This is a genomic window from endosymbiont of Lamellibrachia barhami, from assembly GCF_011947365.2.
Lineage (GTDB): Bacteria > Pseudomonadota > Gammaproteobacteria > Chromatiales > Chromatiaceae > QGON01.
Map to the genome: position 1 here is coordinate 1,036,495 of NZ_JAAVSH020000001.1, position 57,671 is coordinate 1,094,165.

The 57,671-nt window shown below is 53.6% G+C and carries 56 protein-coding genes and 1 pseudogene (1 of these 57 running past the window's edge); 24 read left to right on the plus strand and 33 right to left on the minus strand.

Annotated features, from left to right (window positions below; genetic code table 11):
* The coding region (locus G9Q73_RS04655) for a class I SAM-dependent methyltransferase (protein ID WP_177418755.1) at positions 1–372 on the plus strand (372 nt) is incomplete at its 5' end.
* 192 nt (positions 373–564) lie between these two features.
* Here G9Q73_RS04655 and G9Q73_RS04660 read toward each other — a convergent pair.
* The 7 genes from G9Q73_RS04660 to G9Q73_RS04690 all read right to left on the minus strand — a co-directional run bounded on the left by G9Q73_RS04660 (position 565) and on the right by G9Q73_RS04690 (position 8,373).
* Positions 565–1,065: a hypothetical protein gene (locus G9Q73_RS04660; protein WP_177418756.1), complete on the minus strand. Its 501-nt coding sequence runs from the start codon at positions 1,063–1,065 to the stop codon at positions 565–567.
* Positions 1,066–1,194: 129 nt separating this feature from the next.
* A complete protein-coding gene (locus G9Q73_RS04665; protein WP_177418757.1) occupies positions 1,195–1,929 on the minus strand; it encodes a hypothetical protein in 735 nt (244 codons plus the stop codon).
* Positions 1,930–2,136: 207 nt separating this feature from the next.
* Positions 2,137–3,081, minus strand: a complete 945-nt coding sequence (gene miaA / locus G9Q73_RS04670) for a tRNA (adenosine(37)-N6)-dimethylallyltransferase MiaA (protein ID WP_177418758.1) — start codon at positions 3,079–3,081, stop codon at positions 2,137–2,139.
* Positions 3,081–4,901 (minus strand): DNA mismatch repair endonuclease MutL, encoded by a 1,821-nt coding sequence (gene mutL / locus G9Q73_RS04675; RefSeq protein ID WP_177418759.1) that lies wholly within the window; start codon positions 4,899–4,901, stop codon positions 3,081–3,083. Before mutL ends, miaA begins: the two co-directional genes overlap by 1 nt.
* A gap of 76 nt (positions 4,902–4,977) precedes the next feature.
* Positions 4,978–6,300, minus strand: a complete 1,323-nt coding sequence (locus G9Q73_RS04680) for an N-acetylmuramoyl-L-alanine amidase (protein ID WP_177418760.1) — start codon at positions 6,298–6,300, stop codon at positions 4,978–4,980.
* Positions 6,301–6,410: 110 nt separating this feature from the next.
* Complete coding sequence (tsaE, locus tag G9Q73_RS04685; RefSeq protein WP_177418761.1) at positions 6,411–6,866, minus strand: tRNA (adenosine(37)-N6)-threonylcarbamoyltransferase complex ATPase subunit type 1 TsaE; 456 nt, start codon at positions 6,864–6,866, stop codon at positions 6,411–6,413.
* Positions 6,856–8,373: an NAD(P)H-hydrate dehydratase gene (locus G9Q73_RS04690; RefSeq protein WP_369408834.1), complete on the minus strand. Its 1,518-nt coding sequence runs from the start codon at positions 8,371–8,373 to the stop codon at positions 6,856–6,858. Before G9Q73_RS04690 ends, tsaE begins: the two co-directional genes overlap by 11 nt.
* 91 nt (positions 8,374–8,464) lie before the next feature.
* On the opposite strand from G9Q73_RS04690, the gene queG reads away from it, so the two are divergent.
* Positions 8,465–9,541 (plus strand): tRNA epoxyqueuosine(34) reductase QueG, encoded by a 1,077-nt coding sequence (gene queG, locus G9Q73_RS04695; protein ID WP_177418762.1) that lies wholly within the window; start codon positions 8,465–8,467, stop codon positions 9,539–9,541.
* Here the strand turns inward: queG and G9Q73_RS20345 are convergent.
* Entirely contained in the window at positions 9,530–10,597 is a 1,068-nt protein-coding gene (locus tag G9Q73_RS20345; RefSeq protein WP_177418763.1) for a VanZ family protein, read from the minus strand. The genes queG and G9Q73_RS20345 overlap by 12 nt on opposite strands.
* A gap of 93 nt (positions 10,598–10,690) precedes the next feature.
* A complete protein-coding gene (orn, locus tag G9Q73_RS04705; RefSeq protein WP_177418764.1) occupies positions 10,691–11,239 on the minus strand; it encodes an oligoribonuclease in 549 nt (182 codons plus the stop codon).
* A 161-nt stretch (positions 11,240–11,400) separates the two neighbouring features.
* On the opposite strand from orn, the gene G9Q73_RS04710 reads away from it, so the two are divergent.
* Genes G9Q73_RS04710 through rsgA form a run of 3 tightly spaced genes read left to right on the plus strand, consistent with a single transcriptional unit; the run spans position 11,401 to position 13,974 of the window.
* Positions 11,401–12,642, plus strand: coding sequence for a M48 family metallopeptidase (locus G9Q73_RS04710; protein WP_177418765.1), 1,242 nt, complete (start codon positions 11,401–11,403; stop codon positions 12,640–12,642).
* Positions 12,643–12,660: 18 nt separating this feature from the next.
* Positions 12,661–12,939, plus strand: a complete 279-nt coding sequence (locus tag G9Q73_RS04715) for a c-type cytochrome (protein WP_177418766.1) — start codon at positions 12,661–12,663, stop codon at positions 12,937–12,939.
* Positions 12,940–12,963: 24 nt separating this feature from the next.
* A complete protein-coding gene (gene rsgA / locus G9Q73_RS04720; protein ID WP_177418767.1) occupies positions 12,964–13,974 on the plus strand; it encodes a small ribosomal subunit biogenesis GTPase RsgA in 1,011 nt (336 codons plus the stop codon).
* A 10-nt stretch (positions 13,975–13,984) separates the two neighbouring features.
* Here rsgA and G9Q73_RS04725 read toward each other — a convergent pair whose 3' ends face one another.
* From G9Q73_RS04725 to gshA, 8 genes are all read right to left on the minus strand, one after another.
* Positions 13,985–14,275, minus strand: a complete 291-nt coding sequence (locus tag G9Q73_RS04725; RefSeq protein WP_177418768.1) for a hypothetical protein — start codon at positions 14,273–14,275, stop codon at positions 13,985–13,987.
* A gap of 208 nt (positions 14,276–14,483) precedes the next feature.
* Positions 14,484–15,836: an ATP-binding protein gene (locus tag G9Q73_RS04730; RefSeq protein WP_177418769.1), complete on the minus strand. Its 1,353-nt coding sequence runs from the start codon at positions 15,834–15,836 to the stop codon at positions 14,484–14,486.
* Positions 15,833–16,513 (minus strand): response regulator transcription factor, encoded by a 681-nt coding sequence (locus tag G9Q73_RS04735; RefSeq protein ID WP_177418770.1) that lies wholly within the window; start codon positions 16,511–16,513, stop codon positions 15,833–15,835. Before G9Q73_RS04735 ends, G9Q73_RS04730 begins: the two co-directional genes overlap by 4 nt.
* A 13-nt stretch (positions 16,514–16,526) precedes the next feature.
* On the minus strand, positions 16,527–16,820 hold the full coding sequence (locus G9Q73_RS04740; RefSeq protein WP_177418771.1) for a PepSY domain-containing protein: 294 nt from the start codon (positions 16,818–16,820) through the stop codon (positions 16,527–16,529).
* 70 nt (positions 16,821–16,890) lie between these two features.
* A complete protein-coding gene (locus G9Q73_RS04745; RefSeq protein WP_177418772.1) occupies positions 16,891–17,418 on the minus strand; it encodes a glycine zipper 2TM domain-containing protein in 528 nt (175 codons plus the stop codon).
* Between the two features lie 255 nt (positions 17,419–17,673).
* Positions 17,674–18,258: a class I SAM-dependent methyltransferase gene (locus G9Q73_RS04750; RefSeq protein WP_177418773.1), complete on the minus strand. Its 585-nt coding sequence runs from the start codon at positions 18,256–18,258 to the stop codon at positions 17,674–17,676.
* Positions 18,258–19,448, minus strand: coding sequence for an O-succinylhomoserine sulfhydrylase (locus tag G9Q73_RS04755; RefSeq protein WP_177418774.1), 1,191 nt, complete (start codon positions 19,446–19,448; stop codon positions 18,258–18,260). Before G9Q73_RS04755 ends, G9Q73_RS04750 begins: the two co-directional genes overlap by 1 nt.
* A 181-nt stretch (positions 19,449–19,629) precedes the next feature.
* Complete coding sequence (gene gshA, locus G9Q73_RS04760; RefSeq protein ID WP_177418775.1) at positions 19,630–21,204, minus strand: glutamate--cysteine ligase; 1,575 nt, start codon at positions 21,202–21,204, stop codon at positions 19,630–19,632.
* 568 nt (positions 21,205–21,772) lie between these two features.
* Between gshA and G9Q73_RS19960 the strand changes: the two genes are divergently transcribed.
* Positions 21,773–22,600: a methyl-accepting chemotaxis protein gene (locus G9Q73_RS19960; RefSeq protein WP_439654706.1), complete on the plus strand. Its 828-nt coding sequence runs from the start codon at positions 21,773–21,775 to the stop codon at positions 22,598–22,600.
* Between the two features lie 32 nt (positions 22,601–22,632).
* On the opposite strand, the gene G9Q73_RS04770 is transcribed toward G9Q73_RS19960, so the two are convergent.
* The 3 genes from G9Q73_RS04770 to mazG form a co-directional block, all read right to left on the minus strand.
* Positions 22,633–24,726: a carboxy terminal-processing peptidase gene (locus tag G9Q73_RS04770; protein WP_177418777.1), complete on the minus strand. Its 2,094-nt coding sequence runs from the start codon at positions 24,724–24,726 to the stop codon at positions 22,633–22,635.
* A 163-nt stretch (positions 24,727–24,889) separates the two neighbouring features.
* Entirely contained in the window at positions 24,890–25,765 is an 876-nt protein-coding gene (locus G9Q73_RS04775; RefSeq protein ID WP_246345019.1) for a DUF4743 domain-containing protein, read from the minus strand.
* Positions 25,762–26,568 carry a nucleoside triphosphate pyrophosphohydrolase gene (gene mazG / locus G9Q73_RS04780; RefSeq protein ID WP_177418778.1) on the minus strand — a complete coding sequence of 269 codons (807 nt, stop codon included), beginning with the start codon at positions 26,566–26,568 and terminating at the stop codon, positions 25,762–25,764. The genes G9Q73_RS04775 and mazG overlap by 4 nt, the downstream gene beginning before the upstream one ends.
* Positions 26,569–26,755: 187 nt before the next feature.
* Between mazG and G9Q73_RS04785 the strand changes: the two genes are divergently transcribed.
* Entirely contained in the window at positions 26,756–26,962 is a 207-nt protein-coding gene (locus G9Q73_RS04785) for a hypothetical protein (RefSeq protein ID WP_177418779.1), read from the plus strand.
* Positions 26,963–26,982: 20 nt separating this feature from the next.
* On the opposite strand, the gene G9Q73_RS04790 is transcribed toward G9Q73_RS04785, so the two are convergent.
* The 3 genes from G9Q73_RS04790 to dinB all read right to left on the minus strand — a co-directional run bounded on the left by G9Q73_RS04790 (position 26,983) and on the right by dinB (position 30,758).
* Positions 26,983–28,212, minus strand: a complete 1,230-nt coding sequence (locus G9Q73_RS04790) for a YeeE/YedE family protein (RefSeq protein WP_218649926.1) — start codon at positions 28,210–28,212, stop codon at positions 26,983–26,985.
* A 155-nt stretch (positions 28,213–28,367) separates the two neighbouring features.
* The gene (locus tag G9Q73_RS04795; protein ID WP_177418780.1) at positions 28,368–29,534 is read right to left on the minus strand and encodes a GNAT family N-acetyltransferase; all 1,167 of its coding nucleotides are present in this window, start codon (positions 29,532–29,534) and stop codon (positions 28,368–28,370) included.
* Positions 29,535–29,618: 84 nt separating this feature from the next.
* Positions 29,619–30,758: a DNA polymerase IV gene (dinB, locus tag G9Q73_RS04800; RefSeq protein WP_177418781.1), complete on the minus strand. Its 1,140-nt coding sequence runs from the start codon at positions 30,756–30,758 to the stop codon at positions 29,619–29,621.
* A 198-nt stretch (positions 30,759–30,956) separates the two neighbouring features.
* Between dinB and fusA the strand changes: the two genes are divergently transcribed.
* From fusA to G9Q73_RS04815, 3 genes are all read left to right on the plus strand, one after another.
* On the plus strand, positions 30,957–33,005 hold the full coding sequence (fusA, locus tag G9Q73_RS04805) for an elongation factor G (protein WP_177418782.1): 2,049 nt from the start codon (positions 30,957–30,959) through the stop codon (positions 33,003–33,005).
* Positions 33,006–33,208: 203 nt separating this feature from the next.
* Positions 33,209–33,778 carry a tetratricopeptide repeat protein gene (locus G9Q73_RS04810; protein WP_177418783.1) on the plus strand — a complete coding sequence of 190 codons (570 nt, stop codon included), beginning with the start codon at positions 33,209–33,211 and terminating at the stop codon, positions 33,776–33,778.
* Positions 33,779–33,942: 164 nt separating this feature from the next.
* Positions 33,943–34,293, plus strand: coding sequence for a hypothetical protein (locus G9Q73_RS04815; RefSeq protein WP_177418784.1), 351 nt, complete (start codon positions 33,943–33,945; stop codon positions 34,291–34,293).
* A 146-nt stretch (positions 34,294–34,439) separates the two neighbouring features.
* On the opposite strand, the gene G9Q73_RS04820 is transcribed toward G9Q73_RS04815, so the two are convergent.
* Positions 34,440–35,189, minus strand: a complete 750-nt coding sequence (locus G9Q73_RS04820; protein ID WP_246345021.1) for a multiheme c-type cytochrome — start codon at positions 35,187–35,189, stop codon at positions 34,440–34,442.
* A 7-nt stretch (positions 35,190–35,196) separates the two neighbouring features.
* On the opposite strand from G9Q73_RS04820, the pseudogene ligA reads away from it, so the two are divergent.
* Positions 35,197–36,474, plus strand: a pseudogene (gene ligA / locus G9Q73_RS04825) (NAD-dependent DNA ligase LigA); the annotation flags it as partial.
* Positions 36,475–36,624: 150 nt separating this feature from the next.
* A complete protein-coding gene (locus G9Q73_RS04830) occupies positions 36,625–36,918 on the plus strand; it encodes a segregation and condensation protein A (RefSeq protein WP_177418786.1) in 294 nt (97 codons plus the stop codon).
* A 158-nt stretch (positions 36,919–37,076) separates the two neighbouring features.
* Here the strand turns inward: G9Q73_RS04830 and G9Q73_RS04835 are convergent, their stop codons facing one another.
* The 5 genes from G9Q73_RS04835 to G9Q73_RS04855 form a co-directional block, all read right to left on the minus strand.
* Complete coding sequence (locus G9Q73_RS04835) at positions 37,077–37,733, minus strand: hypothetical protein (protein WP_177418787.1); 657 nt, start codon at positions 37,731–37,733, stop codon at positions 37,077–37,079.
* A gap of 400 nt (positions 37,734–38,133) precedes the next feature.
* On the minus strand, positions 38,134–39,060 hold the full coding sequence (locus tag G9Q73_RS04840) for a peptidylprolyl isomerase (RefSeq protein ID WP_177418788.1): 927 nt from the start codon (positions 39,058–39,060) through the stop codon (positions 38,134–38,136).
* Between the two features lie 72 nt (positions 39,061–39,132).
* Complete coding sequence (locus tag G9Q73_RS04845) at positions 39,133–39,435, minus strand: YciI family protein (RefSeq protein WP_177418789.1); 303 nt, start codon at positions 39,433–39,435, stop codon at positions 39,133–39,135.
* A 3-nt stretch (positions 39,436–39,438) separates the two neighbouring features.
* On the minus strand, positions 39,439–40,104 hold the full coding sequence (locus G9Q73_RS04850; RefSeq protein ID WP_177418790.1) for a septation protein A: 666 nt from the start codon (positions 40,102–40,104) through the stop codon (positions 39,439–39,441).
* Positions 40,105–40,170: 66 nt separating this feature from the next.
* The gene (locus G9Q73_RS04855; RefSeq protein WP_177418791.1) at positions 40,171–40,947 is read right to left on the minus strand and encodes a hypothetical protein; all 777 of its coding nucleotides are present in this window, start codon (positions 40,945–40,947) and stop codon (positions 40,171–40,173) included.
* A gap of 104 nt (positions 40,948–41,051) precedes the next feature.
* On the opposite strand from G9Q73_RS04855, the gene G9Q73_RS04860 reads away from it, so the two are divergent.
* Positions 41,052–41,564 (plus strand): GlcG/HbpS family heme-binding protein, encoded by a 513-nt coding sequence (locus G9Q73_RS04860; protein WP_177418792.1) that lies wholly within the window; start codon positions 41,052–41,054, stop codon positions 41,562–41,564.
* Positions 41,565–41,583: 19 nt separating this feature from the next.
* Here G9Q73_RS04860 and G9Q73_RS04865 read toward each other — a convergent pair whose 3' ends face one another.
* On the minus strand, positions 41,584–42,057 hold the full coding sequence (locus G9Q73_RS04865; protein WP_177418793.1) for a LabA-like NYN domain-containing protein: 474 nt from the start codon (positions 42,055–42,057) through the stop codon (positions 41,584–41,586).
* Positions 42,058–42,520: 463 nt separating this feature from the next.
* Between G9Q73_RS04865 and G9Q73_RS04870 the strand changes: the two genes are divergently transcribed.
* The 7 genes from G9Q73_RS04870 (at position 42,521) to G9Q73_RS04900 (ending at position 52,035) form a co-directional block, all read left to right on the plus strand.
* On the plus strand, positions 42,521–43,447 hold the full coding sequence (locus G9Q73_RS04870; RefSeq protein ID WP_177418794.1) for a response regulator: 927 nt from the start codon (positions 42,521–42,523) through the stop codon (positions 43,445–43,447).
* Between the two features lie 17 nt (positions 43,448–43,464).
* On the plus strand, positions 43,465–45,957 hold the full coding sequence (locus G9Q73_RS04875) for a sensor histidine kinase (protein WP_177418795.1): 2,493 nt from the start codon (positions 43,465–43,467) through the stop codon (positions 45,955–45,957).
* A gap of 17 nt (positions 45,958–45,974) precedes the next feature.
* On the plus strand, positions 45,975–47,984 hold the full coding sequence (locus G9Q73_RS04880; protein ID WP_177418796.1) for a TonB-dependent receptor plug domain-containing protein: 2,010 nt from the start codon (positions 45,975–45,977) through the stop codon (positions 47,982–47,984).
* Positions 47,947–48,522: a YfiR family protein gene (locus G9Q73_RS04885; RefSeq protein ID WP_177418797.1), complete on the plus strand. Its 576-nt coding sequence runs from the start codon at positions 47,947–47,949 to the stop codon at positions 48,520–48,522. The genes G9Q73_RS04880 and G9Q73_RS04885 overlap by 38 nt, the downstream gene beginning before the upstream one ends.
* A complete protein-coding gene (locus G9Q73_RS04890; protein WP_177418798.1) occupies positions 48,515–50,122 on the plus strand; it encodes a sensor histidine kinase in 1,608 nt (535 codons plus the stop codon). Before G9Q73_RS04885 ends, G9Q73_RS04890 begins: the two co-directional genes overlap by 8 nt.
* Positions 50,119–50,634 carry a hypothetical protein gene (locus tag G9Q73_RS04895; RefSeq protein WP_177418799.1) on the plus strand — a complete coding sequence of 172 codons (516 nt, stop codon included), beginning with the start codon at positions 50,119–50,121 and terminating at the stop codon, positions 50,632–50,634. The genes G9Q73_RS04890 and G9Q73_RS04895 overlap by 4 nt, the downstream gene beginning before the upstream one ends.
* 243 nt (positions 50,635–50,877) lie before the next feature.
* Positions 50,878–52,035 (plus strand): response regulator, encoded by a 1,158-nt coding sequence (locus G9Q73_RS04900; protein WP_177418800.1) that lies wholly within the window; start codon positions 50,878–50,880, stop codon positions 52,033–52,035.
* 73 nt (positions 52,036–52,108) lie between these two features.
* Here the strand turns inward: G9Q73_RS04900 and G9Q73_RS04905 are convergent, their stop codons facing one another.
* A complete protein-coding gene (locus tag G9Q73_RS04905; protein WP_177418801.1) occupies positions 52,109–53,170 on the minus strand; it encodes an HD domain-containing phosphohydrolase in 1,062 nt (353 codons plus the stop codon).
* 163 nt (positions 53,171–53,333) lie between these two features.
* On the opposite strand from G9Q73_RS04905, the gene G9Q73_RS04910 reads away from it, so the two are divergent.
* Entirely contained in the window at positions 53,334–53,690 is a 357-nt protein-coding gene (locus tag G9Q73_RS04910) for a DUF1304 domain-containing protein (RefSeq protein ID WP_177418802.1), read from the plus strand.
* A gap of 193 nt (positions 53,691–53,883) precedes the next feature.
* Here the strand turns inward: G9Q73_RS04910 and lpxC are convergent, their stop codons facing one another.
* The gene (lpxC, locus tag G9Q73_RS04915) at positions 53,884–54,849 is read right to left on the minus strand and encodes a UDP-3-O-acyl-N-acetylglucosamine deacetylase (protein ID WP_369408836.1); all 966 of its coding nucleotides are present in this window, start codon (positions 54,847–54,849) and stop codon (positions 53,884–53,886) included.
* Between the two features lie 94 nt (positions 54,850–54,943).
* Positions 54,944–56,038 carry an AraC family transcriptional regulator gene (locus G9Q73_RS04920; RefSeq protein ID WP_177418803.1) on the minus strand — a complete coding sequence of 365 codons (1,095 nt, stop codon included), beginning with the start codon at positions 56,036–56,038 and terminating at the stop codon, positions 54,944–54,946.
* A gap of 18 nt (positions 56,039–56,056) precedes the next feature.
* Between G9Q73_RS04920 and G9Q73_RS04925 the strand changes: the two genes are divergently transcribed.
* The 3 genes in view from G9Q73_RS04925 to G9Q73_RS04935 are tightly spaced (at most 7 nt apart) and all read left to right on the plus strand, a layout consistent with a single transcriptional unit that may run on beyond the window.
* Positions 56,057–56,971 (plus strand): PHP domain-containing protein, encoded by a 915-nt coding sequence (locus tag G9Q73_RS04925; RefSeq protein WP_177418804.1) that lies wholly within the window; start codon positions 56,057–56,059, stop codon positions 56,969–56,971.
* Positions 56,940–57,563, plus strand: coding sequence for an L-threonylcarbamoyladenylate synthase (locus G9Q73_RS04930; RefSeq protein WP_177418805.1), 624 nt, complete (start codon positions 56,940–56,942; stop codon positions 57,561–57,563). Before G9Q73_RS04925 ends, G9Q73_RS04930 begins: the two co-directional genes overlap by 32 nt.
* Positions 57,564–57,570: 7 nt before the next feature.
* Positions 57,571–57,671, plus strand: partial view of a site-2 protease family protein gene (locus tag G9Q73_RS04935; protein ID WP_177418806.1) — the 5' portion only. Its footprint extends 586 nt past the window's final position; 101 of the gene's 687 nt are visible here — the first part of the coding sequence; it begins with the start codon at positions 57,571–57,573; the stop codon falls past the right edge of the window.

A 57,671-nucleotide genomic window follows, 5' to 3' on the forward strand; every position in this document is an offset into this window, starting at 1 on the left:
GACAACCACTTCGACGTAGTGACCCTGCAGTATGCGACACGTCATCTGCGGGTCATCGATGTCTTCTTGGAGATTAACCGGGTCCTCAAACCCGGCGGACACTTCTATCACTTCGACATGCTGCGGCCGTCCAACAAGTTAATCGAAGATGCCTATTGTCTCTATCTGAAAGGCTGTCTAACAGCGACCTCCTGGGTCATCCGCTCCGGACCCGACGCCGTGGCCTGCCGCGACTACTTCGTTGACGCCATCCGCCTCTTCTACTCCACTGACGAACTCTCTCGCCTGCTCTCGGAGCTGGGCTTTTCCAATGTCATAGGCAGGCCGCTGCTCGGCGGCACCGTTGCCATGCACAAGGCATGCAAGGCATAGCGGAAGCACGAATCGCAAAAACAAATCGCGCCGCGATCGAGCAGCCTATGTGCGGTCGGACTTTTGCGCACAGCTTTACCATTTGGGGTTAAACACAATGACGATTCACAACACACTGATCACCGCCACCGTAATAACCGTGGTACGTCCCCTATTATGCTCGTCCCCTATTATGCTCCGTCCCCTATTACCCTATCCCCTCCAAAAACAACGGCTACTTACAAACAGAGCAGTAGCGATGGAAAGTTCCACTACCGCTAAAGCGATGAGCATTGGATAATCACCTTGAGCCAATCTGGACAAGTAAGCACCAAGTGAAACCATAAGACCTAAAAAGACGAAAAATCGGGGCCGGTAAAACTGCCATAACATAGGCTGCTTCAACCCATTGATTCGCTCTAGATTCCTGTTACACACCTTGATGAACAGGTATTTTGCCTTAATCCACCCGATCACCAATCCACTCAAAACAGCCAACATAACCCAAAGTTGACCAGCCCCGCTCCTACCCGCCTCAAGGAACAAGCCAGTACTTTTAATCAGGAGAACCACAACACCAATATACCAAACCAGTGCGGCCAATCTTTTTAGGGTGAGAGAAGAAGTATTGAGCATTATATTAACGGAAGTTTGAAGTATAGATTTGGGAAAGCCCGTTGGCCTTCGCACCAAGCCTTGTTGGCTGCCCACCATGAACACTTCCGAGCAAAACAGCAAAATTAATTCCTACCGCTGGCATCGTAAGCAATGGTAGGTCCACCAGTTACCCTAACCGCCCCATGCAGACTTGGGCATGCGATAGATCGGACTGGAGAAATCGCTCTAAACCCGCATCCCCCAGACGCCCACGCCTGTCAGAAATATGACAATAAAAAATCCAACGGAAGCCGTAAGCGGTATCTCTTTGATGAAATTCAATTGAGTTTCACTCGCCTGTTTCGATTGCTCCTCTTCCTTGGACGCAGATTGCACATAATACGAGCCCATATCAACATCGGGATAACCGCTCTGACCCGTCACGCTGCTCCGACCCCGCGTACGCTTTTTGCTTGTACTTCCTTCAAAATCCAGATAGAGACTGTTCTCATATGACGCTATTTTTTCGATCATGGGTTTCTTCTGTACGTAGACACCATTGCCTATGGACGGAGAATTGACACTCTGAATCCCGAACTCCGGCACAATGTCGGGAAAAAGTGACGCGGGTGCAGCGTCAAAAAGCGATTCCGGCGCCATATCATAAAGGGAGTGGATAACAGGAAAGATATGTTCAAGTACCATCTCCTCCCTTGCCCATTCAGGATTGATCAAGTCCACTATCAGGGTTGAGGTGTAGAGGCTACGCCAGCTTGACCACCATAACTGCCAGCTATCCAGCATTTGTAAATCCCGTTGGCCAGACCCACCCTTAACCAATGATTCAGATATTTCCGACAGCATGACCGACTCTTCGACCACGGGCTTCTGAATGTCAATTTGTTCCTGAAGGTGCTCGTTACACCCCACCATGTAAAGCGGTAGAAAAAAAACCAGAAGGAAAGTCGAAACGATTTTCATAACACGGACACCTTATCGCAGCTGCACTATCGCGCTGCACTGCTCGTAAACACCGTGTTGATCTTAGAGCAAGGTGATTGCTCCGTATCTTTATAATCAGGTCTTTTAACAACTTCTCACAATGCCGAAAAAAAACTTCACATTCATGCCATGCTTGTTAACAATCGGTCCGTTATTTATGGAGGATGTTAATAATTGTTAACAAAATCATTGAGTCATCAGTTGGACAATCAGTTGATACGCCTCTTCAAATACATCGTCGCCCTCTTCATCCAGCCAATGATTTTCCTTATCGGCATTCAGCCAGGTGAACTGCCTCTTGGCCAGTTGCCGGGTGGCGATAATGCCTCTTTCAATCATCTCTTCCCGATTGTATTCACCTAACAGATATTTCAACATCTGCCGATAACCGACAGCCCGCATGGATGGCAGATCCGGACTCAGATCCCCCCGAAGTTGCAAAGCCTGTACCTCTTCATCAAAACCTGAAGCCAACATTTGATGGAAACGCTTTTCGATACGTTGGTGCAGAATTTTTCGATCTTTTGGTGAACGGACGAGTTTAAGTAGCCGATAGGGCAAAGAGGCTCCACTACCACTTTGTTGCAACTGAGTCATGGAACGACCGGTAATCTCGATCACTTCGAGGGCACGAAGAATACGCTGTGCGTCATTGGGGTGGATGCGTTCAGCGGCAACTGGGTCGAGCTCCGCCAGGCGTTGATGTAACAACTCCAATCCAAGATACTGCTGTTCCATCTCAAGCCGCTTTCGAATGGCGGGGTCGGCTTCCGGCAAATCTGAAAGTCCCTTCTCCAGTGCTCGAAAATAGAGCATGGTGCCACCTACCAGCAGAGGCACTTTTCCCGCAGCGGTGATCTCCGCCATCGCATCCAGGGCATCCTCCCGAAACGCAGCCGCAGAGTAAACATCGGCCGGATCCCGAATATCGATCAGACGATGCGGCGCCTTTGCAAGCACCTCGGGTTCCGGCTTGGCAGTTCCGATATCCATCCCCCGGTAAACCAGCGCCGAGTCGACGCTGATGATCTCCATCGGCAGTCTCTGCACAAGTCCCACTGCCAGCTCCGTCTTGCCGGATGCGGTGGGTCCCATCAGAAAAACAGCAGGGGGTAGTTTCTGTTCCGCCATCAACGACCCCGTAGAAACAGCTTATCCAATTCCGTCATGGAGAGCTGAACCCAAGTCGGACGGCCATGGTTACACTGGTCTGCACGTTCGGTACGTTCCATGTCCCGCAGCAGTGCGTTCATCTCATCCAGAGTGAGACGGCGGTTTGCCCGCACTGAACCGTGACACGCCATGGTGGCAAGCACCTTGTCGATCTCCTCTTTGATTCGGCTGCTCTCACCGAACTCCGCCAGATCGGAAAGCACATCACGTAACAAACGCTCGGCATCCGCTCCCTGCAGGATTGCCGGGATAGCCCGTACTGCCAGGGCATCTGCGCCAAATCGTGAGACCTCAAGGCCAACACTCTCCAATATCGATGACTGATCCTCCGCTAGATCTGCCTCACGGCTACTCACCCGCACCGTCACCGGCACCAGCAGCGGTTGCCGGGTAATGCCCACATCGTTGTAAGTCTGTTTGAAACGCTCATAGGTGATGCGTTCATGGGCGGCATGCATGTCGACCAGTACCAACCCATCATGATTTTGCGCCAGAACATAGACTCCTTGCAGCTGCCCAAGCGCATAGCCCAGTGGTGGCAGGGTTTCATCCTCACTCTGTGGTAGTGGTGCTGCAGAAGGTTTCTGCGCCTGAAAAGCCGCACGATAGGATGAAGGACGTTCGGCAACCCGCCAATCCATGGAGTGCTGCGCGCCGGTAGACGCTCCCGCAATCGGTTCATGCGGTTGGAGAGAGCCACTAGCGGAAGAATCAAGACTGCCTGTGAATGCACCCCCTGCCGGTGCAGCCACATCGGACTCATCCGCCGTTTGCGGGCGTGTCTCCGCCAGTGCGCTGTGCAGGCCACGGAAAAGAAAATCGTGTACCAACCGACCCTCTCTGAAACGCACCTCGTGTTTGGTGGGGTGGACGTTCACATCGACCTTCCGGGGATCCAGCTCCAAAAACAGAAGATATGCGGGATGACGTCCATGATAGAGCACATCCTGATACGCTTGCCGCACCGCGTGGGTTACCAGTCTGTCCCGCACCATCCGCTGATTGACGTAGAAAAACTGCATGTCTGCCTGGGAACGGGAGAAAGTGGGACGGGCCACCCAACCAAAAAATTTCAAACCCACCGCCTCATGTTCCACATAAAGCGCATTCTCAAGAAAAACCGCTCCCAGCAGGTCGGCGATTCGACGCTCTCTGTCGATCTGCTGGGTGCAGGGAGGCAGGGAGAGAATCTGGCGACGATTATGCCGCAGCGAAAAACCCACATCGAAGCGGGCCAGAGCCAACCTTCTGACCAGCGTTTCGATATGGCCGAACTCCGTCTTTTCCGTACGCAGAAACTTGCGCCGGGCAGGCGTATTGAAAAAGAGATCGCGCACCTCAACCGTCGTGCCCTGAGGATGAGCGGCAGGCCGGAGGGTCATCTCTGTTTCACTGCCATCCCCACTGATCTCCCAGGCTGATTCACTCTCCTGATTTCGTGAGGTCATTTTCAAACGGGATATGGAGCTGATACTGGGCAGCGCTTCACCGCGGAATCCCATGCTCTGGATTGCTTCCAGATCTTCGAGACTACTGACTTTGCTGGTGGCATGGCGGGAGAGCGCCAGAGCCAGTTCATTCTCGACGACCCCAACACCGTTATCGCGCACCCGCATCAATTTGACGCCGCCCTGCTCCACATCGATCTCAATGCGATTGGCGCCGGCATCGAGGCTGTTTTCAATCAACTCCTTGACCACCGAAGCCGGACGCTCCACCACCTCGCCGGCAGCGATCTGATTGACCAGTTGTGGGGGGAGTTGTTGAATGTTGTGCATAGACAGGAGATCGCCGTCAGTAAGACCGACGACTATTGTGCCACCACCCGCTCGAGTAAGCAGCTATCAGGAAGAATCAACCGCCGGGGATCTGCAGCACCTGACCGATGCGAATGGTGTCGTTCTTGAGTTCGTTGGTTCTACGCAGGCGATTGAGGCTGATAGCGTATTGCCTTGCGATTGCGATCAATGTCTCGCCACGAGAAATTGTATGGCGGCGGGGAGCTTCCCGCTCCTGTTTCGCTGCCAACCAGGTGCCGGGGGGCGGCTGATAGTTAAAATAGTCAGAAATACCTGCCAGCAAGGCTTTGGCTACCTTTCTCTGGTGGGCCGGATCTTTCAGACGACGCTCTTCATCAGGATTGGAGATAAATGCGGTCTCCACCAGCATTGAGGGAATATCCGGAGACTTCAGCACCATGAACCCAGCTTGTTGCACACGCTTTTTATGCGTCTTGCCCAGTTTTTTCAGCTGGCGAAAGACTCTATCCGCTGCGGTGGAACTCGCCTGCTGGGTACCGGTCTGCGAGAGATCGAGCAGGACCGTGAACAAATCCTCGCCCTTTCCCTTGCCCTCAAATAAAACGCCGCCAACGAGGTCTGCACTGTTTTCCCGCTCCGCCAGCCATTTAGCCGCCTCGTTGGAGGCCCCTCTGCGGGAGAGGGTGTAGACAGATGATCCTCTTACTCTTGAATCCTTAAAGGCGTCTGCATGGATTGAAATGAACAGATCTGCATGGTGCTTACGCGCCTTCGCCATCCGTTTGCGCAAACCGAGATAGTAGTCACCGTCTCTGATCAGCACCCCGCGCATGCCCGGCTTCCGATTAATCATTTTTACCAGTTTGCGAGCGATCGCCAGCACCACGTCTTTCTCATAGGTACCGTGTTTCCCCCTGGCACCGGGATCTTCTCCACCGTGACCGGGATCGACCGCAACCACCACGTCTCTGTTCCCCGGCTTCTTTGCCGTTTTCACCGGGCCGGAGCGGCGCTTGCTGCTCTCCTTTTTGTCGTAGAGATCGACAACCAGCCGGTAACCATACTGGCGATTTGGCTCAAGCAGAAAACTTTTTTCCTTGACCGCCATGTTGAGGTCGAAAACCACTCGCACATCGCGCTTGTTGCGTTCCGCACTGCGCAGCCGGTTGATGAACCTGTTGTTGGATTCAGGCTGAGGCAGTTTTGTGGAGAGCCGGGTATTTTTAAGATCCAGAACAAGCCGGTGCGGTTTGTCGAGGGTGAAGATATTGTGTTTGACCAGGGAATCGGTATCGAAAACCAGTCGAACGTGATCGGGCGCAGACCAGATGCGCAGGTTGCGAACATCAGACTGTCCCGCATAGAGCGGCAGGCTCCAGAAGAGGGCTAGAATCAGAATTGTGATAATTTTTTGCATGTTCCCGATGACCCTGTTAGGCCTATGATTAAAAATAGCACGGACTTCCATTTTTTCCAACCTTTTCGGCCAGATAGCCTGACTTCCTCGCTATAAGTTCAATGTTCCCATTAAACCCTTTGTAAATCCTTGATAAGTTGCTTTCCTTTCTCAGAGTTGGACGAGAGCTTGAGCACTCTGCCCGTTTCCTGATATTCAAGTCTGATCCGCAGGTCAGCCGGAGGCAATACACCTTTACCCCGATCTGGCCACTCCACCAGCAGTATAGCCTTCTCATCCATCAGATCCTGGATGCCGAGATACTCCAGCTCCTCCGGGTCTGCCAGCCGGTAGAGATCGAAATGGTAACACGCCGCCCCCTCCAGTTCGTAGGGTTCAAGCAGTGTGTAGGTGGGACTCTTTACCGCACCCTGGTGACCCAATGCGCGGATAAAACCTCGTGCAAGGGTTGTTTTTCCCGTGCCCAGGTTCCCTTCCAGATAGACGGTTAGCGGCGGTTTACAACGCTTGGCAAGACGGGCGCCGAAGGATTCCTGCTCCGCCTCGTTATGCAGTTCAAGCCTCATAACTGTCACACTCCAAATTGAGCAACGGCCGCAGCTCCGACAAAAGATCGCCAGCCAACATACCCCGTTCGCCCTGCACGGCAGCTCTGTCGCCAGCTGCAGCGTGTAGCGAGACGCCCAGTTCAGCAGCCAATCCGGGGGCAAAACCCTGCACCAGCAATGCAGCGATAATACCTGTGAGTATGTCACCGCTACCACCGGTCGCCATGCCTGGATTGCCGTCACTGCAGAGTGCCGGCGGACGGCTGCTGCCGTCAGTAATCAATGTCCCGGCACCCTTGAGTACCTGGGCGCCGCCAAATCTCTCCTGCAGCGACTTCAATGCCTCAAACCGGTTTGCCTGAATTTGGCTGGTTTTTTCTCCCAGCAGTCGCCCCGCCTCACCAGGATGAGGCGTCAATATCCAATCTGATCTTTTTATCGGCTCCTGCGCCAATAGATTGAGGGCATCTGCATCCACCACCAGAGGCAGACCGGAGGCAAGCGCCTGTTGATAGAGCGATCTGCCCCACTCTCCACGCCCCAGCCCCGGCCCCAAGGCAATGGCATCCGCCCTTTCGATCAGCGGCGCAAGAGATACACCTTTCGTCACGGCGTGACACATCAGCTCGGGACGGCCGATATTGAGCAGTGGTGCATTGTCGGGATGGGTCGCCACGGATACCAAACCAGCGCCAGTGCGTGCAGCTGCTTCCGCTGCAAGGCGGATCGCACCAGAGAAACCCCGGTCGCCCCCAATGAGCAGCAGGTGGCCAAAATCCCCTTTGTGGGCGGTACGTCTTCTGGGCGCCAGCAGTTGAGACTGCTTTTTCCAATCGATACGGCGGGCTGACAGAATCTGCCTGCCGTAGATTCGGGCGGGCAACTCCAGAGCATCAAAATGGATACGCCCACAATAGTCCGGTCCTGCGCCGGTAAACATCCCCTGTTTCAGTCCAATAAAGCTAAGGGTTGCATCCGCTCGAACGGCAATCCCCATGACCTGGCCTGTATCTGAATTGAGGCCGGAGGGGATATCCACAGCAAGGACCGGAGCCTGATGATGGTTGATCGACTCGATCGTTTCGGCCCAGGCACCCGTCACATCTCTCTCCAGGCCAGTGCCCAACAGGGCATCGATAATGAGGTCAGTCTTACGCGGCAGGCCGGGAAACGGGGCTGTCTCACCACCAACCTCTTCCCACTTCTGCGCCATTGTCAGCGCATCACCACGGATACGTGCTGAATCACCAAGTTGCAGCAACAACACCTCCAGTCCAGCTTGCCTCGCCAGGCGCGCCACCACAAATCCATCGCCACCATTGTTGCCCGACCCACATACAACGGTGATGTGGCGGGCCGCGGGCCAGCTTGCCTGCAGCAGCTGGAAGATGCGGGAACCCGCACGTTCCATCAGATCGGCACCGGGAATCTCATATTCTTCGATCGCGATGCGGTCGAACGCCCGCACCTGATCGGCGCGATAGAGGGCGTAGGGCAGCGATTCCGTGTAGGGCATGACTCGCATAAAAAATCGTCCTTTGGGATTAGCGAAAACCTTACCGCGAAGCCGCTCCCGGATACCAGTTTAATTGCGGATCGGGGTATAGTTCGGATTTATGGATCAAGCGCTTATTCCCAATCACGAAGAACTCGCCGCAAACATCAAGATTTGGGGCGCAGAGCTGGGTTTCCAGCAGGTCGGCATCACCGACACTGAACTCCCCCTGGCGGAGGCACGATTCAACGATTGGCTGCAAAAGGGCTTTCACGGAGAGATGTCCTATATGGCCCGCCACGGCAACAAGCGCAGTCGTCCCGCAGAATTGGAAGCCGGCACCCGGCGGATAATCTCAGTACGTCTGGACTATCTGCCCGAACCCATGCGGAAGAGCCGGGAGATACTGGAATCTCCCACACAGGCATTCATCTCACGATATGCCTTGGGCCGGGACTACCATAAGTTGATGCGTAAACGTCTGCAGCAACTGGCCCAAAAGATCAGCGGGGAAGTCGGTGATTTCGGCTACCGGGTCTATGTCGACTCCGCCCCGGTTTTGGAGAAACCGCTGGCGGAAAAAGCCGGTCTTGGCTGGATCGGCAAGCACAGCAATCTGATCAATCGCAAGGCCGGCTCCTGGTTCTTTCTTGGCGAGATCTATACCGACTTGCCGCTCCCTATCGACCAGCCTGCATCCAACCACTGCGGCAGTTGTCGCGCCTGTCTCGATATCTGTCCGACCCAGGCCATTGTCGAACCCTATGTCGTGGATGCCCGCCGTTGTATCTCCTATCTGACTATCGAACAACAGGGTGCAATCCCCGAATCGCTGAGAAGCAGCATCGGCAACCGCATCTACGGCTGCGATGATTGTCAGCAGATCTGTCCCTGGAACCGTTTTGCAAAAATCGGACGTGAGCAGGACTTCGCCCCGCGCAACGGCCTCGACAGCGCCACCCTGACAGCGCTCTTCGAATGGGATGAAACGACCTTTCTGAAACGTACCGAGGGATCTGCAATACGCCGCATCGGCCACCAATCCTGGCTGCGCAATATTGCAGTGGCACTGGGCAATGCACCACCTTCAGAAAACATCGAGGCCGCGCTCAAGGTGCGCGAACATGACCCGGCAGAACTGGTGAGAGAGCATGTCCGCTGGGCTTTGGCCAGACAGCGCAGCAAATCACCGGGTTAAACGGGTTCGCACCGCCATTATACTCTTCGCCGACAACCATCCGGCAAGTACACCCAACATATCCACGACCACATCACTCAGCCGAGGCGTTCGCCCGGGCACGAAAAACTGCACGACTTCTGACGACACTGCCAACAGCAACAAGCCAAAAAGCACACTGGACAGACGCGCCTTTGAATCAAGAAACAGCCCAGCGGAGAGCAGAAAAAAACCGAGCAGATGTCCCAGTTTGGAGATGTCCCAACTCACAGGCCAGAATGCCAACGGGTCAAAACCATGGTGGTAGCGGCCTATCTCAAGATGTATACCCAGCCACTGCCCCAACTGCTGGATTTGCACTTCGATGGCCTGCTTAACCTCCAGAGGCTGCAGAATACCCCCCACGATCAGCAGCAACAACAGCACAATCATCCAGCCTTGGGGGGTGGACCAATAGTGCTGTAGCAGCAGTCGCAGGGCCCACAGGCCAGTGACCAACCATAGGAGTGCCAACAGTAATTTCCCGGCACTGAAAAGCGTCTGAGGCTCCGCCTGGTGCAGTGCAAGCCCCCTGACCCAGATCCTGCCCGGCACATGGTAGAGGCCGATCTCAAGACGCAATTCAGCGGCCTCTGCAGGCACAGTGACAAGCAGCGAATAACCTCGCCACTCGTTATCGCCAATCAGACCGGTGAGGATATACGGTGTATGGTAGAACCCTTGCCCGAAGCTGTCATAGGCAATCAACTCCACCCTCGCCTCATGCCAACTGCGTCTGCCGCTCTCGACACTCGACGTCCTGACCTCTCCCTGCAACAGAAGTTGTTTGGGCAGACCTTGAGCATCCAGTTTCTGGATCACGCTGCTCGATTCACTTCCCGGCGCATTGTCGACAAGCAGTTCGGCCACAGCGGCGGGCTTTGATACTTCGCTCTTGCCTGAACCCAGCTGCCATCCCGCCAGGCCCTGCTCGAACAGGGGGTTATTCAACAGCTCTGGACCGATGGGTTTGACCGGTGAAATTGAAGTAAAAAAAAGCAGCGTCAGTGCCGCGAGCAGCAGCACAACCCAGCTCACAGGTCTGATCAAGCGCAGTGGATCAGGCAATGGAGTCGGGTCAACAAGTGGGGTTTGCCGGTTCCGCTGCGCTTGAACAGGCCTACATCACCATCAGGAAAGACGCAGGAAATTATCACGGTAGAATTTCAGCTCGGCGATAGAGTCGCGAATATCGTCGATCGCCAGGTGCTTCGACTCTTTGGTAAAACCATCAGCCATATCAGGCGCCCAGCGCTTCGCAAGCTCTTTCAGCGTGCTGACATCAAGATTGCGGTAGTGAAAATAATCTTCCAGTTTCGGCATGGTGCGGGCCATGAATCGACGGTCTTGGCAGATACTGTTGCCACACATCGGGGAGGCTCCAGCAGGCACGTATTGCTGTAAAAACGCCAGCGTCTCCGCCTCTGCCGCCGCTTCATCATGTTCGCTTTCACGCACCCTTGCGATAAGACCGGAGCCGCCATGCTGTTTCTGATTCCACTCGTCCATGCCATTGAGCAGGGCTTCTGATTGCCGTACCGCGATTACGGGTCCCTCAGCCAGAATATTGAGGTCGGCATCGGTAACAATGGTTGCGATCTCGATGATCTCATCATTGACTGTATCCAGCCCCGTCATCTCCAGGTCGAGCCAAATCAGGTTGTTGGGATCTTGAGTCATGCACGAATCCTCAATAAATACAGGTTAATAACGGGAGTCTGACGGATAAACCCGACAGACTCCAAGGCGCGAATTCTAGCAGGAAGCGGGCACAGACTGTATTCTTCCCCCATTGATCTGATCCGAACGACCCATTCCAAGCTGAAGGAGCCCGTTACTTGATGCCGTTTTTCACTCAACTCTTCCTGCTCGCCCTGGCCGCAGGCACGATTCTGCAACTCTGGCTGCTGGCCCGTCAGACACGCTATGTTGCTGGCCACCGGGAGAAAGTGCCCGAGGAGTTTTCCGGCCGGGTAGAGCTCGACGATCATCAGAAAGCCGCCGATTACACCGGAGCCAAAACAGGTATTGCACGGCTTGAGGTTATCTTCAGCACCCTGCTTCTGCTGGCCTGGACACTGGGCGGTGGCCTCGATCTGTTCAGCCGTTTCTGGAATGGATTGGGTTTCGACACGCGCCTGACGGGCGTCGCTTTTATCTTTTCGGTATTTTTCATCTCCAGTTTACTGGATCTGCCATTTTCACTCTGGCGCACCTTCAAGATCGAAACCGCCTTTGGCTTCAACCGCTCCACCCTGGGTGGTTTTTTCAAAGACCGCCTGCTGGGTACGGCCATAGGTCTGGTGATCGGCGCCCCCCTGCTGTGGATCATCCTCTGGCTCATGGATTCGGCGGGAGTCTACTGGTGGCTCGCGGCCTGGGCTGTATGGATCAGTTTCACCCTGACCCTTACCTGGGCCTATCCCCGCATCATCGCCCCCCTGTTCAACAAGTTCACTCCGTTGGAAGCAGGCGAGATGCGCGACCGGATTCAGGGTCTGCTCAGACGCTGTGGTTTCACCAGCGACGGTATCTTCGTGATGGATGGTTCCAAACGCTCCAGCCACGGCAACGCCTACTTCACCGGATTCGGCAAGCACAAGCGGATCGTCTTTTTCGATACCCTGATCGAGGCTCTCACACCGGACGAGATGGAGGCCGTACTGGCTCACGAACTGGGCCATTTTCGCCGTAAGCATATTCTCAAGCAGATGGTAATGATGGCGCTGATCTCGCTTGCCGGTCTGGCGCTGCTGGGTTGGTTGTCGCAACAGATCTGGTTCTATACCAATCTGGGCATGACTCAACCCTCCAACGCGGCGGCACTGCTGTTGTTCATGCTCGCAGCACCTGTCTTCACCCTCTTCTTCTCCCCTATCGGCAGCTATATCTCGCGCCGGCATGAGTTTGAGGCCGACGACTATGCTATCGCACAAACTAAAGGGGAATATTTAGTGCAGGCGCTGGTCAAACTCTACCAGGATAATGCGAGCACCCTGACGCCGGACCCGCTCTACTCCATGTTTCACGACAGCCATCCACCAGCACCGGTGCGCATTGCCCACATAACAGGACAATCTTAAGGATATGAGGATAACTTGATGACTAGAACCCTAATAATAATCACTTTGATCTCAGCTGCCTACAGCACCACCATACAGGCAGCCGACGTCAATGCAGGCAAGAAATTGGTCGACAATAACTGCACCCGCTGCCACGGCTCAGAGATCTACACACGGAAAGACAGAATGGTCAACACGCTGCCGGGCCTGCACAAACAGGTACGCCGTTGCGAACAGATGCTGGGGCTGACCTGGTTTGACGAAGATGTCGACAATGCAACCGCCCATCTCAACGAACAGTTCTACAAGCTGAAATAAGGTTATATTGATGGAAAAGCACTAATGTCCCGGCGTCGCCTCACTCAGCAGCAACGGGCCAGGATAGAGAGTATCCAGGAGCGGCGGCGAACAAAACTCGCTGAACGTGCCGAACAGAACCTGTCGGATGCCGGAGATACCCCATCACAGGAAGGCAGGGTGGTTATCCGCCATGGCGCCACCCTCGGCGTCGCGGATGAGAACGGCCAGGTCTTTCAATGTCTGATCCGCCAGAACATCGGACACCCTGTTTGTGGCGACCGGGTAATCTGGCAGCCGGTGGACGGTCATAATGGTGTGGTCACTGCTCTCCAACCCAGAGCGAGTGTGCTCAGCCGCCCCGACTACAGCGGCCGCGAGAAACCTCTGGCCGCCAACATCACCCAACTGGTCGTAGTGCTCGCGCCCGAACCAAAACCCAGCGGCTATCTGCTCGACCAATACCTGATCGCCGCCGAGACCATTGGGGTTCGGCCGCTGATCGCAGTCAACAAGATCGATCTGCTTGAAAACGAGGAAAAACAGCACTTTCTCTCTGCTTACGATCTCTATCGCAGGATTGGATATGAGTTGGTGGAGGTTAGTGCAAAACTGGCCCGCGGTCTGGACAGCCTCATCCAACACCTTGCGGGAGAGACCAGCATCCTGGTGGGGCAATCGGGGGTGGGGAAATCCTCTCTGATCAACGCACTGCTGCCAAATCTGGAGATCGAAACCGGCAGACTCTCGGAAGCTTCAGGATTGGGACGACACACCACATCGGCCGCAACCTGCTATAACCTGCAGGAAGGGGGAGAATTGATCGATTCCCCCGGCGTGCGCAGCTTTCGACTGACCAAGTTAAGCAGGAGACAGCTGGAACAGGGGTTTCCCGAGTTCCGCCCTTTTCTCGGCCACTGCCGCTTCAATAACTGCTCACATCAGCATGAACCGGGATGCGCCATCAGGCAGGCAATCGAGGCGGGGGGAGTCTCCCCCCAGAGGTTGGATAACTTCCTCCATCTGGCACAATCCACCACTTCCGGGCAGAGTTGAGCGCTGGAGGTTAATTCGAGTTGCCAGAGGCCTTGCTTGGGGTATCCATAACCTGGAAGGTCGACGGGTCGTCACCAAATCCGGTGCCGCCGCCCTTGCCTTTCCCGATGTTGTCGGGGGAGATCAACATCTCGGTGAAAGACTGGTTGTCCTCAACGTAGATTCCATCTCCGCCTTCATCCGAAAAATCACCCTGGCCAAAATAGTCGGGTGACGCTGTCGGATCTCCGGCCTGACCGGCAAAAGCGCTGGGGATGAAAAAAACCAGCAGCCCGATCATTATCCTGGTCAATCGCTTCACTTGCCCCACTCCCGATTTTGTTCAAAATCTGTATTCATCTTCCAGCTGCTTTAAACACGGCAGGAACCTATTTCTGCTCGGCCAACATACTGAATTCTTAAGCCGATTACCATATTTGTGTCTCGAAGTTCACATTTTCAGCTTATTGCCAGTGGTAAAAAAACGGCTTGGTTTTCACTCTGATGAAAAAGGTGTTTCTGAACAGCAGCTAATGATTGGGTATCAGAGCAACCAGATCAGCCCCACCAAGCACCGATTTCCCGACAATCAACTCGCCTCCATAGGCACTGATGATGTCACTCACCACCGCCAGCCCGATGCCCTGGCCCGGCTGTTGCTCATCCATGCGCCTGCCTCGCTGCAAGACACTTTCAGCCTGAGCTTGAGGGATACCTGCCCCGTCATCCTCAACGTGCAATTCAATACCATCTCCGGTAGCGAGGCCGGATACCCGCACTTGCTGACTGCCATATTTCCAGGCGTTGTCCATCAGATTACCCATAAATTCCATCAGATCGCCCTCATCACCTGAAAACCCGAGATCGTCCGGCAGATCCAGCTCCCAGCGGATTCCCTTTTCCAGATAGACCTTATTGAGCGTTTTGGCAATCCTTTCCACTGCAGCCACCACCGGAATAGTGCGGGACAATGTGGAACGTCCGGATGCCGCAGCCCGCTGCAACTGGTGACTGACGATCTGGTTCATGCGGTCAACCTGGTCAGCGAGTTGACGATTTTCATTCCGATCACCTGTTTCCGGCTGATCGGCCATACTTTGCAGGATTGCCAGGGGGGTTTTGAGACTGTGGGCAAGATCACCCAGACTGTCCCGGTATCGCTGCTGTCTGGACTGAGCCTGGCGGATCAGAGAATTGATGCTGTCTGTCAGCCCGGTCAACTCCTGCGGATAGACCCCTTTGAGTTGATCCGATCCCCCGGATTCAATATCACTCAGCTCATCGGATACCTTGCGTAGCGGAAACAATCCCCAACGCAACACGCCCCCCTGCGCCAGTAACAGCACCAGTGCCGCACCACCCAGCCAGTAGAAAAGTGTATTGCGAAAGGCGCTGATCTGCACCTGATGCGGCTGCATGTCTTCCACCACCGAAAGCACGTAACGGGTTTCGACCCCGTCAAAATCCTCCCAGGAGACACCGAAGCTCAGGGCAACCACTTCGCCGCCATTACCGGAGCGGACCTGACTGAAACGCCGGTCCCCAGGCTCCACCGACGGCTCCCCAATATTCAGATGACGCCCCACAGCTGAGGCAGAACGCCAGTCGAACGAAATATCGGGACTGTGGACCTCTGCATAAAATCCGGAATCCGGCAGGTTGAAACGGGGGTCAGAGAGTATTTCCGGCATCGTCAACCGACCCAGATCATCCTCCCCCGCCGCTGCCAGCAGGGCATAGACGCTGGCCTGCAAACTCTCCCTCAGCGCCTTCTCTGCGCTGGATCGAAAGGCCTTGTCCAAGGCCACCCCAGTCAAACCCAGGAAGGCTGTCAGCACCAAGCTTGCAGCCAGCAGCAGGCGGAAGTGAATCGATAGATTCATCCCGATCTGGCAAGTACGAAACGGTATCCCCTGCCCCGCAGGGTCTCGATCGGTTTGTAGCATTCTTTGGGATCGAGTTTTTTACGCAACCGGCGGACAAAGACCTCGATCACATTACTGTCACGATCCCAATCCTGGTCGTAGAGATGCTCGGTCAATTCGCTCTTCGAGACCACCTCGCCGGCATGCATCATCAAATATTCAAGCACCTTGTATTCATATGCGGTGAGATCGATGAGAGCGCCATCGAGTCTGACCGTCTGGCTACGGGTATCCAACTCCACCGGACCACATGCCAATACCGGCTGGGACCAGCCCGCCGCCCGCCGCAGGAGAGCATTCAACCGCGCCAGCAACTCTTCGACATGAAAGGGTTTGACCAGATAGTCGTCCGCACCCGATTCAAGACCTTCAACCTTGTCCTGCCAGTTGCCCCGTGCGGTAAGGATCAGGATTGGAAAATGTTTACCCGATTTCCGTAGTTCGCGGATCACCTCGATGCCTGACATCTCCGGCAGACCAATATCCACGATCCCCACGTCAATGGCATACTCCCGCCCCAGGAAGAGTCCTTCACGACCATCCGCTCCGGCATCCACGGTAAAACCTTCGCGGCTCAACCGTTCGACCAGCGGCTCTCTCAACTCCGCTTCATCTTCTACCAACAAAACACGCACGATTTTGTTTCCTCTATCTGCGGCGATTGCCCGCAGGCGTATGCTTACGCCCCCTGGGAAGCTGCCGCCCACTTCTAACGTCGATCTGCATCCGTTTTACCCGTCCCTGACTATCAAGGATGCGGATATCGTAGATCTCCCGGCCTTCCCACTCACGGGTCTCGGCCGATATCACTCTGCCGTCACTATCACGGCGGGCACTCTCAACCGCCTGATCCAAGCTTATACGATTACCCGCCAACGAGGCATCAGCCCCAAGCAATATCAATAGCAGCCACATAACGTTCAGCTTTCGAGTCAGACGCATTTCGGTTCAACCTGTGCCATGAGAGGAAAACCGTACTGCCTGCGCATCGCCTCGATCTTCCAGCCACGAATTAAATATCATCCACTGGGGTGACACCAACCCGAACACGAATCCGCTTGCCCGGATGGTGTTTGGTGCGAGTGGTGAACACCTTGCCTTTATAACGATACTTTACACGATAGCCGACCAACTGTTCTTCATACTCGGTATAAGTTTCGACCTCGCACTGCCGTTCCGTGGTAGTGGTATAGTATCCCCCGCGCCGGTTCTGAGAGATATCGTGGCCAATCGAGGCGCCCAACAGCGTACCGGCAATGGTAGAGGCATCGCGGCCGCGACCCCGGCCGAACTGATTACCGACCACGCCACCGAGGATGCCGCCGAGCACGGTGCCGGTATAGGATTTACGCCTCGGCTGGTAGTGGGTGACCTGTTCATCCCAACAGTGCTTTTCAGGCCTTGAGATCTCAATGGTCTTGTAGATGGGGTCAACATCGATAACCTTGGCGGTGTCCCGGTAGTTGTGGCCGTGGCCGGCGGTTGCACTCATGGAGGCAGCCAGCAAAACGGTTCCGAGTGTGATGGCGATCTTTTTCATGGTTCTCTCCTAAACGATGTCTTAACCATTTGGACGAGACCTTTGACTCATCCTTTGATTACAGACTACGCTCTGCAAACTGAACCGGGCCTTAACCGGAAAATCGATCACTCGGCACGATTTAGTGGAGCTACTTGGAGACAGACGTAGGCCCGATCAAGCGCAGCGGATCGGGCAAACTGAAATTGATAATTGCCAAGGGGCTGCCGGTTCCGCTACGCGTGAACCGACCTACTCAAACTTAGTGTTCAGCAATCAGAGCTTCTGCGCCACGATCATGGCAACATCCCGAGAGCCTTTCCTGAGATCCCCCAAGCGGTTCTCCTCCCGATAGAAACGGACTGAAAGGGGTGACAAGAGTGCGATGAGTTCATTGTCGCCAAGTCGATACGCAGGATTTGAGGGACCGGTGTCAGAAACTGCAATGCGGGTAAAGGTCTGGTAGAAGATCAACCCTCCCGGCTTGAGGGCGGCAATCAGGGCCGGCATCAAGCCACGATTGAGAAAGTAGCTCACCACAATCACATCAAAGGCGTTCTCCGTTAGCAGGTTCTGCTCCACATCCCGTTGCTCCGCATTGAGAGCCAACCCAGCTGAAGCCGCCAGATGTTGTAACCGTTCAACCGCAACGCTGGAGATATCCCATGCGCTGACCTCCAAGCCGGATCTGGCCAGTTCCAGTGCATTACCACCCAACCCGCAGGCCAGATCCAGCGCATTTCCTGTTTCAGGCAACAGATGAAGGTTCTCCAACAGCACTTCAGCTGCCGATGGCTGCTTGTCGGGATCAGCGTGGCGCTGATCCCACATCGCCTTGAGTTCGGCTGTGGCCTTCTCCATCAGAGGGCATCCAGGCCGCGAGCCAGGTCGGCCTGGATATCGGCAATGCTCTCCAGTCCCACGGCGATCCGCAGCAACCCGGCAGAGATACCAGAGGCAGCTTTCTCCTCATCGGAGAGGCGCCCGTGGGTGGTGGTGGCAGGATGCGTGATCGTCGTCTTGGTGTCTCCAAGGTTGGCTGTGATCGAAAGCATGTTCGTCGCATCGATCACAGACCAGGCCGCCGGCTGACCACCCTTGAGTTCAAAGGAGAGAATCCCCCCCGCTGCCTGCTGTTGTTGCAGTGCTATCTCATATTGGGGATGGGAAGTCAGCCCCGGATAGTGGACCCGGGCGACCTGCGGATGCAACTCAAGCCACTCTGCCAAAACCTGAGCACTCTGCGAATGGGCCAACATACGCAGTTGCAGCGTCTCCAGGCCCTTCAGAAACACCCAGGCGTTGAAAGGACTCATGGTCGGACCGGCGGTACGCAGTACACCAAACACCTCTTCTCCAACGAGTTTGCTGTCACCAACTACCGCACCGCCAATGCAACGGCCCTGTCCGTCCAGGTACTTGGTGGCCGAATGCACCACAATATCAGCGCCCAGTTCCAACGGCCGCTGCAGGGCGGGTGTACAGAAACAGTTATCCACCACGAGCAGACAGTCGTGCGCGTGAGCCAATGCCGCAAGGGCCTGCAAATCAGTGATTTCGGTGAGCGGATTCGATGGGGTTTCAAGAAACAGCAGCCTTGTCTCCGGGCGAATCGCCTGTTCCCAGGCGCCCAGGTCACTGAGTTCAACAAAGCTGGTTTTTATGCCGAACCTGCTTAGGTATTTATTGAAAAGTACCGTGGTGGTTCCGAAAATACTGCGTGAAGAGACGATATGGTCCCCCGCTTCGAGCAGGCCCATGCAGGTGGCAAGAATTGCCGCCATACCGGAAGCGGTGGCGACGCAGGATTCGCCCCCCTCCAGCACCGCCAAACGCTCTTCAAAGGTGCGTACTGTGGGATTGGTGAAGCGGGCATATATATTGCCCGGCTCATCTCCGCTGAATCTTGCCGCCGCCTCCGCGGCACTGCTGAAAACAAAGCTGGAGGTGGGAAAGATGGGTTCACCATGCTCCCCCTCTGCTGTTCTTGTGTGTCCTGTACGGATTGCCTGGGTGGCAAACTCCCAGAGAGTTGGGTCATCTATCGGCATCTTTTACTCCTGTCGTAGTGCGATCAACAAGGGTGCTGCCGGATCTAAGCGACCTAAACAAAAAAACCGCCCAACGGCGGCTAAAGCAGATACCCTCGCTTTAGCGGTATTTATCAAGCGCCCGCAATTTGAGAAAAATCAGCGCTTCAGGAAGATTAGCTCCGGCATCAATATGTGTCAATCACTGCTGGGAGAAGTAGTCTGCGAGAAATTGATCGAAAGAGATCTCATCCGCTGACTCGATAACACGCTGCTGTTCCCAGGAACGCTCCGCCTCTTCGGTGAATACCCGCTGCCGTTCAGCAGAAAGCTGTTGCTTTAAAAAATAGTTCTGATGGTTGTGGGAGATTCGCTGGGCAAATTCAAAAAAACTCTCTCCGTTTTCCCGCATCTCTGCCAACATCCTGGCAGAAGGCGTCAACTCGGGATACCGCGCCCGTTCACTAAGCTGTTCAAGCGCCCTGCCGTAGGTTCGTACACCTGTTCCCTGATCCAGGATTTCACATACCGCCTGCATCGATTCACAGATCTCAAGCGCCCAGTCACGCAGACGTATCTCCCGGCCATTCCGCTGCAGAAAAAGTTCAGGATCTCTCCCACGGTGAGCAGATGCCCCTTCATTGCGATCGATCTCCCGTTGCTCGAAGACATTGATCGACGGGCTGTCGAGCAGTTGGCAGAACAGCATGAATGCTTCCAGAAAATAGATCTGCTGCTCATCTATGCCCAGTGGATGGAAGGCATTGACATCCAATGACCTGAGTTCGACATATCGCACCCCTCTGCGCTGCAGGGCAAGAATCGGCTTCTCCAGGCCATCCGGAATCTGCTTTGGACGAACGGTACTGTAGTACTCGTTCTCGATCTGCAGAATATTGGCGTTTAACTGTTCGTAACGGCCATCCACTTTGACTCCAAGCATCCGGTAGATTGGGCAGGCTGTCTCGGTGGCCCGTCCCAGGGTCTCGATATAGGCGTCCAGACAATCGTAGCAGGCCTTGATGCCCGTCCCCTGCTCCTTGCTGTTCTGGTAACCGATATCCCCCATACGCAGGGAGGTGGCATAGGGATAGTAGTAGGTGTATTTATCGAAGGATTTGAGATTGGTCGCACGGCCACCCAAAAACGATTTACAGACAGCGGGAGAGGCACCGAACAGATAGGGAATCAGCCATCCGAAACGCTGCAGATTTCGCAGCATGCCGAAATAGGATTCTGTGATAAATCGTTGTAGATCCCCTTGGTTCCCCTCCTGCTCCTGAAACAGGGGCCAGAAGCGCTCAGGCAGCGAATAGTTGAAATGCACGCCGGCAATGACCTGCATCACACGTCCATAACGATGCCCCAGTCCCCGTCGATAGACCGTTTTCATGGTACCCGCATTAGAGGCGCCATAGCGGGCCAGCGGAATGCGCGCCCCTCCCTCGACCACGCAGGGCATGCTGGTGGCCCAAAGCAATTCATTCTCCAGATGATCGTAGACAAATTTCTGGGCATCGCGAAGAAATTCGAGAGGCTGTTTTCTGTCGGCAAAAGGCGGCGTAATGAACTCTGTCAGCGCCTCTGAGTAGTCCGTGGTGATATAGGAATGGCACAGGGGAGAACCAAGATTCAGTGGATGCGCTGCCTGGGAGATTCCCCCGCTACTGGAAACCCGTAAACTCTCCTTTTCCAGGCCAACGAGTCCCCCACGCAGGAGATCTGTCGATCGGTCCCGCACTAGTCGAAGCAGCCGCTGTTCCAGTTTTTTGTACAAGACCCGCGCAAACCTTAGGGCATCTTAAAAGACCGGGGATTATAACTCGCAGTTTATTATCAAACACTGATATTTTTTCCGGTCATCGCCATACTGATTTAAAATAATAAACTGAAGTTTATTCCTCTTTGGCCGATAGTATTACGATAATAAGGCGAAAATGGTTTCAGACATGAATAATAATATTGACAGAGTACTGGTTTGGGCAGCGATAGCCCTGCTCATTATCGCAACTGCCACGGCATTTCTTTCACCTGATTCAACTACCACACGCTGGCTGCTATTGATCAGTATGCCTCTGCTTGTGTTTGCAATCCTCTGGGGACAACGCATCAGGGCTCGATACAAACGCATGAGACGACTGGCCCAGGAGTCTCTGACAGCCGCCATCCGCGACTATGAAGTAAACTCCAACCAGGCAATGGGGAAAAGTTCCCGGCAATTCAATATCTTGCGGAATTCCATTGAGCAGGCTGGAAATATCATGACTAACGCTACCCAGCGTCTCTCAGGAAGCCTGACCGGACTGGAGCACGAATCCACTGGCCAGCGGGAGAAGTTAAAGGAGATGGTGGATGAACTCCTGGTGCTGGTTTCGAGCGATGATCAGAAAGAGCAGGCCAAGGGTATACAGAAATTCACCCTCGAGACGGAACAGCTCATCAGCCGCTTCGTCAATACCGTGACTGACCTCAAGAGCGCCAGTGACCAGATCGCCGTCGAGTTTGGCAGAATGAACCAGCAGATTGAGGGGGTTGGCAACCTGCTGAACGACGTGAACACCATCACCGCACAGACAGATCTGCTGGCCCTCAACGCCGCAATCGAGGCAGCCCGGGCGGGCGAGGCGGGTCGTGGATTTGCGGTGGTGGCAGATGAAGTCCGGAGTCTGGCGCAGCGAACCAGTCAATTCAGTGAACAGATTCGCTCACTACTGTCGGAAATTGAAATATCGATCAAAACCGTCGACGCTGCGGTGGAAAAAGCGACCAACACCGATCTCAGTGTTGCTGCCAAATCTCAGGAGAGTGTTGCCTTAATGTGGGATGAGATCCAGGGGCTCAACAACAAGGCCTCACATCAATCACAATCGATTGCGGGAATTTCCGAGAATATTCATCATCTCGTTATCGAGGGTATCATCTCCCTTCAGTTCGAAGACATCGTCAATCAACTGCTAATCCAGATAGGAGACCGTTCCCGGAAGATGGAGCGCTATCTGCACGACGTAATCACAATTCAGCATTCATCAGGGGAACTGGACGCAGCGGGTTTCCAGCAACGGACTCAACAATTGCAGGCACTGCTCTCCTCCGCCGACAAACATTTCGGCGACATGGATGAGACAGCGATCACCCAGGGTTCAGTGGATGAGGGGGAGGTGCAGCTGTTTTAGGGGACTGTCGGGGAACGAACCGCCTCGACCATTTAGCGCATCACGGCTCTTGGCGCTCGCAAATGAATCGAATCCGCTAGTATTCTTGCGGTTTCATTGAGTTGGATCAGGCTGGCGGCTTCTCTCTCGGCTTTATCGGCCTCGTCATTATGGTCATCCCGGTCACGATCCGTTTTGATGGACTCCATTCCGCTTGCGATACGGAAGCGGTTTTTATGGTCCATCCGTTCTTTTTCACGCTGATCCCACTCTAGTTTGCGTCGACGCTCCAGCAAGGTGATTTCGGTACGTTCTTCAATCTCCTCGATGCGCTTCTCCTGCTCAAGCAGCATCTGGAAACCGGCATCTTTAGAGATTCGGCCCTTATGGCGATCCAACAGGTGGGAGACTGCGTTAACCCCTTTTGGGGCATAGCTGGCTGCCTTGATCTGCGCCCAGGGTAGCGCATTATCCAAAGAGCGCTCGCCATGTTTGGCCGAGTAGCAGGCCATTGGGAAGAGGATATCCGGAACCACACCACGGTGTTGGGTACTACCGCCGTTGATGCGGAAAAATTGCGCCATAGTCAGCCTTAGTCTGCCGAGGTCATCCTCATTGCTCGGTACAAAACGCCCCAGATCGACCAGCGTCTGCACTGTACCCTTTCCAAAAGTCGGCTCGCCGATGACAATACCCCGCTGGTAGTCCTGGATGGCACCAGCAAAGATTTCAGAGGCTGATGCACTGTTGCGGTCCACCAAAACCGCCAGCGGACCATCGTATGCAATACCTGTGTCGGAATCCCGCTCCACTTCGATCTTCCCGAAGGCGTCCTTGATCTGCACCACGGGGCCTGTTTCTATAAAGATTCCCGTCAGCTCGGTCGCCTCCGAAAGGGAGCCGCCGCCATTCTGGCGCAGATCGATAACGACGCCATCCACACCGGTTTTTTTCAACTCGGTAATCAGCTTACGCACGTCTCTTGTGGTACTGCGAAAATTCTCTTCCCCCCGCCCTTCCGCCGCAAAATCCCGATAGAATGTCGGCACCTCAATCACGCCGATGCGCAGCTTTCCCATCCCATCCAAACCGTCGATCACCGAACTCTTTGCGGCCTGTTCCTCCAGCTTGATCTTGTTGCGAACCAGTGTCACCAATTGGGTTTTGCCTCCGGAACCGGCATCTTTCGGCAGAATCAGCAATCGTACGACCGTACCCTTGGGTCCACGAATCTTCTCCACCACATCCTGCAGGCGCCAACCAATAATGTCGAGGATATCGCCCTCGAGCCCCTGGCCAACCCCGACAATCCTGTCACCGGCATGCACATCTCCACTAAATTTTGCGGGGCCTCCGGCCACTGTTTTCTGCACCACAGTAAACTCATTATCCATGCGCAATACGGCGCCTATGCCTTCCAGAGAGAGGCGCATGCTGATATCGAAGTTCGCTGAAGTGCTGGGCGACATGTAACTGGTATGAGGTTCCAGACTCAAGGTGTAGGCGTTGATGAAAGCCTGGTAGATGTCGTTTGAATCAAACTGGCTGATCCTGCGCTGCAGACCTTCATAGCGTTTTTTCAGAGTTTTACGAATCTCATCGTCTTCCTTGCCGGTCAAACGCAGGTTCAGAAAGTCATTTTTGACCCGTTTACGCCAAATATCCTTCAATTCAGCCCGGGTTAGGGCCCAAGGCGCATCTTCCCTGTCGAACTGGTAGACCTCATCAATCGAAAAATCGAAACCGGTGTCCACCAGTTTGAGTGCAGTTTCGACCGCCTCATCGACCCGCTTCCGATAGATGCGGAATATCGCAAATGCCGGTTCCAGCCGGGCATTCAGCAGATAGTTATCGAGTTTATCCCGGTACAGGGAGATCCCTTCGATATCTTTGGCAGTAAAAAAAGATCGGTTGGGGTCGAGCGAATCGAGGTAACGATCCAGTAGTTGCTCAGACATCTCATCGTCCAGCTTCGCTTTCTTGTAGTGATACTTGTTTATCACCTTCAGAATGATCATGGTGGACTGACGATGTTGCTGAGTTGGCTTGAGTTCATCGAGTGGCAGGACACGTCTTTCACCCCACGCCTGAGAAGACGCGAGAAACAGCGCAAGCAGGGTATAGACACTCTTCCTAAAAAAAATCATTCATCCACCTGTATGGGATCTAAATTCAGCAGGCCGCTGAAAAAACACAAATCAATTCTACGTTCGACCTCAATCCTGCGGTGCAGGTTCCTGAGAGTCTGTTGTTGGCTTAATAAAATCTTGTGCCACTCCATGGAGGAATCAAGGCACTTTTCGAGAAGTGTTACAACTTCTCATGCAATCCCTCAACGATCTCCAGATAATCCGGCGTACCGGGGGACAAAAAACCGTGCCTGATCAAAAAATCGATGACGACCAGGTTACAGTTCAATTTGAACTCATCGGTTTGCCTCACGATCCGCGCTACCTCTTCCAGATTCATAAGGTAGAAAGTCTCAACCTCACCGTCTCTGTTTTGCGGCACGAAATCCTCCGGCAGTTCCAGATCATAGCAGTATAGCGTATCCGGTTTTAATCCTGTTTCCGTTTCCCGACAATAGGTTAGTGCGCCAACAGGAATCGCGCTGAGAGCCAGTTCACAGGGTACCGCAGCTTCCTCCCAACACTCCTTCTGCAGATTCTCCGCAAGACCCAGGTTCTGCGGCAGGCCGCCAGCCACCATATTGTCCAGTTTACCTGGATAGATCTTACGATCTGAGGCTCGCCGGGCAATCCAGAGTTTGATGCCTTCCCCACTCCGCACAAAACCATTCAGATGCTGGCCGTAGGCGCAGAGACCAAAATAGGGGGCCGCTGTCCGGTCTATAGTTGCGAAGGCATCCTCCCGGCCAGACGCAGTAACAGGGTATCGTTCCCCGTGGCTATGGGAGATGACCCCCTGCTCCACGAGTGCATTCACTGTTTCGTCCAGCACCTGGGTGCGATCATCCATCCCACTGATTTCACTAGTGAAATTGACGCGATTCTCACTCACAGAAAACAGCTCCGGCCACTGAGCGAGCGCTTTCACCATCTTGGGTTTCAGCCTGCCGACACGCCTGTCTTCGATATAGAATGGCCGGAAATTCTCCGGATTCCAGTGATTGCAGTCTCTGATATGCCGCAGGTACCCCTCTGTTTCCTTCATCTCACGTTTCATGTTGTTCTCTCTCCTGCGCCCGTCAATTTAGCTTCTTCCCACAACTGGTCGAGTTCCTCCATTGAGAACTGCCGAATGGCCTTCGCCTGCTCTCTAAGCCGACCCTCCATGTAGGTGAAACGGCTGGAAAACTTGCGGTTGGCATGCCGCAAGGCACTCTCTGCATCCACGCCTGCATGACGGGCAAGATTAACGCAGCTGAACAGCAGATCGCCAACCTCTTCTTCGATCTCCTGTTTCACACCGCTTTGAAGTGCGGCTTGGCACTCCGCCAGCTCTTCACCTATCTTCTGGCTGGCGCCCGCTATATCCGGCCAGTCGAAACCGACTCTGGCCGCTCGCTTTTGCAGTTTCTCCGCGCGCATCAGAGCCGGCAAGGCTGTGGCAACGCCATGTAATGCCCCTGAGTCACTATTTCCGGCTTTTTTCTTACGCTCCAGTGACTTGTGGCCCTCCCAAGCCTGGCGTTGCTGGTGCCGATCCCCTGGCTTTTCTTCCGCAAAAACATGGGGATGACGCCGAACCATCTTGTCATTTATCGCACAGACAACGTCATCGAAGACAAATTCGCCTGCCTCTTCGGCCATCCTGGCGTGAAAGACGACCTGGAACAGCAGATCCCCCAACTCTTCACAGAGTCCAGGCATATCTCCCTGCTGTATGACGTCCTCAACCTCATAGACCTCTTCGATGGTATAGGGAACCACGGTTTCGAAGGTCTGTTCGCGATCCCAGGGACACCCCTTCTCCGGGTCGCGAAGCCTGGCCATTATTTCGATCAAACGTTCCAATGAAGCCGACATCCGCACCTCTGCCAAGAAAGTAGCCTGCTAACCACAGACACAATTTTTTACAGCCACCAACATGAATTTCATACACATTTCAGGGAATATCACAGGATATTTATTCATATAACCGGCTTGCGACTCTTGTCTTGGATTGTGACCCAGTTCACAATGCGCATCACATGAAGTAGTAGGGGATTTAGGTATGAGCCCTTCAATGGCGCTAACAGTACCGGCATACACTGCCGAAGAGACGCCTGTCCATCCGATGGATCTGGCGCCTGTTGATAAAATTCGCTATTACGAACATGAGATCACGCGTCTCACGCCCGCATTGACGCCCCTTGAGCGCAACCTGATTGAAACCTATCGCTATCTGCTTCGGGAGTGCAGGGAGAATATCCAAGGATAGCTCTGTGCCGGTGGCAGCAATCAGACCGCCTCGAGTTTTCTCAACTGCTCCGGCAGCAACTTCAGATCAACCATTCCGCTCAGCAGCGCTGCAGGGAAAGTCGCCTCATCTTCATAGACCAGTTTGTAGTATTGGATCTTCATGGTCAGCGCACTGCCAAGAATAATGGAGGCCAACGCCAACATCGATCCAAGGGAAAGTGTTGAAACACCGGAGATTCCCTGGCCGATAGTGCAACCAACCGCCAACACGCCTCCCACCCCCATCAACACGGCACCGATGGCGTGATTGATGAAATCACGCAGATCATAAAACCACTCGATACGAAAACTTCGGCTCACCAGCGCATAGGCAAAACTTCCAAGCAACACACCCACCAGGGCGCCAACCCCGAAGGTGATCAGCAGACTATTGCCGGGATTTGCCATGTAGGCAAGCGTCTCTCCCATCGGGTTGATAAAAGTAAATGATTGAACACCGACCCCCACCGGGCGCTCATCACCCTCCAACCACTCTGTTGCCTCCAGCCAGGTACCCTCTTCCCCAAACAGCAGACTACCGGTGATATACCAGGCAAACAGAACACAGATACCTATGACCAAACCGCTCAGGAGTATCTCCCCGCTACGTCTGAAATCAGCGGAGCGGAAGATAATAAAAGAGATAATCGTAGCCAGCAATCCGCCCATCACCAGACGCAGCATGCCGGCATCTGCGCCGGTAATGACAGCCAGCAGACTGCCCAGATCCTGGTTGGCGGGCAAATCCAATGTTAAATAGCGTGTCCATGGATAGAAGAGGATGGAATATAGCGTTTTATCCGTATCGGCAGAGAGCGTGTGGGTCATGAAGTAAGCCATCGTCCCGGCAATCAAAAAGACAATAATCGATTTGAGATTACCGCCCCCGATGCGCAGTAGTGTTTTATTACCACAACCACTGGCCAGGGTCATACCGACACCAAACATCAATCCGCCCAGAATGTAGTCGACCAGAGGGAACATGCTGCTGCGATAGGGCGGCCGGGTGGAATCGAGACTCAACAGACCGAGGCCTTCAAGCACCATCACACCAACGATGCCCACCACCATAGCCAAAAACCAGGTACGCAGACGGTTGGTATCCCCCATGTTGATCCAGTCGGAGACTGCACCCATGGTGCAAAAATTGGTTTTGGCCGCCACAAAGCCCATGATGGAGGCAACCACACCTCCAAGCAGAATCACCTGAGTCGTAACATTGATTTCCATCGCTTATCCTGGAAAAAGTCAGAGTTGATCAAACCAGCCTGAAAACTGACCAGTATCGTTGGGCAAAGTTTATTGAAGGCAAGCCGTTAGCACAATCAAACACTCATTTTCGCCGCCGCCATCGACTCATCCGCCAGAACTCTCTACCGCTCATGCTACTGCCTGTAGGGAGAACTCTGTTGCAGATTTGCCCTGTAATCCTGGATAGCCGGTCCCTCACGACCCAGGAAATCGCCGATTGCCTCCCTGAAACCCATATGGAAAATCCAGTGGCGTGACCGGGTGAAACTGGGCAGAAAACCCCGCCAGATTTTATGTTCTCCCTGTGCTCCGGGTTCGAACAACTGCAATCCTTCCCGAATGCAGTATTCGATACCCTGGTAGTAACAGGTCTCAAAGTGAAGGCTGTCGTACTCATGACTACATCCCCAATGGCGTCCGTAGAGCACTGTATTACTGCGATACATCAACGAGGCCGCCACACAGCGCTCACCCTCATAAGCCAACACCAGGATCACATGATTTCCCATGGTCCTGCCAATCTCAATAAAGAACCCTTCATTGAGTGTCGCCAGACTAAAACGTTCGTCGAAGGTCTTGGCATAAAAACGGGAGAAAATCCGCCATTCATCGACGCTCACCTTAGCACCGTTCAACACCCGAAAATGGAGTCCGGCCTCGCTGACCCGACGACGTTCCCGCCTGATATTCTTCCGTCGTTTAGCCGTCAGCGATGCGAGAAAATCCTCAAAACTGCCATACTCCCGGTTATGCCAGTGAAACTGCACACCCAACCGCTCCATCATGCCGAGTGACCCCATCAGGCGGCTCTCTGTTTCCGTGACAAACAGTAGATGCAACGAGGAGGCGCCAAGTTCAGCAGTGAGTTCCACTGCCCGCTGGTAAAATTGCGGCAATATCTGATCAAGCGACAGCCCGGCCGCGGTCATTACCCTCTCTCCTGTTGCGGGAGTATAGGGGATAGCGCTGACCAGCTTGGGGTAGTAGCTCATGCCATGGCGCTGATAGGCATCGGCCCACGCATGATCGAAAACGAACTCCCCATAGGAGTTGTGTTTCAGGTAGAGCGGCATGGCTGCCACCAAGGCCTCCCCACGCCATGCGACCAGATGTTTAGGCAGCCACCCAAAGGTTGGACCGACACAGTTATGGCGCTCCAGTGCGCTTAGAAATTCATGTTTCAGAAAAGGGTGGCTATCCCTGACGAGTCCATTCCATTGCAGCGCGTCAATCTCATCGATCTGCTCACAGACCTCGATTCTCAGGGGTATCTCATCTCCCTGCGCCAATTTATCGGACATATTTCAACCAGAAGCCTGTCGGATTTTGAGGCCAACCTGGCCCCGGTTGCTGTTTCATATCCATGCCATGACTTTAGAAAAGAGTTATCTGCGTATGCCACGCGACAACACATTGATACCATATTTATCCGTTATCTCATCCATGGTGGAATAGAGTTTTTCCTCTCTCTCACGGCTCGATTCGAAAAGATCTGACATGGACTCCTCACTGCCAAAATCACTGATGCCGACGCCAATCAATCGAACCGAACGCCCTGCCAGACCACTCTGCTCATAGAGCTTCCAGGCATGCCCGAAGATCTCCCCATCGGCGTTTACCGCACTGGGCAGCCTGCACTGACGGGTGTGGGTTTCAAAGCCCTCGATGCGTATCTTCAGGTTGACCACTCTACCCTTGAGGCTCTTGTGCCGGGCGCTACGCCCCACCTCTGCCGACAGTTGCCGCAGCTGCTCCCGCAACTGCCGCGGACAGGTGACATCACGCTTGAAAGTCGTCTCCTTGGAGATAGACTTACGCCCTTGCGTTCCCCCGACACGGCTGGAGGCGATCCCACGCGCCTGATCGTAGAGATGGCGTCCTCCTTTGCGGCCGAAATGAGCGCTGAGTATCTCCAGTGGGTATTGTCTGAGTTGGTGGACCGTCTGAATGCCCAGTTTCTGTACGATTTTGTCGGTCTGTTTTCCCACGCCGCGCAGATTCGAGACCGGCATGGGATCTAGAAAGGCCAGCACGTCCTCATGCCGAACAACCGTCTGACCATTGGGTTTGCGGTATTCCGAAGCCAGTTTGGCAATCAGCCTGTTGGGACCGATGCCGACTGAGCACCTCAATCCCACTGTCTCGCGAATCTTCTGCCGGGCCAGGGATGCGATCGACTCCAGCTCTCCGTTCAGGCGCTCCAGCCCTGAGGCGTCAAGATAGGCCTCATCGATGGAGACAGGCTCCACCACCGGAGAGATGGATTGCAGAACCTGCATGATCTTCTGGGATGCCTCCACGTAGCGTGGCATATCCGGCCGCAGATAGATCGCACCGGGACAGCGGTGCCAAGCCTCCGAGATCGGCATGGCGGAACGAATGCCGAAAGCACGGGCCTCGTAGGAACAGGTGGCAACCACACCACGACCGCCCGGCAAGGCCCCAACGATCACCGGTCGATGGCGAAACTCCGGATTATCGCGCTGTTCCACCGAGGCGAAGAAGGCATCCATATCAACATGCATTACCCAGTTGCACCTCTGCCTGGTTTTACCCGGATCGCCTACCATGAGCTCCAGCCGCGACTCTCTCTGTTCATACCCGGAATATCTCTCACTTAACTGCCTGAACTCAATTCAACTCATACGGCCCGTTGCTATACTCTTGCAATCTTCATTATAGGGGGTCGAATCAGACCCTTGAATATTTTGACAGGAGGTACCATGGCCAACTACGCCACCCAAGACATCCGCAATATCGCTTTTGTCGGGCATGCAGGATCCGGAAAAACAACACTTATCGAATCACTCCTGCTGAAATCCGGTGCCATCAGCAGCGCCGGCAGTGTCGAGCACGGGAACACCGTCTGTGACTATGATGAACAGGAGCAATCATTTCAGCACTCTCTTGACATTGCTATCACTCATTTAAGCAGTGCAGGCAGACAGGTCAATATTATTGACACCCCAGGATATACCGATTTTCTCGGGCGCAGCATCAGCATCCTGCCTGCAGTGGAGACTGCCGCTATCGTGATCAACGGCAGCAGCGGTATCGAATCAGTCAGCCTGCGCATGATGGAAGCCGCTAAAAGACGCAATCTCTGCCGTATCATTATCGTCAATAAAATTGATCAGGATGATATCGATTATGAAGCCTTGATGGAGAGCTTCAAAGAGACATTTGGCGACAACTGCCTGCCTATCAATCTGCCGGCCGAGAATGGTTCCAAGGTGATCGACTGCTTCTATCAGCCGGGCGGGGAAACGACGGACTTCTCGTCTGTTGCTGATGCCCACAGCCGCATCATCGACCAGGTCGTTGAGGTCGACGAGGCGCTGATGGAACTCTATCTCGAACAGGGCGAAGAGTTGGCGCCTGAGCAGTTGCACGACCCCTTCGAAAAAGCACTGCGCGAAGACCACCTGATCCCGGTCTGTTTTGTCTCAGCACAAAATGGAGCCGGGATTGATGCACTGCTGGAGTTCTTCGCAAGACTGATGCCCGACCCAACCGAAGGCAATCCACCAGAATTCATGAAGGGTGAAGGTGCAGACATGGCCCCGATCGAGGTCTCAACCGACCAGGGAAAGCATGCACTGGCCCACGTCTTCAAAATCATCAACGATCCCTATCGTGGAAAGCTGGGAATATTCAGGGTTCATCAGGGCACCCTGCGACCCAACAGCCAGCTATTCATCGGCAACGCCAGAAAACCCTTTAAGGCAAACCATCTGCTGCGTCTGCAGGGCAAAGAGCAGAGTGAGATGGAAAGAGCCATTCCCGGCGATATCTGTGCTGTGGCCAGGATCGACGATATCCATTTCGATGCAGTCATACATGACTCGCACGACGAGGACCATTTCCACCTCCGATCAATTGAATGTCCCCTGCCACTGTTTGGCTTGGCGATCAGCACCTCCAAGCGCGGGGATGAACAGAAGTTGAGTGACGCCCTGCACAAACTGGAGGATGAGGATCCATGCTTTCATGTCGAGCACAACACATCCCTCAACGAAACCATCATGCGGGGCCTCGGTGATCTGCATTTGAAGGTATTGCTGCAAAGACTACACAATCAATACCATGTGGACGTTGAAACCCATCTGCCCAGCATTGCCTACCGGGAAACCATCACCCGTCCCGCAGAAGGTCAGCATCAGCACAAAAAACAGACAGGTGGCGCCGGACAGTTCGGTGAGGTATTTCTGCGTATCGAACCCATGGAGCGAGACAGTGGGTATGAGTTCGTCAACAAAGTGGTTGGCGGTGCCATCCCAGGACAGTTCATTCCTGCAATTGAAAAAGGGGTGCAGCAGGCAATCAGTGAAGGCGCCATCGCAGGTTTTCCCATGCAGGATATCCGGGTGACCCTTTATGATGGAAAATACCACGCCGTGGATTCCAAAGAGATCGCCTTTGCCACTGCGGGAAAGAAGGCTTTTATCGCTGCGGTTGAACAGGCCACACCCGTCATTCTGGAGCCTATTGTTAATATCTCGATCACCACGTCTGGCGCATTCATGGGTGATCTGTCCGGCGATCTGTCCGGAAAAAGGGGGCATATCAGCGGCACCGACAGCGGCAGAAATAATCAAATCATCATTAAGGGCGAGGTACCTCTCGCGGAACTACAGAGCTACGGTACCGAACTGCAGGCGATCACTGGCGGGGAGGGTAACTATAGCATTGAGTTCAGCCACTATGAGGCGGTACCCGAAAATATCCAGCAGCAGTTGAAGCAGGAAAGTAAATCCAACTCTGATCATTGATCAATACGATCTTCTGTGACAATAAAAACGGCCCTGAGCATCAGGTTCAGGGCCGTGTCTCTGTCCGCTGTCATGGTTCTGAACTCGTGGATTGGTCAGTACATTTGCATTCCTGGTCGAACACCACTCAGCAATTTAGTATAGACTCTGCTCTCAGATTCAACCAAAGCCCATTATAAAGAGGCTCGCATAGGAGGAAAGTAATGAAAACGATCTACGGGATCATTGCGCACACACTATTTGCACTAACCCTGACACTTTCTCAAACGGCGGCTGCCTCCGCTGAAAACCCTAAAAACAATGCAGAAATTGCGGAAGCGATGAAGCTCTATTCCCAGGCACTTCCATTGGAAATGAACTCCTCTGAAAAGGCCGAGTTGCTGGATCAATCTGCAGCAATCCTGAAACAAGTCATAGCAAACGATCCTCAATCACTGGAAGCTCATCGTAAACTGATGGGAGTCTATCTGTTAAAGCAAGACTACAGTAATGGGATCCGCACCATGCAGGATGCGATCACCCTCTCCCCAGAGGATCCAAAACTGTTTATTTCCCTGGCCTTCCTCTATGAGCATTCAGGCGCCCTCGAATACGCGGTGGCAATGCTGGACCAGGCATTGGCGCTGGACCCCAAACAGAAACTTGCGATGGAATACAAGGTAGCTATTCAGAAAAAAATGGAAAAGATGAATATGGAAGATGCACATAAGAGAGAGAGTGTGATGGGGGCAAATCATGGACAGTTGACTGAAGAGGCCGCCCCCCCCCTGTAAGTGCAAAGCATTAACAAGGCACCGCCGATACGCACAGAAAAGACTATATACCTCTCTCTGAACCCTGCATTCAGCAGGGTTCAAAACCCACGCCGATCTTCCTGATTAAAAACCCCAAGGGTTACTACCATGATGAATTTTCACATAAGTGAAGAGACCACCCCATGAAGTCATTGAAAACACTGATTGTAGCCGTTGCCTCTGTATTGATCTGCAACCCAGTGCTGGCGGATGAGAGGGTACTGAAGCAGCGCATCTCTAATTTGGAAAACCGGGTTACTGCACTTGAACAACTCATGGAGGAGACAGGCTCAAAAGACCGTTGGAAAGATCTCATTCTCTGGCAACGGATCAAGAAAGAGATGGGCAGCGACGACACCCGGAAACTGTTAGGTAAGCCTGGTCGGGTCGAGGAACAGATTTTTACCACTTGGTACTACCATCCAACCTCCAAACTCCACAGTTATGTCTGGTTCGACGAGGACAAGGTACTGGGGTGGGAGGTTCCGAATTAGAAAATCGCCTGATCCGCTACGCTTGATCATGCCTACACACTGAAATGCACCAAACCCATCTGCACGATTGAGCAATAAAAAACCCTCCACCCCGCAAGGGGTGGAGGGTTTCACGTCTTAATAGACAGCCGTTCGTCGAACGTTACTTAGTGCTTTATTTTGTAACGGTTCTTGAAGTCTGACTGACGGGCCTTACGCTTTGCAGCATCCGCTTTGCTCATCTTGCCGAGGAACCACTTGTGTGAATCGTGATTCAGCACCTCAGACAGAACCCTTTGAAGGTTCTTTGCTGCCTTCACATCAGCATCGCTACCATGCATGCCGTGTTCGACCAGCTCTTTCAGCTCAGGAACCAGCTTAGTGTAGTTCTTACCCAGATCGTAAGTCCCTTCCCAGTGAGTGATATCCGGCCCCATCATGGAAGCCGCCATACGTGCACGACGACCCTCATGATGCCACAGTTCGAACCAGATAAAATCGATCTTGTTGGAGAACTTGGGTCCCTTGATCAAAGGCTTGGCAGCCTTCATCAGTTTCAACCCAGGCTTACCATACTTGCGGTTATAGAGCTCGACCATTCCGTCATACTGGATGTAGAAGTTTTCGGTCCAACCCTCTTCATGACAGGAGGTACAGACATCCTTCATCTTGTCGCGACGATCTTCCCAACTGGCGGTGCCTTCTATCCAGCCCTGCTTCTTGGAGACAGGAGGACGGTTGTTCCAGCTGATACGGTCACCTACGTTATGGGTGACGCCCTGCTTACGGGTCTCACTCATGTGACAGGTGGCGCAGGTTGGAGCTGCATAGTAGTCTTCGCCTGGAATCCACTTGGAGTTATCCAGATTCATCTTCTCACGGTTGGCGCGATAAGCGATGCCGTGTAGCGACAGCATCCTACGATTGCGACAGTGGGGGTTGCCGGTGTCGCCGGAATTGCAGGTAGTGCAGGGTGCTCAGGGCTGTATCGACTACTATGAAAAGATCGCCGTACGTCGGGACGGTCTTGAATACGATATTGACGGTGTGGTCTATAAGGTGGATCGCCTCTCCCGGCAGAAAACTCTCGGTTTTGTTTCCCGTGCGCCGCGCTGGGCCATTGCCTATAAATTTCCTGCCCAGGAGGTGCTGACGGAGGTCGAAGCGATCGAGTTTCAGGTGGGGCGCACCGGTGCAATTACCCCGGTGGCTCGTCTGCAGCCGGTTTTTGTCGGCGGCGTGACGGTCAGCAATGCCACGCTGCATAACATGGATGAGGTCGAACGCAAGGATGTGCGGGTGGGCGATACCGTGTTCGTGCGCCGGGCAGGGGATGTAATTCCCGAGGTCGCGAGTGTTCTCGTTGAGCGGCGTCCGGCAGTAACCCGTAAGGTGGCGCTGCCTGCAAACTGCCCGGTCTGCGGATCGGACGTGGTCAAGCCGGAGGGCGAGGCGGTGGCTCGCTGCAGTGGTGGGCTCTATTGTCCTGCGCAGCGCAAAGAGGCGTTGAAACATTTTGCCTCCCGTAAGGCGATGGACATCGAAGGACTGGGGGACAAACTGGTGGAGCAACTGGTTGAGAGGGAACTGGTTCATGACCCTGCCGATCTCTTCGGGCTGACGCTGGAACAGGCAAGTGGCCTGGAACGCATGGCGGAGAAATCCGCCCGGAATCTGCTCGAAGCACTGGCCAAGAGCCGCCGGACGACCCTGGCCCGGTTCCTCTATTCTCTCGGTATCCGTGAGGTGGGTGAAGCAACGGCTCAGGGGCTTGCCCGCCATTTCGGTAGTCTGGACGCCATCGAGGCAGCTGATGAGGAGATGCTGCAGGAGACCCCCGATGTGGGACCGATCGTGGCCAGTCACATCGTCGTGTTTTTCCAACAGCGGCACAACCGGGAGGTGATCGACCGGCTGCGTGCGGCGGGCATCAAATGGGAGGAGGGAGTATCGGAACCCACCCATACCCAACCCCTTGAGGGGAAGACGATAGTTCTGACCGGCTCACTCAGCCGTCCCCGAGACGAGATCAAAACTGAGTTACAGGCGTTGGGCGCCAAGGTGACCGGCAGTGTCTCGAAAAAGACGGATTATCTGGTGGCAGGTGCAGAGGCGGGATCAAAACTGGCCAAGGCGGAAAAACTTGGTATCCAGATTCTGGATGAAACAGAATTGGACGAATTGCTGGCACAAAGTGAATGACGACACAGCTTAGGTAGGAGCGGCGCCTCGCCGCGAGGGCGCGGCTCCTACGAAGATAGGCGCCGCTTTCTTGATTCACTGGTGGTAATCGGGGTTTTGATTCCGGTAAGCTTAAAAAATATGAGATCAGTTATCTAAGAGATAAGAATTATGAGCGAAGCGTCATCCAAAGAGCGGGATGTCATGATGGTCATGCGAAAAGTACTGACCTCCATCATCCGAGATACCACTCCGGAACACCGGAGTCTGCAGCACCCCCTGACGGAGAACACCATTCAGGACATCCGTCACTGTTTGGCATTGATTACAGCGCGGGAAAAGGAGTTGGCAGATGCGGCCGGGCGCACGGTTCAGGAGCGTCCCTATTATACGGATGAGCCGCAGCAGTCCACAGTAGTGCCCATGACGGGTATCGGCAGAATGAATAGCAAGGACGACTCGTAGGCCCGATCAAGCGTAGCGGATCGGGCTGGATCTTGTCGCCGGTTCCGCTGCGCTTGAACCGGCCTACATTGAAAGCATAAAAAAACCCGGAGGTCATAGACCGCCCGGGTTTTTTTATACCGGCAGATCAGGGATAGGGATCTGCCTGTTTGGCTGGATTAAGCGCTTTTGCGACGCTTAACGGTAGCCAATGCCACCAGACCGAGACTCATCAGCGCCAGCGGAGCAGGAGCGGGTGCAGCAACAGCAGGGGTGGTGAAAGAGATGTTGTCGATAGAGAAGTCGAGTGCAGCAGGTGCATCGAAGGTCACAGTCAACAGATTGGCGGTTGCCAGATCAAAACCCACCATGGCGAAGCTGAATGAGCCAGCGGCGTTTGCCGCCAAGCTGCCTCCAGAGCCATCGATGTCATAGGAGATATCAAGGCCGTGGTCGGTGGAGAGTACATCGATGTTCAGCGCATCAATGATGCCGGTAACACTGCTCAGATCATAGGTGAAGATGGCATTTCCCACATCACCATCGAAGGCGTTGTAGGAGAATTTGCTGTCAGCGATGATGACATCGGCGTAGAGCATGTCCGGGCTGCCGCCTGTTGCAATCATGTTGATAGTGGTGTTTCGATCGCCACCAAGGGCAGCGCCTGTGTCGGTCAGGGAGATGCTTCCAGGTGCAGCGAACTGAATAGCAGGCCAGCCAGCGTCATTCTTGACATCAAAAGTATCGATCATCATGGTGCCGGCAAATGCGCCGGAAGAAACCACCATGCCAGCGCCGAGAATCCCTGCGCCAAGCAGTTTACGAATATTATTCATGTTTACTTCCCCGTGAATATTATTAATTAATAGTTTTAGGCCGCAGGAGGATTTTAATTCAGTCTGTTATGGGAATAAATAGGAATTAACATATTTTTGCAAAGAATTAACAATTGCTAATGCTTTGTAAAATAAAGAAAAATAGATTATATAGGAGGGCGTAAAAAAGAAGAAATAGTTTCCTGATTCTCGATTATTTCAAGAATAATATCAAGTTTTTCTGTAGGTCGGGTTAGATGCGCACTATGCCAAGCATGAATTTCGTGGCTTGGCTTGCCGCGCATCGTAACCCGACGCAGTTTTGTCGGATTACGTCGCGCGTAAATGTTGAGACAAATAGCAGATTTGTGCCACTGCGCGCCTAATCCGACCTACGCCATATTGTGCTGAATAGTTACAATCAGCCTTCCTCTCTCTTTTTCAGGCCGGCCTGCTCATTGAATTCGAGTTTGCTTTTTGCCCGCAGACCCTGAATGTACTCGCTGAGTACCTTTTGCTGCAGTTCGGTCATCAACGCCTTGCGGACCGACTCAAGAGCAAGGGCGGGCTGTTCTCTTGTCTCTTCCAGCAGAATGACATGCCATCCGAACTGGGTCTTCACGGGTACTTTGGTATAACTGCCGGTCTCCATCGTCTTGACGGTATCGGAGAAGGGTTTAACCATCTGATCTCCATCAAACCAACCCAGGTCTCCACCGTTTTTACCCGTAGGTCCGGTAGAGTGAGTTTTGGCCAATTCAGCAAAATCAGCATCCTGTTCCAGTTCGGTAATGAGTGACTTGGCCTGCGCCTCCTCTTTGACAAGGATGTGCCGTGCTTTGTACTCAACCGAGGACTTCCCCGCGTATTTTTCATCGTATAGCTGCTGTAGATCCGCATCACTGGGCAGGTTGGCTTTGACGTGCTCCTGAATTGCGGTCTGGGTCAGCAGTTTGGCGCGTAGCAGCGCCAGTGTGGCAGCGACTTCAGGACGTTTATCAATTTTTTTCGCTTCCGCATCCTGGGCGACGATCAGCACATTGGCCAGTTCGTTGAGCACCGTCATCTGCATCTCCTGGGATTTGTCGGCACCGGGGATGCGGCCGGCACGATCCTGGAAGTAGATGCCGTACATGGGTTTGGTGACCGGCTGTCCGTTCACGGTGAGCAGCACGTCCGGAGTCAGCACCGTGTCGTTACGGGGATGGGTCGGCGGCAGGATCGCAGAGCGTTTCTCTTCACTGGCCGGTGCGGCAGTTTTCTGATTGTCGCTGCTGTCGGCTTTTTGGCTGCAGCCAATAAGGAGTGCTACGCTGCAGAGTGTAGTTACGAGAAGTTGTTTCTTCATTGTTGGACCTTTGATGGATAAAATTTGGTTTGAATTCTAGTTGGCGTTCGTAGGAGCGGCGAGGATCTTCATTTAACCCGGCAGAACCTTCTTGAAAGGTTTCACCGTCACTCGGTTATAGACGCCGGCCGTTACATAGGGGTCGCTATTGGCCCACTCGCGGGCGTCTTCCAGGCTGGGGAATTCCGCCACCACAAGGCTGCCACTGAAACCTGCCGCTCCCGGATCTTCTGAATCGATGGCTGGGTGTGGGCCTGCCAGCAACAACCGTCCCTCCTGTTGCAGTTTTTTCAGTCGCTGCAGATGATCCGGGCGAGTCTTCAGCCGTTGCTCAAGGCTCCCTTCATGATCTTCTGCGATGATGGCGTAAAACATGCTTCAATTCTCCTCAGGCGTTTCCTCAGTATCCCGCATATGACGCGCCAGGTAGAACGCCTGCAGAATAATGAAGACCATTGTCAGGCCCATCATGCCGAAAAGTTTGAAATTTACCCAACTCTCTTCAAGAGACTTTGCATTAAGGCACATTTCCAACTCATTTGACTGAAACAGGGTGCTGCACTGGTCGAAATCGATCTCTGTAATGCCTGTTTGAAGGATCAGGGCCTGTTCGGCAATAAAAAAGTCGTTGGCCACGTAGAGGTTGAGAAAACCAAGCAGGATGAAGAAGAGCCCCCAGGTGGTATTCAGCTTTCGCCAGATGAGTGACGGGACATTAATGCTGCCCCCCATCATTCGTTCCAGCAGGGGTTTTTTCCCAACAAACAGACTGGCGAGAAATACTCCACCGAAAAGCCAGTTGATGACCGAGGGCTTCCACATTATAAAGGTGCGATCCTGCAGAATGAGGGTCAGGCCCCCGAAGATAACCAGGATCCCCAATGTGATGAGATGCATCTTCTCAACATGGCGGTGGCGCAGCCAGCCATATCCCACCTGGACGAAAGACGCAGCAATAGCCACAGCGGTGGCTGCGTAGATCCCATACAGTTTGTATGCGACAAAGAAAAGTATGACCGGGAAAAAATCGGCTAGAAACTTCATTCCAGTATCGAGTCCTTAGTGCTTTATCTACGTGATAATTACGGTAATTATTACATTGATAATGTACTAGTGTAACGTGCGCTGGGCGCTCCATTTGTGAAAGTAACGCAATACAATATCACGCACATTATCCGGGTAGTTTAGCGCCTCCATCTGCTCCATTCCCTGCCTGAAAAAACCGGCCGCATCCTCTGGCAGTTTTTCCACGAGATTTCCGTATGCCTCTTCCATCAGTTCGCTGCGGTGACTGCGAGTGGCGATAATCGCACGGTTGAGCAGGAGCACACGCCAGGGGCGGTTGGGGTTGCTCCTGTCCCGGTCGCTCTGCAATAGCGGTGACACCGCATCCTGAATCTCCCCGGTGAGAAGATAGAGTTGTTCAAGGTGTAAAGGTTCCCCGACCGAGTTGGCCAGAATCGCCAGTGCATTCACCACGGGTTCCAGGGTGCTCAATTCACCGCATTGGCGGGCTATCCAGATAGCGAGGGGGAAGGTGAGATTTTCCAGTTCACGACTGTGTCTCTCCATTTTCAGGTTTTTGGCGCAGATGGAGATATCGATCAGCAGATTGATGCCGTAGTCTCCAAGTTCATGTATGTCATGATTTGCCGTCGTCGACTGATCTTCCCTGCGTTGCTCGGAGATTGGGGCGCAATCGATACGGCAGTTGTCGAGTGCTCTGAGCAGGTCAAAAAGCTTGTGCATAGCCTGCATGATGAGATCCGGTGGCTGGATATCTCCAGAGGATGGCTGGCCGACATCTTCGTAAGCCTCGGCCACGTCATTGGCGAGGTCATGGAAACTGTCGGCAATTGAGTTGATATCCACAAGCGGTAGTTGCATGCCCGGATTGTAACAGGCAGTGGTGGCTTCGTCTTCTGCCCTTCTGGCATCCTGGTGAGACCTGTAGGATGGTCTCGAAATCGATGCCAAACAGGGGCGCAGATATGTTGAAACAGTACAAAAACCTCTCATTGGTTGGTTGTTTTCTACTCATTTTACTCTCTCTCTCAACCCAGGGGGTGGCGGATGACACCATCAGCATCAGGATCATCGGCATGGAGTTGGCGCGTGATATTGCAGATGCAGCAGTTTTGGCCTGCCGTGCCAGGGGATATCAGGTCAGCGCGGTTGTGGTCGATCGCAACGGGGATATCCGTGCTGCTTTACGGGATGACCTCGCCTCCAGGTTTACCCTGCAGATCGCCGAGGAGAAGGCGAATGCCGTGGTGATATCCGGGCTTAAATCCGGGGAATTCAGGGAGAAACGGCAGGATATCCGGCAGGAAATGAACCATGTTCGTGGAATATTGATGATGGTGGGAGGCGTCCCAATCAATGCAGCGGGAAGCAGACTTGGCGCAGTGGGGGTCAGCGGAGCGCCAGGCGGGGAAAAAGATGAGGCCTGCGCAATCAAGGGGCTTGAGTCGGTTGAAGAACGGCTTGAGTTTGCTGAGTGATGAAACAACGGCAGAATGGTTAGAGTAATAGGTCTTCGTCAATGGGGTGATAGATACTCGTGGCATCAATGAGCGAGTTGGCTGTGAGCGGCGCTACGCCATAGACTTCAGTAGTAACGCCATAATCCTCATCGATCTTTTTCAGCAGTAGATCAAAGTCTCCATCACCAGACAGCAGTACCACGGTGTCAACGTCTCTTGCTGACTCCATCACATCAATGGTGATACCAACGTCCCAATCACCTTTGGCAGAGCCGTCACTCCGCTGAATATAGGGTTTGAGCTTTACTGTGAAGCCGATTTTCCTGAGTGCATTTTGAAATTTCAGTTGTTTGTCGTCACCTCGATGAATGGCATAAGCGACTGCGGAAACAATCTCTCCCCCGGCGTTTACTCGCTGCCAAAGATTCCGATAATTAAATTGGCGGCCGTAGGCCTGTCGCGTGGTGTAGTAGATGTTTTGCACATCGACGAAAATAGCGATTTTTTTCACGGCAGGGACCTGTTGGTGAGATAAATATCCTCGAACAAAGATGACCCTATACCAACAGGCGGGGGGTGTGAAGTCCCGCTGTTCTTCCCAACCTTCATTGCGGAACCCGGGATACCGGCTAAAGATTTTCATCCATTTGCCGCATATAGGTGAGGTACTACATTTTGTTGGCTGCCCACGTACTGAGACAGCGCTCTGTCAGGGCCTTCTCATCGGCGTTGGTAACGGCGTTAACCGAAGACATACAAGCCGTCAAGAAACCGGCGCATTGGCGATGTTCCGGCTGGGAGCCTGTCGGATTTAGGTGATCGTAGCGAGCATGGTGGGAGAGCGAGGACAAATTTCTACGATTTTGAGGCGCATAGTGAGCCTACGTAACGAAAAACCGGGGGTATTTGGCCCGCTCTCCCATCAGCGCAGTAGATTAATCCTAAGTCCGACAGACTCCTAAAAGAAGGAAAAAATGAACCAAGATCAGAAAATTATCCTCGTGGTCGATGACGAGCCCCTCAATCTGACGATCATCTGTGATTATCTGGAATCCGCTGATGCCGGATACCGGTGGGAGACGGCGGAGGATGGCGCAGCCGCTTGGGAGATGCTGGAGCAGGCGCCGCATCGATATGCCGCAATCCTGCTCGACCGCATGATGCCTCGCATGGATGGTATGGATGTTCTCTCACGCATCAACCACCATCCGCTCCTGAAAGAGATCCCGGTCATTATGCAAACCGCCCGTGCTTCCAAAGAGGATATCGAGGAGGGCATCAAGGCCGGCGCATACTATTACCTCACCAAACCGTTCAGGGAAGAGGTGCTGGTCTCAATTGTACGAACGGCGGTTAACGACCAGCTGCGCTACCTGAACATCAGGAGAGCATTGGACAGCAACAGATTTACTCTCGGTCTGTTGCAATCGTGCCGTTTTCAATTCCGCTCGCTGAACGAAGCACGTGATCTCTCTAACTTATTGGCGCAGGCCTGCCCAGACCCTGAAACCGTTATCACCGGGCTCAATGAATTGATGATAAATGCGGTGGAACACGGAAACCTCGGGATCGGCCATGAAGAGAAGGGACGGCTCAACGAAACGGGCAACTGGGAGAAGGAGGTCAACAGACGCCTCGGGCTGCCAGAGATGCGAAACAAACAGGTGGAGGTAACATTCGAGCGCCGCGATGGAGAGATCCATGTTCATATCACAGACCAGGGTGAGGGTTTTGATTGGACCCCCTATCTGGAGATATCAGTGGAGAGGGGGAGCGATAACCATGGCCGGGGGATCGCGCTGGCGCGGCTTATTAGCTTCAGTCGGCTGAAGTACCTGGGCAAAGGCAACCGGGTGCTCGCTGTCATTAGCGATCCAGCATCCGCCCAGAGTGAAGAATGAATGCTGGTGACTCAGTGATGACAGCCCCTGAGAGCAGACTGCAACTTGATAACAAGCATATCCACCAGGAGGCATTCAATCGCTCGGAAGACGCGATCCTGCTGCTGCAAGGTGAGACATTTATCGACTGTAATCCAGCGGCAGTCAGGATGCTGCATGCTGCAGACAAGTCGGAAGTACTGAACTCACACCCGGCTGACCTCTCGCCGGAACGACAACCTGACGGCCGCCTCTCCAGCGAAAAGGCGACGAAAATGATCATCACGGCGCTGGAATCGCACTTTCACCGCTTCGAATGGTGGCATCGGCGTGTCGACGGTGAGGAGTTCCCCTGTGAAGTAACACTCACCACACTCCATGTCGGTGACGAAACTCTCCTCCATGTCACCTGGCGTGATCTAACCGAAGAGAAAGCTGCCCAACAGCAACATCAACTCCTGGAGGCCGCCTTCAGGCAGTCGCCCGATGGTATTGCCATAGCTGGAGTGGACGGGATTGTCCGCACTACCAACGAAGCCTGGGCAAGGATGCACGGATATTCGGCAGACGAGCTTCCCGGCAGACACATTAGCCTCTTCCATACACCTGAGCAGATGGAACGGGATGTAGAGCCCTTCAATCAGGAGGTCGCTGCCCAGGGGGGGTACAGCGGGGAAGTGGGGCATGTCAGGCAAAATGGCGAGGTCTTTCCAACCTGGATGACTGTCACCCTGTTACGGGACGATGAAGGAGTACCCACCGGTCTGATCGGATCGGCACATGACATCTCGGAACGCAAGGCTCAAGAGCATCGTCTTCAGGAGTCCGAGATTCGCTACCGCACCCTTTTCGAACTGGCGCCAAACGCCATAGCAACGATTGATTTGGAGGATGGTGGATTTGTTCAGTTCAATCGTTTTGTCCATGAAAATCTCGGTTATACCCGGCAGGAGTTCGAAAGATTGAAGATCACGGATATCGATATCATCGAATCCCCAAAAGAGGTGCAACAACATCTACAGAAGATCAAACAAGAGGGTCATGACGTTTTCGAAACCCAACACCGCACAAAGGATGGCCGGATACGAAATGTGGAGGTAATCTGCCAGCTGATCGAGATCGATGGCAGGCAGTTCAATCAATCGGTCTGGCGTGATATCACTGAGCAGAAAAGATCGCACAAGGCGCTCAGGCAAGAGATGCAGCGCCGAACCAGTCTCTCCAGGTTGCTGGAGATATCTCTGGAGAGTCATCAGCAGCAGGAGTTATTGCAGCGATTTCTTGTAGAACTGCTGAACCAGCCACTGATGAAGAACCGCGATCAGGGCGCCATCTTCCTGACCAACGAAGCAGGTGATCAACTGGCCCTCGCGGTAGAGCATAACCTGGCGAAATATTTTATCAGCCACTGTGCCAGCGTACCCTTCGGCCACTGTCTGTGCGGTCGTGCGGCGTTGCTGGGCAAACCCATTCACTCCCTCTGCAGTGACGATCCCAGACATGAGATCCAATTCCCTGGGATGGGATCCCACGGTCACTATGTCATTCCTGTGATCAGTGAGGGACGGACGCAGGGCGTGATCAGCCTCTATCTCGATGCCGGGACAGAATATGATCCGATGGATGTTGACTATCTCAGCGCTGCGGCGGATATCCTCGCCGGAGCACTCAACCGCTTGCGTATCGAAGAGAAACTGCAACAACACAGCCTGCATCTGGAGCAGACAGTGAATGAACGTACGAGAGAACTGGCCAAGGCCGCCGCTAAGGCCGAGGAAGCCAACTTGGCGAAGTCCCGCTTTCTGGCCAATATGTCTCATGAGCTGCGTACGCCGATGCACGCCATTCTCAGCTTTTCCAGCATGGGTATGCAGCGTCTGAACCAGGCGACTCTGGAAAAACTTGGGGCCTACTTCACCTACATCAATGAGAGTGGTGGCCGGCTGTTGCTTCTACTCAACGGCTTGCTGGATCTGGCAAAGCTGGAGTCTGACCGGATGTCGATGGAGTACACAGCCTCTGATCTTCAGGAAATTGTCAACCAGCGTGCAACCGAGCAGATGGCCAGATTGGAGGAACGGGCGCTGACGCTGGAGATTGTCCCGCCAACCTGTGAAACCAGAGGCCGTTTCGATTCGCAACGCATTGGCCAGGTCATCGGCAATCTGTTGGGTAATGCGATTAAATTCACGCCGTCCGGTCGGCGTATCACCATCGCCTTCAGTAACGGCACGCTCCTCTGCGGACGCCGTAAAGAGGATCAAACCCAGTGCCTCTCACTACGATTGAGTCTGCGTGATGAAGGCATTGGTATTCCAGAGGATGAGCTGGAGACGGTATTCGACAAGTTTATTCAGAGCAGTAAGACACGCAGTGAAGGTGGAGGGACAGGTCTGGGGTTGGCGATCAGTAAAGAGATCATAGAGGCCCATGGCGGTAGGATCTGGGCGCAAAACCATCCGCAGGGAGGAGCGGAATTCATCTTTGAACTACCGGTTGTGCAAGAGCATGGCCGGTCCGGTCATCCATAGTTGAGTGTAAGACATTGATGCAAAAACAGAGACTTCAGTTTCTCACCTTGATTATGCTATCTCCCTTTTTCTGCACGGGACAGACAACAGCGTCCGGCTCGGAGATGGATCTGTTTGCACTGAATCTGGAGCAGTTGTTGGCGATTGAGGTCTCCACTCTGAACAAGCGGCCTCAGTCACATTTCCAACTGCCGGCGGCGAGCTATATTCTCAACAGGAAAGAGATCAAGCGTTCGGGGGCGCTGACCATACCCGATCTGCTGGCGCGGGTTCCCGGCGTTTTCGTAAAGCAACTGTCAAGTGATTTCACTGCCGTTTCGGTGCGCAACGATGTGCAGGTCTTCAACACCAGTCTGCTGGTACTCATCGATGGCAATCCCTTCTATCTGCCAGTCACCAGCAACGCCTTCTGGTCTGCGCTGCCGGTGGCTGTGGAGGAGATTGAGCGGATCGAAGTGATCCGGGGCGATGGAGGCACCGCCTGGGGGACCAACTCATCGAGTGGCGTGGTCAATATCATCACCCGAACCGCCGCTACAGATCCAGGTAAGCAGGTGAGCGGTGTTGTGGGCAATAACGGTCTGCTGCGCACTCACGGCACGGTATCAAACGACGGATTGAAGCTCAACGCACATCTGGAACGGGGTAGTGGCTGGTCAGATGACCCCTCTTCTTACCGTAATGGCTACCTCTCTGCACACTACGAAAAGGATCTCTCCGAATGGCATGCCGTTCTTTCCGGGCGGCTGCTTGAGAAGCGCACATCCGATGTGGAGAGTCTCTATACCGGTACCCTTGAGGATGCAGGAAGCCACAGCTACAGCGCCACGCTCTCCATTTTACGCGATTTCGGGGAAGACACGCTCTTTCTCAAGGCCTTTGTCTACGACTTTGGAACAGATGTGGCTGTGTCCAGCACACAGGATGTACGGCAAAAAACCTACGATCTGGAGGCGAGCTATCTGCTTAGACACACCCTGTGGCAGCAAACTCAATTCGGTATCAACTATCGTCGCTACGTCTCAGAAATGGGGCCACAACCCTTTGTCAACCAGAGTGACGAGAGAATCAGCGACTCATTGGTCAGTCTGACCATCGACCACGAAAGCCGAATCAGCCAGCAGATGACGCTCAATCTCGGGCTACGCCATGAGCGGTTCAGCCTGCTTGCCGACGACGATGGAGTCTGGTCCTACAGTCTGCGGTTGTCACACCAACTCTCGGAACAGACAGTGGTCTGGGGCAGCGCGAATCAATCCTGGCAGTTGCCCTCTTATGCTCAGACCGATTTCGAGGCATTTGCAGGGGCTGCGGGATTCAGTCTCTTCTATCAGATTGGTAATCCGGATCTACAGCCGGAGCGTAACCGAAGCCTCGAAATCGGCCTGCGCAATCGCTTTGCCGGGAACGGAACGCTCGACCTGAGCGCTTTCTACGGGCAGGTCCGTGATGAAGCCTTCGTTGACCCGTTGGCGATAACCGTCGAACCCGTCGGGCCGTTCACCCGCTTCAACCAGACCTATACCAACCACATCGAGAGCCGGTTGTGGGGGGTTGAGCTGCTGTTGGGTTGGGACGTCACCCAGGCGTTACATACTGATCTCGGCTTGACCTGGTTTCACAAAGAGTCCGATGTTCAGGATGGTCGCTATCGGGGGGAGATCAACGAGCAGTACGCGCCGGAGTACAAGGTCACGCTCAACAGCCGTTACCGCTTCAGTGAAAAAACGGACCTCTCCCTGTTCCTGCTGTATGAGGCGGGACACAGCACTCAAGCCGCCACCCTCTATACTCCTACTGGCCAGACCGATGACCATTTTCGTCTGGATGGTAGTCTGAATCACCACTTCTCGCCTCAAGGCAGCCTCTCACTTGGATTCAAGAATCTGTTCAATTCGGCAGTGGAGTGGGACTATCCTTTCGCCGTCGCCCAACCTGTTGAGGTTGAACCCAGTGTTTGGTTGAAACTGGGGGTTACCAGTTCGACTGATGAAACAGCCCACCCTGCAAAAGCGCGCAAGAGATAGAGGATTGATTTCCCTGTTGTTGTTTCTCATGACATTCACAGGCGATTTTGCCATCGCCGGTTCCGACACCTCTGATGAATACGCCGTCAAAGCGGCCATGATCTTCAACCTTCCCGGATTTACTCACTGGCCCGAACGGGCACTTTCCGAGTCATCGGGCACACTGGATCTATGTGTTGTGACCAACGACAGGGTGAGGGGGGGTCTTGCCGGTCTTGATGGGAGAGCCGTTGGCAAACGTCGTTTCCGAATAAGAACGGTGGACACTGAAATGAAATTTGCAGGTTGTGATCTGCTTTTTGTCAGCCGCACAGAACAACACAAGCTATCCCACATCTTCAGGCGCGTTGAGGGGCAACCCATATTGACCATCGGAGAGACAGATGAGTTCGTGGAAACCGGCGGCATGATCAGTCTGATCACAATGGCACAAAAGGTAAAACTTAAGGTAAATCTCAATGCTGTCCGCCAAGCGGGTATGAAGCTCAACTCCAGATTGCTGAGATTGGCAACCATTGTGGAGAACCGGAATGAGTAGAATCTGGGCGATCCAGCGTTGGCGTGATACTTCGATCCACACCAAGTTGATCCTGGTGATGGGGATTGTCGCGGCTGTTACGCTGCTGCTCTCATCAACAGCTATCGGCATCGGCGAATGGCATCGTGAACAGCAGAAATCCCGCGAAGAGTTGACCGAACTGGCCAGTGTGATTGCCTGGAACAGCGCTGCGGCCCTGGCGTTCAATGACAGGGAGACTGCGATATCAACCTTGGGCTCGCTTTCCATCCGCTCAGAGATCGAGGCAGCGCTTCTCATACTCCCGAAGAGTGGGGTCTTTGCCGCTTTCAATCCAGGTGGTATCGATACAGAGTGGGTGCACGACTCCCTGGCTCGACATGAAACGAACCAGGAGGATGATGTGGAGATACCCGATCCACAGGATGTCCTGCCAGGAGCCCGGTCACACAACCATTGGCATTTCTCCGTGCCCGTTGTATTGCATGAAAACTTGATCGGAGAGCTTCACATCATCTACCGGCCTTCGAGAATCATCGATCATATGAGCGAGTATCTGGCCAGTCTGGCCACGGTTGCCGCAATAACCTTCCTGGTGGTCATCCTGCTGGCCTCATGGCTGCAAAAGCTCTTTTCTGCACCGCTACAGAATCTGCTCGAAACTATCAGGGAGATATCTCACAAAAGAGACTTCGGCATCCGTATCGTCGCTGCAGGTAACGATGAATTTGGCAAGCTCACGCATAGCTTCAACCGGATGATCGATGAGATTCAGCAGCGGGAAACCGAACTTGAAGGGCACCGAAAACACCTCGCACAGGAGGTGGAACGGCGTACTCAAGAACTGACGGAAACGCTGGAACAAGCTGAATTCGCCAATCAGGCCAAGTCCATATTTCTGGCCAATATGTCTCATGAACTGCGCACCCCGATGCATGCCATTCTCAGTTTCTCTTCATTCGGTCTGAAAAAAGGAGAAACCGCAGAGCGGCAAAAACTGATCGAGTACTTTACCCATATTCAGACAAGTGGCAACCGGCTACTGATACTGCTCAACGACCTGCTGGATCTGTCCAAGCTGGAAGCGGGACGCATGACACTGGAATATCGGCTGCATGATTTAAAGAGTGTGGCAGAAGATACCATTCACGAGCTGCGGGGACACATTGCAGATCAAGGCGTGTTGTGTGAACTCCTGCCCTCGGAAACAGATACCCTGGGAAAGTTCGATGCCCTGCGCATCGGCCAGGTGATAACCAACCTGCTCTCCAATGCCATCAAGTTCACTGCTACCGGGGGACATATCCTGATCTCTATCAGTCAGGAGATTCTGGAGATTAACGGCCATGAGATACCTGGGCTGCAGCTGAACGTTCTTGATCGGGGCGTTGGCATCCCGGAAGCAGAATTGGATACTATCTTCGATAAATTCATCCAGAGCAGCAAGACCCGCACCGGGGCTGGAGGCACCGGCCTGGGGTTGGCGATCAGCAAAGAGATCATTGAGGCGCATGCAGGACGGATCTGGGCTGAAAACAACTTGGAACAGGGGGCGCAGTTCCACTTTCTGATCCCGGTCACTCCCCTCATCTATCCTACAGAGGAAAACAGAGCACAGTGAGCATGCGACTATTTCAACCTCACTCTGAACTGATCTCCCTGAGCAAGGAGCAGCAGCGACAGGTTGATCAAGCGGGCAGTATTGACCTTGGTCGGCGCTCAGGTGTCATCGCGTTGGCCTATCCAGTGATTCTCGGCATTCTTGTACTGGGTAACCCAGAACTGTACGTCAAAATGGATCTTTTAAGCCTGGTGGTTTTCAGCCTGCTCCTGGTCAGCTCGGTCAGGTTTATCTATGGTCGCCGGCTCGCTCAGGCCACTGATAAAAACATCGATGGGCTAAGGCTTCGATACGTTTTATGGACCCTGGGAACGGTACTGCTGATTGGCGTGATGCTCTGCCTAATTGTGCTCGTTACCGAACTCTCGCTGGAGGGTATGACTGCGATTGTGATCGGCCTGGGAATATGCGCCGGCGCCTTGGCTACAATGAATCTCTATCAACTGCCGTGGGCCTTTTTTCAGTTTCTGATACCTGCGTCCGACAACCGGGAAAATCTGGGAACTGATTAAAGGAAAATCGTGAGATGCCGATAATTCTTGCATTCAGAATTTAAAACCAAGGAACCCCTGATTAATTGAGTTACTGTCATCCAGACCGCAGGGAGAGATCTCAAACCACCCTGCTATCAATAGGTTACGAGGGTTAACAGTTCTCGCTATGCTCAAGCAGTGCTACACGGATATCGCGTTTACAAACCTAAGGATGGAGATGGCAATTAATCAGAGGATCCAAAAGTTATGGGAACATAAAAAATGGAAGAGCAAATAAAGACCCAACCCCTGATTCTTGGTGTTGACGATGAACCCCTTAACCAAGTCATTCTCGAAGAGCTTCTGTCCAATGAATTTGAACTGATATCCGTAGAAAATGGCCAGGCTTGCATCGAAGCCGTGTCAACCCGCAAGCCCGACTTGATCATCATGGATGTCAACATGCCGGTACTGAACGGGTTGGAAACCTGCCGCCGACTCCGTCAAGACCCTGGCTGCAGCGAAATCCCGATCATTTTTGTATCGGCTCTGGCATCATCCGAAGAACGCCTGGCAGGGTATGAAGCAGGCGCTGATGACTACATTACCAAGCCATTTGATGAAGATGAGCTTAAAGCCAAAATTTGCATTGCACTAAAAAACAACGAGCTGAAGAATAGTCTGCGCAACTCTTCTCAGGATGCCATGCAGATGGCGATGATGGCCATGAGCAGTGCCGCAGAGTTCGGGGTGATTTTAAGGTTTTTCCAGAACAGTTTTACCAGCAAGGATTTCACCGAACTTGGGCAGCAAGTCTTTTCTGTTCTGGATGAATATGGGTTATCCGGAAGCCTGATAATGAAACAGCAGCAGGCGCACCTCTTCATCACGAAAGATGGGCTGGATCGCCCTTTGGAGCAGTCAGTGCTGGAAAACCTGATTGGCGGGCAGCGCATCTTCGAGTTTGGCAGCCGAGCCGTCTTCAATGGTGAGAGGGCATCACTGCTGATCCGCAGTATGCCTCATGATGATGGAGAAAAGGTGGGGCGTCTGAAGGACACCCTTGCGGTGCTGATTGAGGGTGTGGATGCCAGAATCAAGGGCATAGAGACCGAGCAGAAACTCTACAGGCGTCAACAGGAACTCTCCGAGGTCATTGAAATGGCCAAACAGAGCCTTGCCGGGATCGACAGCAAACATAAGCAGCAGCGCATAGAGAATGCCCAGATACTCTCTGATATGGGGGTAGACATAGAGAGATCCTTCATGCATCTGGGTCTTTCAGAAGAGCAGGAGAAGGCGCTCATGGAGATGGTCACTGACACAGAAGCCAAGACTGATGCCTTGTACGAGGCCGGGCTGAAGCTGGATGAGCAGTTTGGAAATATCATGCTCCGTCTCAACTCTTCATTGAAGGAAAACACTGAAACTGGCAGATAAAACGCCACGCTGGGGTCTGGCCGATATAGGGTTTTATCGCTGCCGACAAAACAGGCAGAATGACCACCTGCGCTTATGGATCGGCATGCTGCTCACGGATATCGACCAGCTGATCCAGAATGGTGTTGAAGGCGGTGACCAGGGTTGGATCGAAGTGGATGCCGGACTGCTCATTGATCAGTTTCATCGCGTTCTCAATCGGCCAGGCGGGCTTGTAGGGTCGAGACATGGTCAGAGCATCGAATACGTCGGCAACAGCAACTATACGGCCTTTGATCGAAATCTGATGACCTTTCAGTCTTTTTGGATACCCGCTGCCATCCCATTTTTCATGGTGTGTCAGCGCGATGGTACGGGCACATTCGATGAGCGGGTTGGAACCACCCCGGAGAATTTTGGCGCCGATGCTGGTATGTGTCTTCATTATATCCCACTCATCAGCATCCAGCTTTTCCGGTTTCAGCAGGATCTTGTCTGGAATACCAATCTTGCCGATATCATGCATTGGCGCTGCATAGAGTATCCGTTCCGCCTCCTCCGCACTCAACCCGATCTGTAGGGCAAGCAGCCTGGAGTAGTGTCCAACACGAACAGTGTGTTCTCCCGTTTCGGTATCACGGAACTCAGCAGCATATCCCAGGCGTTTGACGATCTCCGCCTGGGTTTCCAATAGCTCTCTGGTTTTTGCTCTGACCGCACGCTCCAGGGTCGAACTGTAGTGAGTGACCAGTTTATGGGCGAGAGATACTTCAAGCAGATTGTAGGCACGGCTCAATACCTCTTCGCTGTCGAACGGTTTGACCAGGAAATCCTTGGCGCCTCCCCGCAGGGCCCGCAAGCGCGTCTCCCGATCACCTATTGCAGTGAGTACAAGCACCGGCGGTTGGGGTTCGTACTTCAGCTCGCTGAATTGCGACATTACCTCGAACCCGTCCATATCCGGCATGTTGAGATCCAACAGTACCAGATCGAAGCGTTGCTGCTTGAAAATCGCTACGGCCTCTTTCGGGTCTGTAGTGGATTGGACGTTTGGGTAGCCGGCGTTCTCAAAAATCTCTTCCATCACGAGGAGATTCAGTGGTTCGTCATCAACTACCAGAATCTGCCCGGCTTTGATTTCCGACTTGGTGATCATGCTTATCCCATCATCATATTGGTACGGTAATCAATTACTACTCGCCCTGCGGGTGCAGTTTGAGTGATTTGACGAATATGAATTTGTTGCTTTGTTTAATGGATGTTTTGTACATTGTCGAAAATAGTGATTGGTTAATGATAACTAACCGAGTTGAAATAGATTGATAATCATAGCAAATGTTTTGGTAGGTTTTGTCGCCTTTCTTCATGTTTCTTTCCTTGTTCTCGAAATGTTCCTTTGGGATAAATCAGTTGGTCTGAGGACATTTGGACATACTAGGGAATTTGCCAGAGTATCAAAGACTCTCGCAATGAATCAGGGACTGTATAACGGGTTTCTGGCAGCTGGACTTGTGTGGGGTCTTAGCCTGGGATTGGCAGGGGATTCTACCAAGATCTTTTTTTTGGGTTGCGTAGTGATTGCTGGAATCTTCGGTGGAATAACAGCAAGTCAAAAAATACTGTTGTTTCAGGCGTTACCGGCGGTTTTGGCCCTCGCTGCTCTATTTCTTACTTGAGCGCACCAAATTTTCCAGGCTGCCGATCAAGGGATGGCCTTGCAATCATTAACCAGCGCCCATCCAACAACCCATATCCAACCACAAATAACACGAGGCGCATGAAGATAAAAGATTGATATAACGGCATATTTTCTTTATGTTCTTCGTGCGCTTCGTGGTAAAAACAGTGTTTTCGGACGGATGCCATCAACTATAGGACCTGTCGAATATTCTCCTGTTTCAAAAACACCTCCTCACTTTCCTGTTCTGCATGAATGGGCTCTCCAAATAGCTGTTGAAATTCATCGACGGCAATGTAGGACCAGGCAGAGCGGTCACTGAATAACTGCTTCATCAAGGCATGATTGAGCGAATGGCCTGGTTTGTAGGCGTAGTAGTGACCGAATATCGGTACGCCCGCAAGCGCAAGATCACCAAAAGCGTCGAGCACTTTGTGGCGCACAAACTCGTTGTCGTAACGCAGTCCACCCTCATTGACGATGCGTTCTCCATCCACCAGTATTGCGTTGTTCAACGACCCCCCCAGGGCGAGTCCACGACTCCGCAGCCCATTCAATTGTTGGGCGAAGCCAAAAGTCCTTGCTCTTGCGATATCGTTTCTGAACGCTTCATTCACCAACTCCACGGAGAATGTCTGCGCGCCGACCGCAGTACCTGGAAAATCGATGGCAATGGTAATCCTGGGCGTGGGATGTGGCATGAGGATGGCGAACTTGTCACCCTCGCGTACCTCAATCGGCCGCTGTACCCATATCGCATGCCGGGGCGCACTCTGTTTCCGGGTACCGATACGCTCGATGGTGGTAGCGAAAGGTGCCGCACTGCCGTCCATGATTGGGACTTCCGGACCATCCACTTCAACCAAAGCGTTATCCACGCCGCAGCCGAAAAGGGCGGCCATCAGATGTTCTACCGTATCGACGGTTGTTCCCTGTTTATTCATCAGCGTCGTTGACATGGTTGTGGCCTGCACGTTGTACCAACGTGCAGGGATCAAACCGGTGCCAGCTTCAACATCTTTGCGCAGAAAGTAGATTCCACTGCTGTCCATGCTCGGTTTAAGTGTGATCTTGGCTCTTTTGCCGCTATGCAAACCGATACCCACGAAACTGATAGGTTCCCGAAGGGTTTTCTGGTATTGGATATGATGGTTCACGGCGCACCTCCTAGTGTCATGCTCAACACTAAAGGAGGTGGTTAAACTGAGCTGGTCCCTTACCGCCAATCACATGTCTGAAGGCGTCACTCGATCATATTTGTGAGGGATGGATTTGGATCCGTTCTCTGGATGTTTCCCTGAACTGCTGTGGGCTCTGTCCGGTCCAGCGTTTAAAGGCGCGGGAGAAATTACTCGGTTCACTGAAGCCCAGCATATAGCCGATTTCGATGATCTGGCGCTCGCTGTTTGTCAGATACTCCTGTGCCAACTGCCGACGTGTCCCTGCCAGTACCTCTTTGTAACTTGTCCGTTCATTTTTCAGTTGCCGCTGGAGGCTCCGCAGACTCATATTGAGTCGCTGCACAATCGACGCTTCACTGATGGTCCCGCCGGGCAGGGCGTCGATGATCAGCGTCCTGAGCCGTGCGGAAAGCGTCTGAGGGTCAAAGCGTTTCAGATATTCGATGACGACCTGATCGTTTACTCTTGCCAAATCAGGGTTGGCGGTGGGCAGTGGTCGGTCGAATGTTTCCCGATCAAACAGGATCTGGTTGCTAACGCTGGAAAATGTGACGGGGCAGCCAAAGTAGTGTCGGTAGCGGCTGACGCATGTGGCTGGGGATTTTCTTTGCAGATAGACGTGAATAGGGCGCACTGTGGAACCGGCCGTGATACGGGACATCTCCACAAACACAGCCAGGGTGCCATCGATGGACGCGGGATCCGGCGCGGCCCGGAAACGTTCTGTGGAGAAGTCGACTCTATAGCGATCACCCTCTGAATTCAGGCTGATCTTGAATGCAGTGGAGAGGAAACGCTGATAACAGACGACCCGTTCGATCGCTTCGCGCAGGCTGTTACTCGAGATCATGGAAAGCCCAACCCCATGTAGCGCGGCAGGTTGCACTACATCCGCCAGTCCCAATCCGAAACACTCGTCCCCGGACCATTCCACAGCCAGCCGCCATGCACGCTGCATCAAAGGGACTGAGATTCGCCCATTCGGGTCGTTATATTCACCGGGTCCGATACCTAACTGCGAAAGAAATGCCTCAAGGTCGATACCCCTGGCGACAACTGCCTGGGCCAGCAGCGAGGCGGCACTGACCAGGGTCGTGTTGGTGCTCTGTTCTTCCGATGCCTTCATCAGCGACTTGGATATTCCAGATATTATTTTGTTGTCCATAGGGTACAATTCGCCCCCATGTTTTGCGAATACGATCTTCACAATCACTCTACAGCCTCAGACGGCACTCTGGCGCCTGCCAACCTGGTGCAAATGGCGGCAGATGCCGGTGTGCGCGTATTGGCATTGACGGATCATGACAGTACCGAAGGTGTTGCCGAGGCGGTGAAGGCAGCCGCACGGCTGGATATCCATCTGATTGCGGGGGCTGAAATCTCCGTCACCTGGCAGCGGCAGACAGTCCACATCGTAGCGCTGAATCTCGACACCGATTGCGGGGTACTGCAAGAAGGTCTGAAAGGCCTGCGCCAGCGGCGGGATCGACGTGCAGAGGAGATATCGCTGCGGCTGGAGAAGAGCGGAATTCCCGATGCACTCGAAGGGGCGCGCAGTTTTTCCAACGGCAGACTGATCAGTCGTACTCACTTTGCACGTTATCTGGCAAAGATTGGCGCAGCTTCCGACGAACGGGCTGTTTTCAAACATTTTCTGGTCAATGGCAAGCCCGGGCATGTTGCGGGCCAGTGGGCCTCCCTGGGTGAGGCGGTTGGCTGGATCAGGGAGGCTGGTGGGCAGGCGGTAGTGGCGCATCCGGCTCGATACAGAATGACGCGCACCAAGCTGCGGCGTCTGCTGGCGGATTTTGTCGAGGTTGGGGGCGTGGGGCTGGAGGTTGTCTCCGGCAGCCACAGCAAGGATGAGGCCTTTACCATGGCCCGGCATGCTGCGGATTTTGCTCTGCTGGCATCGGCTGGCTCAGATTTCCACACCCCGGACAATCCCTGGATTGCATTGGGACGCTTACCGCTGCTTCCCGATGGTTGTGTCCCTGTTTGGCGGGATTGGGGCCTCGCGTTGGAGAACCCAATTACGAGCAATGTCAGTTTGACGGACGAGAGATATGGCGCAGTTTTTTCAGATACACCCCGATAACCCCCAGCCGCGTTTGATCCGCCAAGCGGTAAATATCATCCGTCAGGGTGGCTTGGTGATCTATCCGACTGACTCCAGTTATGCCTTGGGCTGCCAGATTGGCGATAAGGGGGCGATGGAGAAGATCCGGCGCATTCGCAAGTTGGATGAGAGCCACAACTTTACGCTTGTGTGCCGGGATCTCACTGAGATCTCCAACTATGCCAAGGTGGGTAATCAGGAGTTCAGGCTGCTGAAGACGCTGACACCCGGTCCCTATACTTTCATCCACCAGGCCACAAAACAGGTACCCCGCCGGCTGCAGCATGCCAAGAGAAAAACCATCGGCATCCGCGTGCCCGACAACCAGATTGTCAAGGATATGCTCGAAGAGCTGGGAGAGCCGATCATGAGCACCACGCTGATCCTGCCGGGTGACGAGATGCCGCTCACCGATCCCTATGAGATGCGCCAGATTCTGGATCATGAGGTGGATCTGATCATCGATGGCGGTTATTGCGGATTCGAACCCACCTCTGTGGTGGTGATGACGGAAGAGACACCGGAAATCGCCAGGGCCGGCAAGGGCGATGTCTCCCTGTTCGAGGTATAATCCGCCGATGGACGAAATCTTATACAAACTTTCCATTTTTGCACTGCCCCTGCTGTTTGCCGTCACCGTACATGAAGCCGCCCACGGCTGGATGGCGGAGAAGCTGGG

Bases quoted from the DNA above. Each gene is read 5' to 3' on its own strand.
- G9Q73_RS04660 (WP_177418756.1), bottom strand. From the start codon at position 1,065: ATGGTGGGCAGCCAACAAGGCTTGGTGCGAAGGCCAACGGGCTTTCCC.
- G9Q73_RS04665 (WP_177418757.1), bottom strand. From the start codon at position 1,929: ATGAAAATCGTTTCGACTTTCCTTCTGGTTTTTTTTCTACCGCTTTAC.
- miaA (WP_177418758.1), bottom strand. From the start codon at position 3,081: ATGGCGGAACAGAAACTACCCCCTGCTGTTTTTCTGATGGGACCCACC.
- mutL (WP_177418759.1), bottom strand. From the start codon at position 4,901: ATGCACAACATTCAACAACTCCCCCCACAACTGGTCAATCAGATCGCT.
- G9Q73_RS04680 (WP_177418760.1), bottom strand. From the start codon at position 6,300: ATGCAAAAAATTATCACAATTCTGATTCTAGCCCTCTTCTGGAGCCTG.
- tsaE (WP_177418761.1), bottom strand. From the start codon at position 6,866: ATGAGGCTTGAACTGCATAACGAGGCGGAGCAGGAATCCTTCGGCGCC.
- G9Q73_RS04690 (WP_369408834.1), bottom strand. From the start codon at position 8,373: ATGCGAGTCATGCCCTACACGGAATCGCTGCCCTACGCCCTCTATCGC.
- queG (WP_177418762.1), top strand. From the start codon at position 8,465: ATGGATCAAGCGCTTATTCCCAATCACGAAGAACTCGCCGCAAACATC.
- orn (WP_177418764.1), bottom strand. From the start codon at position 11,239: ATGACTCAAGATCCCAACAACCTGATTTGGCTCGACCTGGAGATGACG.
- G9Q73_RS04710 (WP_177418765.1), top strand. From the start codon at position 11,401: ATGCCGTTTTTCACTCAACTCTTCCTGCTCGCCCTGGCCGCAGGCACG.
- G9Q73_RS04715 (WP_177418766.1), top strand. From the start codon at position 12,661: ATGACTAGAACCCTAATAATAATCACTTTGATCTCAGCTGCCTACAGC.
- rsgA (WP_177418767.1), top strand. From the start codon at position 12,964: ATGTCCCGGCGTCGCCTCACTCAGCAGCAACGGGCCAGGATAGAGAGT.
- G9Q73_RS04730 (WP_177418769.1), bottom strand. From the start codon at position 15,836: ATGAATCTATCGATTCACTTCCGCCTGCTGCTGGCTGCAAGCTTGGTG.
- G9Q73_RS04740 (WP_177418771.1), bottom strand. From the start codon at position 16,820: ATGCGTCTGACTCGAAAGCTGAACGTTATGTGGCTGCTATTGATATTG.
- G9Q73_RS04745 (WP_177418772.1), bottom strand. From the start codon at position 17,418: ATGAAAAAGATCGCCATCACACTCGGAACCGTTTTGCTGGCTGCCTCC.
- G9Q73_RS04750 (WP_177418773.1), bottom strand. From the start codon at position 18,258: ATGGAGAAGGCCACAGCCGAACTCAAGGCGATGTGGGATCAGCGCCAC.
- G9Q73_RS04755 (WP_177418774.1), bottom strand. From the start codon at position 19,448: ATGCCGATAGATGACCCAACTCTCTGGGAGTTTGCCACCCAGGCAATC.
- G9Q73_RS19960 (WP_439654706.1), top strand. From the start codon at position 21,773: ATGGTGGATGAACTCCTGGTGCTGGTTTCGAGCGATGATCAGAAAGAG.
- G9Q73_RS04770 (WP_177418777.1), bottom strand. From the start codon at position 24,726: ATGATTTTTTTTAGGAAGAGTGTCTATACCCTGCTTGCGCTGTTTCTC.
- G9Q73_RS04775 (WP_246345019.1), bottom strand. From the start codon at position 25,765: ATGAAACGTGAGATGAAGGAAACAGAGGGGTACCTGCGGCATATCAGA.
- mazG (WP_177418778.1), bottom strand. From the start codon at position 26,568: ATGTCGGCTTCATTGGAACGTTTGATCGAAATAATGGCCAGGCTTCGC.
- G9Q73_RS04785 (WP_177418779.1), top strand. From the start codon at position 26,756: ATGAGCCCTTCAATGGCGCTAACAGTACCGGCATACACTGCCGAAGAG.
- G9Q73_RS04790 (WP_218649926.1), bottom strand. From the start codon at position 28,212: ATGGAAATCAATGTTACGACTCAGGTGATTCTGCTTGGAGGTGTGGTT.
- G9Q73_RS04795 (WP_177418780.1), bottom strand. From the start codon at position 29,534: ATGTCCGATAAATTGGCGCAGGGAGATGAGATACCCCTGAGAATCGAG.
- dinB (WP_177418781.1), bottom strand. From the start codon at position 30,758: ATGCATGTTGATATGGATGCCTTCTTCGCCTCGGTGGAACAGCGCGAT.
- fusA (WP_177418782.1), top strand. From the start codon at position 30,957: ATGGCCAACTACGCCACCCAAGACATCCGCAATATCGCTTTTGTCGGG.
- G9Q73_RS04810 (WP_177418783.1), top strand. From the start codon at position 33,209: ATGAAAACGATCTACGGGATCATTGCGCACACACTATTTGCACTAACC.
- G9Q73_RS04815 (WP_177418784.1), top strand. From the start codon at position 33,943: ATGAAGTCATTGAAAACACTGATTGTAGCCGTTGCCTCTGTATTGATC.
- G9Q73_RS04820 (WP_246345021.1), bottom strand. From the start codon at position 35,189: ATGCTGTCGCTACACGGCATCGCTTATCGCGCCAACCGTGAGAAGATG.
- G9Q73_RS04830 (WP_177418786.1), top strand. From the start codon at position 36,625: ATGAGCGAAGCGTCATCCAAAGAGCGGGATGTCATGATGGTCATGCGA.
- G9Q73_RS04835 (WP_177418787.1), bottom strand. From the start codon at position 37,733: ATGAATAATATTCGTAAACTGCTTGGCGCAGGGATTCTCGGCGCTGGC.
- G9Q73_RS04840 (WP_177418788.1), bottom strand. From the start codon at position 39,060: ATGAAGAAACAACTTCTCGTAACTACACTCTGCAGCGTAGCACTCCTT.
- G9Q73_RS04845 (WP_177418789.1), bottom strand. From the start codon at position 39,435: ATGTTTTACGCCATCATCGCAGAAGATCATGAAGGGAGCCTTGAGCAA.
- G9Q73_RS04850 (WP_177418790.1), bottom strand. From the start codon at position 40,104: ATGAAGTTTCTAGCCGATTTTTTCCCGGTCATACTTTTCTTTGTCGCA.
- G9Q73_RS04855 (WP_177418791.1), bottom strand. From the start codon at position 40,947: ATGCAACTACCGCTTGTGGATATCAACTCAATTGCCGACAGTTTCCAT.
- G9Q73_RS04860 (WP_177418792.1), top strand. From the start codon at position 41,052: ATGTTGAAACAGTACAAAAACCTCTCATTGGTTGGTTGTTTTCTACTC.
- G9Q73_RS04870 (WP_177418794.1), top strand. From the start codon at position 42,521: ATGAACCAAGATCAGAAAATTATCCTCGTGGTCGATGACGAGCCCCTC.
- G9Q73_RS04875 (WP_177418795.1), top strand. From the start codon at position 43,465: ATGACAGCCCCTGAGAGCAGACTGCAACTTGATAACAAGCATATCCAC.
- G9Q73_RS04880 (WP_177418796.1), top strand. From the start codon at position 45,975: ATGCAAAAACAGAGACTTCAGTTTCTCACCTTGATTATGCTATCTCCC.
- G9Q73_RS04885 (WP_177418797.1), top strand. From the start codon at position 47,947: ATGAAACAGCCCACCCTGCAAAAGCGCGCAAGAGATAGAGGATTGATT.
- G9Q73_RS04890 (WP_177418798.1), top strand. From the start codon at position 48,515: ATGAGTAGAATCTGGGCGATCCAGCGTTGGCGTGATACTTCGATCCAC.
- G9Q73_RS04900 (WP_177418800.1), top strand. From the start codon at position 50,878: ATGGAAGAGCAAATAAAGACCCAACCCCTGATTCTTGGTGTTGACGAT.
- G9Q73_RS04905 (WP_177418801.1), bottom strand. From the start codon at position 53,170: ATGATCACCAAGTCGGAAATCAAAGCCGGGCAGATTCTGGTAGTTGAT.
- G9Q73_RS04920 (WP_177418803.1), bottom strand. From the start codon at position 56,038: ATGGACAACAAAATAATATCTGGAATATCCAAGTCGCTGATGAAGGCA.
- G9Q73_RS04925 (WP_177418804.1), top strand. From the start codon at position 56,057: ATGTTTTGCGAATACGATCTTCACAATCACTCTACAGCCTCAGACGGC.
- G9Q73_RS04930 (WP_177418805.1), top strand. From the start codon at position 56,940: ATGGCGCAGTTTTTTCAGATACACCCCGATAACCCCCAGCCGCGTTTG.